52 protein-coding genes and 4 pseudogenes are annotated in these 55617 nt (G+C 61.8%); 13 read left to right on the top strand and 43 right to left on the bottom strand.

Annotated features, from left to right (window positions below):
- Window positions 1–144 precede the first annotated feature (144 nt).
- Genes cybH through NKJ73_RS30025 form a run of 5 tightly spaced genes read right to left on the bottom strand, consistent with a single transcriptional unit; the run spans window position 145 to window position 4325 of the window.
- Window positions 145–855, bottom strand: coding sequence for a Ni/Fe-hydrogenase, b-type cytochrome subunit (cybH, locus tag NKJ73_RS30005; protein ID WP_023679113.1), 711 nt, complete (start codon window positions 853–855; stop codon window positions 145–147).
- 9 nt (window positions 856–864) lie between these two features.
- Window positions 865–1218 (bottom strand): HupE/UreJ family protein, encoded by a 354-nt coding sequence (locus tag NKJ73_RS30010; protein ID WP_352572100.1) that lies wholly within the window; start codon window positions 1216–1218, stop codon window positions 865–867.
- Window positions 1215–1439 carry a HupE/UreJ family protein gene (locus tag NKJ73_RS30015; RefSeq protein ID WP_051406206.1) on the bottom strand — a complete coding sequence of 75 codons (225 nt, stop codon included), beginning with the start codon at window positions 1437–1439 and terminating at the stop codon, window positions 1215–1217. Before NKJ73_RS30015 ends, NKJ73_RS30010 begins: the two co-directional genes overlap by 4 nt.
- A gap of 13 nt (window positions 1440–1452) precedes the next feature.
- Window positions 1453–3249 carry a nickel-dependent hydrogenase large subunit gene (locus NKJ73_RS30020; RefSeq protein ID WP_023679114.1) on the bottom strand — a complete coding sequence of 599 codons (1797 nt, stop codon included), beginning with the start codon at window positions 3247–3249 and terminating at the stop codon, window positions 1453–1455.
- A complete protein-coding gene (locus tag NKJ73_RS30025) occupies window positions 3249–4325 on the bottom strand; it encodes a hydrogenase small subunit (RefSeq protein WP_023679115.1) in 1077 nt (358 codons plus the stop codon). The genes NKJ73_RS30020 and NKJ73_RS30025 overlap by 1 nt, the downstream gene beginning before the upstream one ends.
- 1006 nt (window positions 4326–5331) lie before the next feature.
- On the opposite strand from NKJ73_RS30025, the gene NKJ73_RS30030 reads away from it, so the two are divergent.
- Both NKJ73_RS30030 and NKJ73_RS30035 read left to right on the top strand, forming a co-directional pair.
- Window positions 5332–5616 (top strand): type II toxin-antitoxin system TacA family antitoxin, encoded by a 285-nt coding sequence (locus NKJ73_RS30030; RefSeq protein ID WP_023679116.1) that lies wholly within the window; start codon window positions 5332–5334, stop codon window positions 5614–5616.
- Window positions 5617–6126, top strand: a complete 510-nt coding sequence (locus NKJ73_RS30035; RefSeq protein WP_352572064.1) for a GNAT family N-acetyltransferase — start codon at window positions 5617–5619, stop codon at window positions 6124–6126. It begins immediately after the preceding gene.
- Between the two features lie 983 nt (window positions 6127–7109).
- Here NKJ73_RS30035 and NKJ73_RS30040 read toward each other — a convergent pair.
- Complete coding sequence (locus NKJ73_RS30040; protein WP_352572065.1) at window positions 7110–7748, bottom strand: FMN-binding negative transcriptional regulator; 639 nt, start codon at window positions 7746–7748, stop codon at window positions 7110–7112.
- Window positions 7749–7779: 31 nt separating this feature from the next.
- Window positions 7780–8442, bottom strand: coding sequence for a helix-turn-helix domain-containing protein (locus NKJ73_RS30045; RefSeq protein ID WP_352572066.1), 663 nt, complete (start codon window positions 8440–8442; stop codon window positions 7780–7782).
- 92 nt (window positions 8443–8534) lie between these two features.
- Here NKJ73_RS30045 and NKJ73_RS30050 point away from each other — a divergent pair, with 92 nt between their 5' ends.
- Together NKJ73_RS30050 and NKJ73_RS30055 are read left to right on the top strand one after the other, a co-directional pair.
- Complete coding sequence (locus NKJ73_RS30050) at window positions 8535–8825, top strand: PLP-dependent transferase (protein ID WP_352572067.1); 291 nt, start codon at window positions 8535–8537, stop codon at window positions 8823–8825.
- Window position 8826: 1 nt separating this feature from the next.
- Window positions 8827–9681 (top strand): trans-sulfuration enzyme family protein, encoded by an 855-nt coding sequence (locus NKJ73_RS30055; protein WP_352572068.1) that lies wholly within the window; start codon window positions 8827–8829, stop codon window positions 9679–9681.
- Between the two features lie 189 nt (window positions 9682–9870).
- Here the strand turns inward: NKJ73_RS30055 and NKJ73_RS30060 are convergent.
- Window positions 9871–10895: pseudogene (locus tag NKJ73_RS30060) on the bottom strand (class I tRNA ligase family protein); the annotation flags it as partial.
- A 484-nt stretch (window positions 10896–11379) separates the two neighbouring features.
- Here NKJ73_RS30060 and NKJ73_RS30065 point away from each other — a divergent pair.
- Entirely contained in the window at window positions 11380–13026 is a 1647-nt protein-coding gene (locus tag NKJ73_RS30065; RefSeq protein ID WP_352572069.1) for an MFS transporter, read from the top strand.
- Between the two features lie 700 nt (window positions 13027–13726).
- A pseudogene (locus NKJ73_RS30070) lies at window positions 13727–14228 on the top strand (IS5 family transposase); the annotation flags it as partial.
- Here NKJ73_RS30070 and NKJ73_RS30075 read toward each other — a convergent pair.
- The 10 genes and pseudogenes from NKJ73_RS30075 to NKJ73_RS30125 all read right to left on the bottom strand — a co-directional run bounded on the left by NKJ73_RS30075 (window position 14216) and on the right by NKJ73_RS30125 (window position 23986).
- Entirely contained in the window at window positions 14216–15145 is a 930-nt protein-coding gene (locus NKJ73_RS30075; protein WP_352572101.1) for an NAD(P)H-dependent flavin oxidoreductase, read from the bottom strand. The pseudogene NKJ73_RS30070 and the gene NKJ73_RS30075 sit on opposite strands and share 13 nt — an antisense overlap.
- A 372-nt stretch (window positions 15146–15517) precedes the next feature.
- Window positions 15518–16644: pseudogene (locus NKJ73_RS30080) on the bottom strand (IS701 family transposase).
- Between the two features lie 454 nt (window positions 16645–17098).
- On the bottom strand, window positions 17099–19069 hold the full coding sequence (gene rlxS, locus NKJ73_RS30090; protein ID WP_352572071.1) for a relaxase/mobilization nuclease RlxS: 1971 nt from the start codon (window positions 19067–19069) through the stop codon (window positions 17099–17101).
- A 189-nt stretch (window positions 19070–19258) separates the two neighbouring features.
- Complete coding sequence (locus tag NKJ73_RS30095; RefSeq protein ID WP_352572072.1) at window positions 19259–19945, bottom strand: lytic transglycosylase domain-containing protein; 687 nt, start codon at window positions 19943–19945, stop codon at window positions 19259–19261.
- Window positions 19933–20481, bottom strand: coding sequence for a signal peptidase I (gene lepB, locus NKJ73_RS30100; RefSeq protein WP_352572073.1), 549 nt, complete (start codon window positions 20479–20481; stop codon window positions 19933–19935). The genes NKJ73_RS30095 and lepB overlap by 13 nt, the downstream gene beginning before the upstream one ends.
- Window positions 20478–20747 carry a helix-turn-helix transcriptional regulator gene (locus tag NKJ73_RS30105; protein ID WP_352453595.1) on the bottom strand — a complete coding sequence of 90 codons (270 nt, stop codon included), beginning with the start codon at window positions 20745–20747 and terminating at the stop codon, window positions 20478–20480. Before NKJ73_RS30105 ends, lepB begins: the two co-directional genes overlap by 4 nt.
- A gap of 151 nt (window positions 20748–20898) precedes the next feature.
- Entirely contained in the window at window positions 20899–21222 is a 324-nt protein-coding gene (locus NKJ73_RS30110) for a DUF736 domain-containing protein (protein WP_023672372.1), read from the bottom strand.
- A gap of 544 nt (window positions 21223–21766) precedes the next feature.
- On the bottom strand, window positions 21767–22891 hold the full coding sequence (locus NKJ73_RS30115) for a hypothetical protein (protein WP_352572074.1): 1125 nt from the start codon (window positions 22889–22891) through the stop codon (window positions 21767–21769).
- A complete protein-coding gene (locus tag NKJ73_RS30120) occupies window positions 22822–23487 on the bottom strand; it encodes a ParB/RepB/Spo0J family partition protein (RefSeq protein ID WP_352572075.1) in 666 nt (221 codons plus the stop codon). Before NKJ73_RS30120 ends, NKJ73_RS30115 begins: the two co-directional genes overlap by 70 nt.
- 79 nt (window positions 23488–23566) lie before the next feature.
- A complete protein-coding gene (locus NKJ73_RS30125) occupies window positions 23567–23986 on the bottom strand; it encodes a DUF2958 domain-containing protein (RefSeq protein WP_352572076.1) in 420 nt (139 codons plus the stop codon).
- On the opposite strand from NKJ73_RS30125, the gene NKJ73_RS30130 reads away from it, so the two are divergent.
- Window positions 23915–24184 (top strand): hypothetical protein, encoded by a 270-nt coding sequence (locus NKJ73_RS30130; RefSeq protein WP_352572104.1) that lies wholly within the window; start codon window positions 23915–23917, stop codon window positions 24182–24184. The genes NKJ73_RS30125 and NKJ73_RS30130 overlap by 72 nt on opposite strands.
- 13 nt (window positions 24185–24197) lie before the next feature.
- On the opposite strand, the gene NKJ73_RS30135 is transcribed toward NKJ73_RS30130, so the two are convergent.
- From NKJ73_RS30135 to NKJ73_RS30150, 4 genes are all read right to left on the bottom strand, one after another.
- Complete coding sequence (locus tag NKJ73_RS30135; RefSeq protein WP_352572077.1) at window positions 24198–25160, bottom strand: ArdC family protein; 963 nt, start codon at window positions 25158–25160, stop codon at window positions 24198–24200.
- A gap of 486 nt (window positions 25161–25646) precedes the next feature.
- Complete coding sequence (locus NKJ73_RS30140) at window positions 25647–25967, bottom strand: sunset domain-containing protein (protein WP_352529543.1); 321 nt, start codon at window positions 25965–25967, stop codon at window positions 25647–25649.
- 58 nt (window positions 25968–26025) lie between these two features.
- Complete coding sequence (locus tag NKJ73_RS30145) at window positions 26026–26253, bottom strand: hypothetical protein (protein WP_352572078.1); 228 nt, start codon at window positions 26251–26253, stop codon at window positions 26026–26028.
- 153 nt (window positions 26254–26406) lie between these two features.
- The gene (locus NKJ73_RS30150; protein ID WP_023679646.1) at window positions 26407–26640 is read right to left on the bottom strand and encodes a helix-turn-helix domain-containing protein; all 234 of its coding nucleotides are present in this window, start codon (window positions 26638–26640) and stop codon (window positions 26407–26409) included.
- Between the two features lie 117 nt (window positions 26641–26757).
- Here NKJ73_RS30150 and NKJ73_RS30155 point away from each other — a divergent pair, with 117 nt between their 5' ends.
- A complete protein-coding gene (locus NKJ73_RS30155) occupies window positions 26758–27027 on the top strand; it encodes a DNA -binding domain-containing protein (RefSeq protein WP_023722036.1) in 270 nt (89 codons plus the stop codon).
- A 95-nt stretch (window positions 27028–27122) separates the two neighbouring features.
- On the opposite strand, the gene NKJ73_RS30160 is transcribed toward NKJ73_RS30155, so the two are convergent.
- The 11 genes from NKJ73_RS30160 to NKJ73_RS30210 form a co-directional block, all read right to left on the bottom strand.
- Window positions 27123–29030, bottom strand: coding sequence for a putative bifunctional diguanylate cyclase/phosphodiesterase (locus tag NKJ73_RS30160; protein ID WP_352572079.1), 1908 nt, complete (start codon window positions 29028–29030; stop codon window positions 27123–27125).
- 261 nt (window positions 29031–29291) lie between these two features.
- The gene (gene ubiM / locus NKJ73_RS30165; protein ID WP_352474133.1) at window positions 29292–30473 is read right to left on the bottom strand and encodes a 5-demethoxyubiquinol-8 5-hydroxylase UbiM; all 1182 of its coding nucleotides are present in this window, start codon (window positions 30471–30473) and stop codon (window positions 29292–29294) included.
- A 423-nt stretch (window positions 30474–30896) separates the two neighbouring features.
- Window positions 30897–31049, bottom strand: coding sequence for a cbb3-type cytochrome oxidase assembly protein CcoS (gene ccoS / locus NKJ73_RS30170; RefSeq protein ID WP_023679633.1), 153 nt, complete (start codon window positions 31047–31049; stop codon window positions 30897–30899).
- On the bottom strand, window positions 31046–33334 hold the full coding sequence (locus NKJ73_RS30175; RefSeq protein WP_352474119.1) for a cation-translocating P-type ATPase: 2289 nt from the start codon (window positions 33332–33334) through the stop codon (window positions 31046–31048). Before NKJ73_RS30175 ends, ccoS begins: the two co-directional genes overlap by 4 nt.
- A complete protein-coding gene (locus NKJ73_RS30180) occupies window positions 33331–33828 on the bottom strand; it encodes a FixH family protein (protein ID WP_352572080.1) in 498 nt (165 codons plus the stop codon). The genes NKJ73_RS30175 and NKJ73_RS30180 overlap by 4 nt, the downstream gene beginning before the upstream one ends.
- Entirely contained in the window at window positions 33825–35384 is a 1560-nt protein-coding gene (gene ccoG / locus NKJ73_RS30185; protein WP_352572081.1) for a cytochrome c oxidase accessory protein CcoG, read from the bottom strand. The genes NKJ73_RS30180 and ccoG overlap by 4 nt, the downstream gene beginning before the upstream one ends.
- A gap of 132 nt (window positions 35385–35516) precedes the next feature.
- Window positions 35517–36380, bottom strand: coding sequence for a cytochrome-c oxidase, cbb3-type subunit III (gene ccoP, locus NKJ73_RS30190; protein ID WP_352572082.1), 864 nt, complete (start codon window positions 36378–36380; stop codon window positions 35517–35519).
- A 2-nt stretch (window positions 36381–36382) separates the two neighbouring features.
- Window positions 36383–36532 carry a cbb3-type cytochrome c oxidase subunit 3 gene (locus tag NKJ73_RS30195; RefSeq protein WP_352457387.1) on the bottom strand — a complete coding sequence of 50 codons (150 nt, stop codon included), beginning with the start codon at window positions 36530–36532 and terminating at the stop codon, window positions 36383–36385.
- Window positions 36533–36543: 11 nt separating this feature from the next.
- Entirely contained in the window at window positions 36544–37275 is a 732-nt protein-coding gene (ccoO, locus tag NKJ73_RS30200; protein ID WP_352474114.1) for a cytochrome-c oxidase, cbb3-type subunit II, read from the bottom strand.
- Entirely contained in the window at window positions 37266–38897 is a 1632-nt protein-coding gene (gene ccoN / locus NKJ73_RS30205; protein WP_352517895.1) for a cytochrome-c oxidase, cbb3-type subunit I, read from the bottom strand. The genes ccoO and ccoN overlap by 10 nt, the downstream gene beginning before the upstream one ends.
- Before the next feature lie 604 nt (window positions 38898–39501).
- Window positions 39502–40248 (bottom strand): Crp/Fnr family transcriptional regulator, encoded by a 747-nt coding sequence (locus NKJ73_RS30210; RefSeq protein ID WP_352493084.1) that lies wholly within the window; start codon window positions 40246–40248, stop codon window positions 39502–39504.
- 154 nt (window positions 40249–40402) lie between these two features.
- Here NKJ73_RS30210 and hemN point away from each other — a divergent pair, with 154 nt between their 5' ends.
- Window positions 40403–41752, top strand: a complete 1350-nt coding sequence (gene hemN / locus NKJ73_RS30215; protein WP_352572083.1) for an oxygen-independent coproporphyrinogen III oxidase — start codon at window positions 40403–40405, stop codon at window positions 41750–41752.
- A gap of 559 nt (window positions 41753–42311) precedes the next feature.
- Here hemN and queE read toward each other — a convergent pair.
- The 3 genes from queE to queC are packed head-to-tail and all read right to left on the bottom strand — an operon-like array spanning window position 42312 to window position 44097.
- A complete protein-coding gene (gene queE, locus NKJ73_RS30220) occupies window positions 42312–43046 on the bottom strand; it encodes a 7-carboxy-7-deazaguanine synthase QueE (RefSeq protein WP_352468486.1) in 735 nt (244 codons plus the stop codon).
- On the bottom strand, window positions 43043–43399 hold the full coding sequence (gene queD / locus NKJ73_RS30225) for a 6-carboxytetrahydropterin synthase QueD (protein ID WP_023679623.1): 357 nt from the start codon (window positions 43397–43399) through the stop codon (window positions 43043–43045). The genes queE and queD overlap by 4 nt, the downstream gene beginning before the upstream one ends.
- Entirely contained in the window at window positions 43399–44097 is a 699-nt protein-coding gene (gene queC, locus NKJ73_RS30230) for a 7-cyano-7-deazaguanine synthase QueC (RefSeq protein WP_023679622.1), read from the bottom strand. Before queC ends, queD begins: the two co-directional genes overlap by 1 nt.
- 612 nt (window positions 44098–44709) lie before the next feature.
- On the opposite strand from queC, the gene NKJ73_RS30235 reads away from it, so the two are divergent.
- The gene (locus NKJ73_RS30235; protein WP_023679620.1) at window positions 44710–45099 is read left to right on the top strand and encodes a hypothetical protein; all 390 of its coding nucleotides are present in this window, start codon (window positions 44710–44712) and stop codon (window positions 45097–45099) included.
- Between the two features lie 1138 nt (window positions 45100–46237).
- Here NKJ73_RS30235 and NKJ73_RS30240 read toward each other — a convergent pair.
- The gene (locus NKJ73_RS30240) at window positions 46238–46492 is read right to left on the bottom strand and encodes a helix-turn-helix domain-containing protein (protein WP_031212627.1); all 255 of its coding nucleotides are present in this window, start codon (window positions 46490–46492) and stop codon (window positions 46238–46240) included.
- A 721-nt stretch (window positions 46493–47213) separates the two neighbouring features.
- Complete coding sequence (gene glmS / locus NKJ73_RS30245; RefSeq protein ID WP_352572084.1) at window positions 47214–49037, bottom strand: glutamine--fructose-6-phosphate transaminase (isomerizing); 1824 nt, start codon at window positions 49035–49037, stop codon at window positions 47214–47216.
- A 336-nt stretch (window positions 49038–49373) separates the two neighbouring features.
- Between glmS and NKJ73_RS30250 the strand changes: the two genes are divergently transcribed.
- Window positions 49374–49664, top strand: coding sequence for a hypothetical protein (locus tag NKJ73_RS30250; protein ID WP_352572085.1), 291 nt, complete (start codon window positions 49374–49376; stop codon window positions 49662–49664).
- 250 nt (window positions 49665–49914) lie between these two features.
- Here NKJ73_RS30250 and NKJ73_RS30255 read toward each other — a convergent pair whose 3' ends face one another.
- Window positions 49915–51252 carry an IS1380 family transposase gene (locus NKJ73_RS30255; RefSeq protein WP_352572086.1) on the bottom strand — a complete coding sequence of 446 codons (1338 nt, stop codon included), beginning with the start codon at window positions 51250–51252 and terminating at the stop codon, window positions 49915–49917.
- Between the two features lie 770 nt (window positions 51253–52022).
- On the opposite strand from NKJ73_RS30255, the gene NKJ73_RS30260 reads away from it, so the two are divergent.
- Window positions 52023–52298: an acyl carrier protein gene (locus tag NKJ73_RS30260; RefSeq protein ID WP_023679611.1), complete on the top strand. Its 276-nt coding sequence runs from the start codon at window positions 52023–52025 to the stop codon at window positions 52296–52298.
- Window positions 52299–53504, top strand: a complete 1206-nt coding sequence (locus tag NKJ73_RS30265) for a beta-ketoacyl-[acyl-carrier-protein] synthase family protein (RefSeq protein WP_352572087.1) — start codon at window positions 52299–52301, stop codon at window positions 53502–53504.
- Here NKJ73_RS30265 and NKJ73_RS30270 read toward each other — a convergent pair.
- The 4 genes and pseudogenes from NKJ73_RS30270 to NKJ73_RS30285 all read right to left on the bottom strand — a co-directional run.
- A pseudogene (locus NKJ73_RS30270) lies at window positions 53491–53656 on the bottom strand (LysR family transcriptional regulator); the annotation flags it as partial. The gene NKJ73_RS30265 and the pseudogene NKJ73_RS30270 overlap by 14 nt on opposite strands.
- A 467-nt stretch (window positions 53657–54123) precedes the next feature.
- The gene (locus tag NKJ73_RS30275) at window positions 54124–54534 is read right to left on the bottom strand and encodes a DUF2285 domain-containing protein (protein WP_352572088.1); all 411 of its coding nucleotides are present in this window, start codon (window positions 54532–54534) and stop codon (window positions 54124–54126) included.
- Window positions 54535–54592: 58 nt separating this feature from the next.
- On the bottom strand, window positions 54593–54967 hold the full coding sequence (locus NKJ73_RS30280) for a transcriptional regulator domain-containing protein (protein WP_352572089.1): 375 nt from the start codon (window positions 54965–54967) through the stop codon (window positions 54593–54595).
- Window positions 54964–55614, bottom strand: coding sequence for an acyl-homoserine-lactone synthase (locus NKJ73_RS30285; protein WP_352480278.1), 651 nt, complete (start codon window positions 55612–55614; stop codon window positions 54964–54966). The genes NKJ73_RS30280 and NKJ73_RS30285 overlap by 4 nt, the downstream gene beginning before the upstream one ends.
- Window positions 55615–55617 lie beyond the last annotated feature (3 nt).

Here is a 55617-nt window from a genome sequence, read left to right on the forward strand (position 1 = left end):
GACAATCTTGCTGTGGACGCTGGGTCGCGGCGCGCGCCCCCCCCCCCTCTCGTGTGGGGCGCGACCCCCCACCCCCCCCCCCCCCCCCCCCCCCCCCCCCCCCCCCCCCCCCCCCCCCCCCCGGCAGGTGAGGTCGCGAAAGTCCTAGTGGGAATCACGAGGCGCGCCGTTGCCGCGAAAGGTCCGCCAGCCGGAGAACATCGAGGAGATGATCGACTGCTTCGACATGATGTCCTCGCGCACCGCGGCATAGATATGGATGATCACGAAGCAGATGATCACCCACATGCCGAGATGGTGCCAGGTATGCACGTCCTGACTCTGACCGAGAAGTGGGATGACCCAGCTCGAGAACAGGTCGTACTGCCAGGACCCCATGCCGGCCCCCTCGCCGTAGAGCGCCAGTCCGGTCACGATCATGAAGATGGTGAACCAGACGAACAGGAAGTGCATGGCGAGCGTCGCGAGCGGGTTGTGCCCGGAACACTTCATCGGCTCGCTCACCAGCATGGCGTACCAGAGCACCTCGTGCCAGAGCTCCTTCCAGAACCGTCCGTTCCAGACAGGCGGGAGGAATATCTGCCGGGAATGCTCGTTGCCGGCGAAGACCCAGTAGATGCGGAATGCGAAGCCGACGATCAGGACATAGCCCGCAACGAAATGCAGGTAGCGTATCCAGCCGAAGAGGAAACTGGAACTCGCCTCGCCGCCAACCGCCGGCGGCGGCGAGCCGATCAGGTAGCCGGTGCCGGCAAGCATGAGGATGGCGAAGGCATTGACCCAGTGCCAGAGGCGCAGCGGCGCCTCGTAGACATAGACCCCTTCTTCGCCATGCGGAGTTTGGCTCGCGCTCATGGCCGCCCCCTAGCCGCCGAACACGAACGTAGCGCCCGAGCCGGCAATGACCATGCCGAGCCCGGCGCGCGCCCAAGGCGACGACGCGAGCCTGAGGCCGATGCCGGTGCCGGCCAGATGCAGCGCCGCGGTCGAGAGCGTGAAGCCGGCAATATAGGCAAGTGCCGCGCCGGTCGTCTCGCTCGCATGGGCATGGCCATGGAAGAGGGCGAAGAACCCGGCAAGGCCGATGCCGAGCATGCCGGGAAGGCCGGCACCGGCGACGATCATGATGCCGAGAGCAAGCACGGATAGCGCGATCATGCCTTCGACCGCTGGCAGGCGGATGCCGGCAAAGGCCAACGCCGCACCCGTCATCATCATCGCCACGAAGGTTGCTGGGCCACCAGGACCCGCGACGGCATGGCCACCGCCGACCAGACCCCGACCGCCGCCATGGCGAGAAGGTGGTCGAGTCCCATCAGCGGATGGGCGATGCCGGCGGCGAACCCGTCGGCATGCCCTGCGCCGACATGGGCGAGCGCCGGGCTGGCAAGGACCGCGAGCGAAGCTGCGGCGCCAAGTTTCAGGATAGCGTGTCTCATTTCGATTCCTCCCCTAGCGCACTTTGACATTGGCAAGTTCCTGTCCGTCCGGACCCATGACATGGGTCGAACAGGCAAGGCACGGATCGAAGCTGTGGATCGTCCGCAGGATCTCGACCGGCTCCTCCGGCCGCTCCACCTTGGTCTCCATCAGCGACGCTTCGAAGGCGCCGATATTGCCGGCATGGTCGCGTGGCGAGCCGTTCCAGGTGGTCGGCACGACGCATTGGTAGTTTTCGATCCGGCCGTTCTTGATGCGTATCCAGTGGCCCAACGCCCCGCGCGGCGCTTCGGTGAAGCCGACCCCCTTGACTTCGGCGGGCCAGGACTTCGGATCCCATTTCTGGGTATTGGCCGTCGAGCTGTCTCCAGCCTTGATGGTGGCGATCAGCTTGTCCATGAAGTAGACCTGCTTGCGGGCCGCCCACTGTGCTTCCAGCGCGCGCGCAGCGGTGCGGCCGAGCGTCGAGAACAGCCCCGTCAGCGGTACGCCGAGTGCCCGCAGCGTCGAGTCGACCTGCTCCTTGATCTCCTCGTGGCCCTGGACGTAGCCGACGACATAGCGGGCGAGCGGCCCTACCTCCATCGCATGGCCGCGCCAGCGCGGCGCCTTGATCCAGGAATATTTCGCGCTCTCGTCGATTTCGCGGATGTCGGTGCGCGTGCCCTTGGCATTCGGCCCGAGCTGATAGTTCGGCTCCGTGATACCATCCCATGGATGCAGGCCCTTCGCCTCGTCCGGGTATTTGTACCAAGAGTGGGGCACAAACTCCTGGATCTGCTCGGGATCGCGCACGTCAACGGGCAGCACCTCTTTGAGGTTGCCATCGATGATCGCGCCCTGGGGCATCATCAGGTTGGCTGCCGAATAGTCGTTGGCTTTGTCGGGGATGTCGCCATAGGCAAGAACGCTCTTGCCCGACAGCCCGCCGCCATAGAGCCAGCCCTTGTAGAGACTGCCGATCGCGATGATGTCGGGGATGTAGACGTTGTCGACGAAGGCGATGGCGCGCTCGATGACGCTGCGGACGTAGTTCAGCCGCTCCATGTTGATCGGCGCGCCGGCCGCCATCTCACCGTCGATGTTGATCGCACAAGGCACGCCCCCCACCAGCCAGTTGGGATGGATGTCCTTGCCGCCGAAGATCGTGCGCGTCGTCATGATCTCCTTCTGGAAGTCAAGCGCTTCCAGATAGTGCGTCACCGCCATCAGATTGGCCTCCGGCGGCAGCAGATAGGCCGGGTTGGTCCAGTAGCCGTTCTTGAACGGCCCGAGCTGGCCGCTCTCGACGAACTTCTTCAGCCGGTTCTGGATGTCACGGAAATAGCCCGGCGAGGACATCGGGTGGCTCGGCGAAACCGCCTGCTGCAGCTCCGACGTCGCCTTCGGGTCGGCTCTCAATGCGTTAACCGGATTGACCCAGTCGAGCGCGTGCAGGTGGTAGAAGTGGACCAGATGATCGTGCACCTGCAACGAGAGCTGCATGATGTTGCGGATCGAATTGGCGTTCTCCGGGATTATGATGCCCAGTGCGTCCTCGACCGCACGCACCGAGGTGAGCGCGTGCGTGCCGGTGCACACGCCGCAGATGCGCTGGGTGAAGGCCCAGGCGTCGCGCGGGTCGCGGCCCTTGAGGATGACCTCGAGCCCGCGCCACATGGTGCCGGTCGAGACCGCGTTGCGGATGATGTTGTTCTCGTCGATGTTCACCTCGCAGCGCATATGGCCTTCGATCCGCGTGACCGGATCGACGACCACGCGCTGGCCGGAGGTGTCGAGATTGAAGCCGTTCGGCGTCTGGATGACCATCACTTGTTCCCTCCCTTTTCGCGCATCCGCTTGACCACGCTCGCCGCCGCATGCGCGGCCGCGGCGGCGCCGATGAGGGTCGCGGCCGTCGTGCCGATCCTGTCGGCATCGGCCTCGATGCCGAAGCCGTGGACGCGGGTCAGGCGGCTGTAGAAATCGCCCTTGTCCCAGAAGCCGTCCTCGGAGCAGCCGATGCAGGGATGGCCGGCCTGGATCGGGAAGGAGAGGCCGCCGTTCCAGCCCACCGTCGAGCAGGCGTTGTAAGTGGTCGGTCCCTTGCAGCCGACCTTGTAGAGGCAATAGCCCTTGCGCGCGCCCTCGTCATCGAAGGACTCGACGAACTGGCCGGCGTCGAAATGCGGGCGCCGATAGCATTTGTCGTGGATGCGCTGGCTGTAGAACATCTTCGGCCGGCCCTGCCGGTCGAGCTCTGGGAATTTTTCAAAGGTCAGGATGTAGGTGATGACGGCCGTCATCACTTCTGGGATCGGCGGGCAGCCGGGAACCTTGATGATCGGCTTGTCCGGCAGGCCCGGAACCTTATGGACGGGCGTGGCCCGCGTCGGGTTCGGCCGCGCGGCCTGCACGCAGCCCCAGGAGGCGCAGGAGCCCCAGGAGATGATCGCCTTGGCGTTGGAGGCGGCATGGTTGAGCTGGTCGACGAAGGGCTTGCCGCCGATGATGCAGAACATGCCGTCCTCGTTGAGCGGCGCATTGCCTTCGACCGCGAGGATGTAGTTGCCCTTGTACTGTTCGACGACCTCGTCGACGATCGCCTCGGCCTGATGGCCGGCGGCCGCCATGAGCGTGTCGTCATAATCGAGTGAAAGCATCGACAGCACGACGTCCTTGGCGAGCGGGTGCGCCGAGCGGATGAAGCTTTCGGAGCAGCAAGTGCATTCAAGCCCGTGCAGCCACAGCACCGGAATGCGCGGCTTGGACTCCATCGCGTAAGCTATTTTCGGCGCAAAGGCCGGTCCAAGGCCGAGGGAAGCCGCCGTCAGGCTGCAGAATTTCAGGAAACTTCGGCGGGTGATCCCCTGTCGGCGCATGACCTCGTAGAATGTTTGTTGCATCAGGCCTTCCTCCACAGGCGGCGGCGTCTCCTGGTGCCGCGGACATGCGAAGGCGGAGCAAGTCCGATGCCAGAGTTAAAAAGCCGAATAAATTCAAAACTCAGATGCTCTTCGAGGCGTTGACTTGTTCCGGTCGCCGGCAAAGGAGTGGAAACCGGGCTGGCAGATTTCGAACAAAGTTTCCGCGATGCGGCGAGACGAGCGAAGAGGCCTGGCGGCGGGTGCCGACGGGATTTCGGCGGGCCTCGACCGACCTCGCCCAGAGCCACGCGCGGCTTGTCAGGACGGCCGAGCAGATCGCGCTTGGCCTGCGCGGCTACAGCAGACTGGGAATCGCGGGATTTGCACCATCTACTCGTCGCCGCTTGCGTTGAAACCGCTGTTGTCGGGTTTGTCGCATCCGCGACACGGTGATGTTCGGCCGCGCGCCGCCGCACTCGCAGCTAAGCCGTTGAATAAAATGCAGACTGGTTTGTCTGAGGCTGCACGTGCCGCGGTCGTGACCGGTCTTTCATTGCGTGAGGCCGAACGTGCGATTGCAGCTCCTGCCGCCGCGCAAAGAGAGGTTCAAGATTTGTGCCAACTGCGCTTGGCCGGCAGGTGGCATAGAGCGGCGCCTGAGAATGAAAGTGCCGGCCGCCCAGCCTTCATAGCCGTTCCTCCTTTGTGGCGTGACGGCCCGAAAGTCGCCATCGCGTCAGATGTTCATCAGGGTTCGGCATAGCCGGGGCTCGTCCGGCGACAGTCATGGCAGCGACTTCGCTTCTGGAGCCGCTCATCCGGCCGATAAGAACACATGCGCGTCCTAAGCCGTAATTGATCCGCCGGAGCTGACCAAAGCCACCTTGCTCTGGGTTGCGGCAATGGCGATTGCAGGCGAGAAGCCGAGAAGAACCGATGCCGCGAGGAGTCCTGAGGCCATCCGTCCACGAGACGTCACCAGGGAACGAAGTATTGCGTTCCGCGTTACACTACCGTATATACGTCCGCAGCACAGGAGCGCGCCATGGCCACCACAGCCACCAGGAAGGAAACACCCGTCTCGATGCGGTTTCGCGACGATGATCTCACCATCATCGACCGCGGCGCGGAGCTGCTCGGCCTGTCGCGCACGGAGTTCATGCGGCGCGCCGCGCTGCACGAGGCGCAGACGGCCATCCTCAACGAAACCGTCATCCGCGTGTCCCCGGAAGCTTATGACGCCTTCATGCAGGCGATCTCAGCCCCCGCCGCTGCGCCCCCGCCGAAGGCGGCCGAGCGGCTGCGTCGGTCCCCGCCCTGGGACCGCTAGGTGGCGCTTTCAGGCATCGAACTCCTCGACGACGCGCACCGCCTCGACAGCTTCGATTGCGGCAAGCCGGCGCTGAACGCTTGGCTGGCCGGCTTCGCGCGAACGAACCAGGTCCGCGGCTTTACCCGGGTCCTGGTCGTTCACGATGAGGGAATAGTCGTCGGCTATTACGGCCTCGCGCCGGGCGTGATCCAGCCAAACAGCGCACCGCGCGCCATCCGCACCGGACGCCCGCCCGATCCGATCCCCTGCCTGTTGATTGGACAACTCGCCGTCGACCATCGCTATGCCGGACAAGGCATCGGCAGCGGCCTGGTCAAGGACGCGCTGCATCGCTGCGTCGCCGGCGCCGACATCGTCGGCGGCCGCGCAGTGGTGGTGCGGGCGATCGACGCCGAGGCCGAGCGCTACTGGCAGAGCTGGGGCTTCATTCCCGCGCGGGACAATCCGTCGGTGCTCATGCGCTCGATCCAGGACGTGGGCCTCTGGCTGGCCGACAAAGGCCACTAGCTCCACGCGCGTAGCGCCTCCCGTAGCGGCAGCGTCCGGGCGCGCCGGCCTGCAGCCGGATGACGATCCCTCACGCAGGGCCAGAGGGAGACGGCGGTCAGAGCGAGGAAGCTAGCAATAATCTGGGCGACTGGGCTGCCTACCAGGTCCCGTCTCGTGAAGGCGCTAGAGGATACTGGATCCAGCCGCCAAAGGCCGGGAGATGGCGCGACGCGCGGACTTTGGGATGATAGTCTGGGACGGCGCATCGCCCGGCACGGCCGTCAACGTGCTTCAGCTCGCCATCGCGAACAAGCCGTGCGTCATTTGCGATCTGGCCAGGGGCAGCATGGCGACTACGTACAATGTGGGAGACTGGTGCGCCATGCTCCGCGATGCCGGTCCAGACATTCGGCGCGCCAAGCCGAAGCCCGCATGGCCCCGGACGAGCGCCTGGCGTTGCCGGGATGATGTACGCGCGGTCCCGGCGGGTTCGACCCGATAGGCTTGATCCGGCCCCGCCCCCAACTCCACTTGTATGAACGGCCGGGGCCGGCCCTTTTCGAAACCGGCCCACCGCCGCGTGACGTTTGCAGGATGATCGTCTTGACCCGTCTCGCATCTGAAGCGGGTGCAAGCCTGCCGAACATTCCGGCTGCTTGGTCATCCAACCTGGCTGCGAGGCATCGCCACCGTGGGGGTGGCGTTCGCTGCCAGTCGGCTCCGATCTCGAAACCGCTGCGCCGCCATACCGAACACGCAACTCGGTTTAAGCGCCAGGCTGCTGTTCGAGGTATTGACGACCCAGGCGACATGACCGGAAAGGCTGGCGGGGTAAGCAGCTTCCATCGATCCGGCGGCATTGCGGATGTGGCTGGCGATGGCGGCCTGAGTTCTTGTCCATCTGCCGCATAGCGGGTGGTCAGGTGCTGGCCGAAGCATTTGTCTCTCAAGGTCACCCCTTGGAAATCCAGCACCAGCGGCTTGTCGGGACAAGATAGATGCTATCGGGATTTGGCCGCCGCAGCCGCGAGCATCGCTTCTCCCATCCCATTGACGCCTCGGGCATTCAGCATTTCACCAGCGTTCTGAATGTCGCGCACCTCTTTGTTCTGGCTGAGTTTTGATTTACCAACCAGGCCGGTGATCTCGATTTCCAGGGCGACGATCCCCTTAACCATCGTGTCAATGAAGTCCTTCGGCGCGTCGCCCATCTTCCACGGGGCAGGCTGCGAGGCTTCATGCATGTGAGTGAGCTTCGCCACGTTACGGCGCACATAGCGCTCATCATCCCGGACAGTGATGCGTCCGTGGGCGTGGACGACGAGATAGTTCCATGTGGGCACCTGCTTATGGAATTCATGCTTGCTTGGATACCAGTTCGGCGAGATGTAAGCGTCGGCCGCACGGAAGATAACGAGGACTTCATCGCCATTGGCAACTTCCTCCCAGACTGGATTTTTGCGTGCAACATGGCAATTGAGGACGCCTTTGTCTCCCTTCGAGCGGTCAAGCTCGAAGGGAATGTGGTTCGCGTCGAGTGTGCCTTTGCTGTGGGTGACCAGGATACCGAGCGGATGTCTCCCGATTAGGTCAAGCAGGGTGTTGTGATCGGAGACGGCAAAATGGGGCGGAACGTACAACGGTGGATCTCCTGTCGCGAATGGGCGGTCGTTAGCGAGCGGCGGTGTCTTGCGGAACGGGCCCGGGCATCTTCGTTGCCGGCGAAGAGGGCCCCGGATCTCGCTGTCCACCATGCTCAAGAACTGCCATCGAGAAGTGGGCAGGCAGATCAGATGCCGCCGCGTATGAGTGCGGTTGGTCAGTGACAAGCCGCACACTCTCGCCTTGGCTCAAAATTACTGCGTGGGTACCCACCACGACACTTAGGGACCCCTGAGTCACCGAGATCAGCTCGCGCGTATCCGGACTATGAGCATCTGCGGAAAACACGTCGCCCGGCATAATGGCCCAGCTCCACAGTTCGAACATCGTTCGTCCCGAGATCGATGAATGAAGTTGTGCAAAGCTTCCTTTAGCGCTTGTCCAAAGCGTCCTCGTCTCTGTCCGCTCAATAGGAAGGCGAACTGTGGAAGGATGGTCATTCAACAAATCGGCCACCGAAAGCGAAAACGCCGCCGCCAGTCGGCAAAGTATGCCGATGCTGGGGTTCGCCTTGCCTTGCTCCAGCGTGACGACGGTTCCCTTGGATAAGCCGCTCAGTTTTGCCAGTCGATCCAGGGTCAGGTTTTGGTCGCGCCTCAATTGTCGGATCCGAACCGCTATCGCTTGGCCAAGCACCCGCTCGGGGTCCAACGCTGTCGTAACATCGGTCATTATATTGACTTAGTGCCTCGGCTCACTTATTACGGTCAATATAATGACCGGCCTGAAATTGTGCAACTGCCCCGTTAGCGAGGAAATGACCGATGCGTTTTGAAACAAAGGCGATCCATTGCGGCCGAGCTGTCGACGCTTCCACAGGGGCGGTGTCCCTGCCGCTGCACACCAGCACGACGTTCCGACGTAGCGTCGACGGCTCGTTTCCTTCCGGATTCGAATACACGCGGGATGGAAATCCGACGCGCAACGCGTTCGAAATGGCCATGGCCGCGCTCGAGGGCGGAGAAGATGGCATTGCCTTCGCGTCGGGCATGGCTGCAATCGCTGCAGTCTTTGAGAGCCATCCGTCGACCGGGTCGGATCGTTCTGCCGGATGACATGTATTTCGGCATTCGTTCGCTGATTGACGAGACCGACATTGGATCTCGCTTCGACTTTGCGGCCGTCGACATGCGCGATCTGGATGCCGTGCGCGCCGCGGTCACGTCGAAGCGGACTGGCCTCGTCTGGGTCGAGACGCCGTCAAACCCGATGATCCGCGTTGTCGACATTTCGGCCATCTGCAAAATCGCGCACGAGGCTGGCGCCTTGGCCGTAGTGGACAACACGTGGGCAACTCCAGTGCTTCAACGGCCCCTCGAAGTTGGGGCGGACGCGGTCATGCACTCGGCGACAAAGTACATCGGCGGCCACTCGGACTTGATGGCGGGCGTCGTCATTGTCCCGCACTCGTCACCCCTCGGTCGCCCACTGCGGATGGTCCAGAGTCACAAGGGCAGCGTCGCAGCGCCATTCGACTGTTGGCTGGCATTGCGGGGCCTGCAGACATTGTCGGTACGCGTGCGCGCGCATTGCGAAGGCGCCCAGAAGGTTGCTGAGGCTTTGGCGTCTCATCCGCGTGTCGAAAAAGTACTTTTTCCTGGCCTGCAAACTGATCCGGGACACGATCTCGCTAAGCGGCAAATGAGCCATTACGGAGCGATGCTATCCTTTATCGTCAAAGGCGGAGCCGATGCTGCGATGGCTGTGGCCGGCCGCCTCGAGGTTGTTGCCCGGGCGACAAGCCTTGGCGGGACGCACTCTCTGATTGAGCATCGCGCATCCGTCGAGGGTGCCAAGTCCAAGGCGCCAGGCGGATTACTGCGAATCTCAGTGGGACTTGAGCATCCTCAGGACATTGTCGATGATCTGATGCAGGCCCTAGGCGGAACCTTCAAAGCGGCAGCCGAATGACGCGGGTGCAAGAACTCTGGCAGCGCTTTACGTGGCGGCTGGCGCAGCAATGCGGCCTGCTACGGTTGGGCGCCTAGATCAGGCAAAGCATCTTCGACGATGCTTAGATTTCGATCGAAAATCTCGGTGTCGGATGCGTTGGCGCGGAGAGACCGCACCTTGTTCAGGATCGCCGCAACCGCCGCTTCAGGCCTGGCGATGCGGCTCGACCTTTTCGAGGAAACCGCCGGTCTGCATCAGCTCGGCGATCTTCTTGTGCGCGACTAAACGGTCGAGACCGTCGAGCTCGCCCCAGACCGCCTAGCGCTCCGGCGTCACCTCCAGCCCGGCGAGAAAGTCCTCATTGTCCTTGAGGCTCACCGCCGCATTGACGGTGAGGATATTGACCGCCGGCAGCCGGTGGCGCTTGCCGGCCTCGAAATCATTGAAGTCATGCGCCGGCGTGATCTTGACCGCACCGCTGCCTTTTTCGGGATCGGAATACTCGTCCGCCACCACCGGGATCCTGCGGCCGACGATCGGCAGGATGAGGTTCTTGCCGACGAGATGCCGGAAACGCTCGTCGTCGGGGTGGACTGCGACAGCCGTATCGCCCAGCATCGTCTCCGGCCGGGTCGTCGCAACGGTGATGAAGGTCTTCGGATTTTCCGGATCGAAGGTCATGCCTTCGACCGGATAGCGGAAGTGCCAGAGGTTGCCGTTGACTTCCTGCTGCTCGACCTCGAGATCCGAGATGGCGGTCAACAGCTTCGGGTCCAAGTTCACAAGGCGCTTGTCCTTGTAGATCAGCCCTTCCTTGTAGAGCGTCACGAACACTTCGAGCACGGCCTTGGACAGGCCCTCCTCCATGGTGAAGCGCTCCCGGCTCCAGTCGGCCGAGGCCCCGAGCCGCTTCAGCTGGTTGAGGATGGCGCCGCCGGATTCTGCCTTCCATTCCCACACCTTGTCGATGAACTCATCGCGCGTCAGGTCGCGGCGGTGGATCTGATTTTGCATCAGCTGGCGCTCGACCACCATCGCGTGGCGATGCCGGCATGGTCCATGCCTGGTTGCCAAAGAACGTTCTTGCCGCGCATGCGCTCGAAGCGCACCAGAATGTCCTGCAGCGTGTTGTTGAGCGCGTGGCCCATATGCAGCGAGCCGGTGACATTCGGCGGCGGGATGACGATAGTGAAGGCTTCAGCCCCCTCCTCGGCCCCGGCACCGGCCCGAAACGTCTTTTCAAGCGTATTATGTTTTTTGTGCATAGACCAACGAGTTGAACGGCGGCCCCATAAATCGCCGATGTGATAGGTCGGGCAAAGGCGTCCACCAGCTCGTACTTGTCAGGACGATGCCACCCTTGATCTTGCACCCGCCTCCGATACCAGCGATGCGCTGCGTCATATGCTCATGCCTGTCAGGATGGGATGGGCGCTGCTAGCACCGTGGCAGTTTGACAACCCGGCCATCGGGGCGGTAGCACCGTCCAAGACCAAGAGTCGCAGGGCAGACCGCACCCCATCGGGCTGCGCGACCCAGACCAGCTGACGCCCAACTGGCACACTCATCGCGCATCAGCACCGTGGATGCGACATCTACTTTGTTTACTTTGTTGCGAGCGCGATATCGGAACTTGGTTGTGACGCAGCTGTGCGTAAGCGCACCGCTGTCAGCAAGTGAGTGAGCGAAAGAACTACGTGGTGGAGGTGAGAAGTCATGCGGCGTCAAGATTCCCCGCCCTTTGCGGCAAACACACTGATCCCTCTTCAGAATCCGGTCTTTCGTTCGATCTGGACAGCCACGCAGATATCCAGCCTTGGCTGGCTGGTGCAGAGCGTGGCTATAAGCTGGCTTATGGCAACGATTTCAGCCTCCGATCTGATGGTTGCGCTCGTGCAGGCTGCATCGACACTGCCCGCCTTCTTCTTGTCGATCCTTGCTGGAGCGATTGCAGACAGCTTCAGCCGCCGCGGCGTGATGCTTGCCGGACATTGCCTGATCGCATTGGCATCCACGGCGCTGGCTCTCTCTGTTGGACTGGGCTTTGTCAGTCCATGGCTGATCTTGGGACTGAGTTTCTTGGCGGGATGCGGCTTTGCCTTGAATGATCCAGCCTGGCACGCCTCGGTCGGCGACATCCTGGAAAAGCGCGACATACCCGCTGCAGTGACGCTGATGTCGGTGGGGTACAACGTGGTTCGGAGCATAGGACCGGCGCTGGGCGGTGTAATTTTGGCTTTGCTGGGCCCCCTTACGGCTTTCGCCTTCGCTGCGCTGACCGACCTGGTCCCATTGAGCGCTGTCCTGCGCTCCAAGTGGCAAGTTCGTTCTTCGCCTCTTCCGCGCGAGCGGATGACGACGGCCATTCATGATGGCATGCGCTTCACGGCAATCTCCTCGGAGATCAGAGTGGCGATCGTGCGTGCAACCCTGTTCGGGCTGTCAAGCATCTCGATCCTTGCTCTGCTCCCCCTCCTGGTTCGCGACCAACTGGCGGGGGGGCCAATTGTTTACGGCGTCCTGTTGGCCGGCTTCGGCACAGGCGCCTTCATCGCGGGCATTGGCAATAGCTACTTGAGACGCATCACGTCCCAAAATCGATTGATCACGCTCGCGTCCGTTGCTTGCGCAACGTGTTGCCTTTTACTGGCTCTCACATCATCGGTGGCTGTAGCAGCGATCGCGCTTGCAATCGCTGGCGCCGGCTGGGTTGTCACCTGGACCGGAACCGACGTGTGTGTGCAGTTGGCTAGCCCAAGGTGGGTCGTTGGTCGCACCCCGTCGATCTATTACGCCCTGACCTACGGCGGCATGGCAGCGGGCAGCTGGATCTGGGGTGCTGTCGCGCAGTACTATTCCCTGACGTGGGCTTTGGAAGGTGCTGCAGCGGCGCTGTTGCTGGTTGCAGCTGTGGGAAAGCTATTGCCGGTACGGCTATGGGAGGAATCGGATCAAGGGGCCTTCGACTTCAGGCCACCAGAACTGGCCCTCGATTTGAAGCCCAGGAGCGGCCCGATCGTGATCAAGGTGGAGTACTCGATCCCCGAGGAGAATATCGAGGAATTTCTGAGCTGCATGCGCGAAAGGCGGCGCGTTCAGAGCCGTGCCGGTGCGCGGGACTGGACCCTCCAGCGCGATCTTCAGAACTCGACTCTTTGGACCGAGACATTCCGCACGCCGACATGGACGGACTATCTTCGTCTAAACCATCGGCTAACGGTGACTGACAGGGAGGTAGGCGAGCGCCTTGCCGCTCTGCGGGTCGGTGATTCTCCTCCTCGTCTCTCACTTTCGATCGAGCGGTCGACAAGCCCCGCCCCCGGCAGCCAAGTCCAGCCTGTGCCCTTTGTATCGCGCCCGTAAGGAAACCAGTAACTTTTCTGGGCTCGGACACGGGAATGGCCGAGACCTACTCCTTCTCTCGTCGGGTCAGCCCGGATTGCCATACCTTGCGGCCGGTTAGGCGAGCATGAGGATTTGTGTGGCACGTATGTCCACCACGGGCCCATGTCCAGCCCCACCGCCTCTGCCATCAGATCGGCTTGGGGACGGGTTCAGGTCGCCTGTCCCCGTGCATCGCGGCGAGCAGCGGGGAGCAAGGGGGGCGGAGGGGTCTCGCCGGGCACGGAGTGAAGCGGGCAGACGGAGGAATCCGCCACCTGCGGCGCGACAATGAAGCTGCGAGCGTTGCCTCAATCAAGATGAGAATGCTGGCGGGTTGGAACGCAGGGAGGGCGTAGCCCGACTGGAGTTTCAACCCGCCAGCGCCGCCGCCTTTTCGGGCTTCAGCGCGCGCGTGGATTTTCTGCATTTAGCTGCAGCGAAGGTCCCGGTGGTGCGGTGGAAGCGCACCCGGGGCATCTTGGACTTATTATCCAGGACTGCTGCATTGCCACAGCAATGGTCACAACCTGCTAGGGTCCGGACCCATAAAGGGTTCCACTGACGGTGGTTTTATGATTCACGGTCTCCAAAGGGAGGCCACCGATGAATCGCGATTATTTCTGGCTGACCGAGGAGCAGTTTTCGCGGCTGCAGGCGCTGCTGCCAACCGACACGCGCGGCAAGCGCTGGCGGTCCTCCGGCTGAGGTCCTGATCGACTCTTCGGCCGTGAAGGCGCATCGCTGCGCTTCTGCCGGCAAAGGGGGGAGCAAAATCAGGCGATTGGCCGGTCGCGCGGTGGGCGAACCACGAAGATCCACGCCCTGACCGATGGCCTGTGCCGCCCGATCGCTTTCCTCTTGACCGGTGGCCAGGTCGCCGATTGCAGCGCCGGAGATTTGCTTCTGGAGCAGATGCCCGAGAGCCCGATCCTGCACGCCGACAAGGGCTATGACACCAATGCCATTCGCCACAAGGTCGAGGCTAAAGGGGCGATGCCGAACATTCCGTCGAAAGCCAACCGGCGCTGGAAGAACTGCTTCTCCCCTTCCTCTACCGTGATCGCAACGCCACGTTTGGACGGCTCAAGGATTTCCGCCGCATTGCCACCAGCTACGATCGATCGGCCACTAACTTCCTCGCTGCCGTCTGCCTCGCCGCTACGGTCGGTTACTGGCTGTGACAGTTGTCCTCGACAAACAGAAGCGAACTTGCGCCCTGAAGCAGGGTGATCGCTTCAGAAACGGTGCGAAGGAGTATGTCACTCGCCGGCTCGATGTCGTGGATGAGGCCGGCGGCCTCACCAATCATGATCGCGGCTATCGTGGGATCGCCGCTTGCCCACGCTTCGCGGTAGGCAGCGGACTGCGCGTCAATGTCGGCGAGGAGATGGGCCTCATTGCCGTGCCAGGCTTCCGTAAAAGCATTCTTCCGAACGCGCAGTGAAAACCGCGATGGCCAATCCAGGCGGCGCGCTAGGTCCATCACCGAGGTTCGAACCGTGTCGTCTCCGGTCGCGGCAAGGGCAGCCTGGTGCAGATTTGGATGAACGAGAGCCTCCAACGAGGCCCAGAAACGTGATCCCATCACGACGCCATCAGCGCCAAGCATCAGCGCCGCTGCGAGCCCACGACCATCGGCGATGCCACCGGCCGCGCAGATGAGCGTGTCCGGCGCCCGTCGCAGTACCAAGTTCGCGACCTCCGGAACAAATGTGAATGTCGCTCGCTTCTCACCGTGACCGCCGGCTTCCGCGCCTTGGGCGACGACGATGTCGGCTCCGGCATCAAGAGCGCGGCGCGCGTCGTCGAGGCTCTGGACCTGGCAGATCAAGGGGACCCCGGCGGCCCGTATCGCCGGCGAAAAAGGCGCCGGGTCGCCAAAGGATAGGAAAATCGCACTTGGTCGCCGCTCCAGGGCCTTATCCAGTAGGCGCGGGTTCCTGGCGAGTGACCAAGTTACGAAGCCGCAGCCGACAGGTCGGTTGCCAGATCGCTCGAACTCTCGCGTCAGCCAATCAGCGTCGCCATAGCCGCCGCCGATAAGCCCAAGCCCTCCGGCTGTATGACCGCACCTGCGGGTTCCCCGCCCGATGCGAATGCCAACGGCGCGCTGATGATCGGATGCTGCAGTTTAAGCCGATCAGTGAGACGGGTTACGATGCGCATCATGAGTCCAACAGATTGCCTTGAGTATCGCAGGTTCGGTTGATCCTATCGAGCCCCGCTCAGCGCCCCGCGATTAACGGCAACCAGAGCCGCCAGTCGACCAACGGTTATGAGTCCGGACCTTAGTACTACAGTTGCGGATGCCGATGCCGTTTGTAGTGACAGATGGTGGCCGCAGCCTGATGTCGTCGTCGCCATAGCGACCAGGCGATGATGAAGGGCTTTTGTGTCGGTGGGAAGATGAGGATCCGGGCGAGGAGATAGCGGATCTCGGGGACGCTCGGGACGAGCGCAGCCATCCGGATCAGGCGGCGATTGGCTCCTTTGGACTCGTTTCGTTCGGTTTGCTCCATGCGCTGCGGCGAAGATCAGCCGATAGCTTCGAGAGGAATGCCAGGGCGGCCATGCACAGGCTCATGTGGCGATGCCATCCGTGCCAGGACCGAGCCTCGCAATGATCAAGTCCGAGATCATCCTTGGCGCGCTCAAAGCACTCCTCGATCGCCCAGCGCAGGCCGGCCACTGCCGCCAATTCGGCCAAGGAGGAACCGGGCGGGGCGAAGACCAGGTAGTAGGCTTTTTCTCCGGATGTCGATCGCTTGCGGCGGACGAGAAGCCAATGCTCGAAGCCGCCTTTTGACGTCCAAGGGCGGCGGATGCGTGCCCAGTCGTAGAGCCGAGGGCCTTTGGCGCCTTCACCTGCCGCATGACAGGCCCAGTCGTCGGGCTCGAACTCGCTGGCCAGTTCCTCGGGCGAGGTTTCCTCAAACAGACGATCCCCTCCCCGGCGCATGAAGTGAGCGCCTCGAACCGCCAAGACATAGGGCTGCTCGCGAGCTTCCAGCATCCGGCGAAGGCTGCTGTCCGCCCCGTAGACAGCGTCGCCCAGAACGTAAGCGCACGGGACGCCGGCATCGAGCGCCGCCTCGACCATGGCGCGCGCCATCTTTGGCTTGGTCGCAAACTCGACCATCTCCGGGATCGACGCTCTGGCACATCGCGCCCGATCCCTTGTCCAGCTCTCCGGCAGATAAAGGCGACGATCGACCAGCGCTTGGCCGTAGCGGCTCGCGTAAGCCAAGAACACGCCGACCGGGCTGTTCTCGATCCGCCCCGCCGTTCCCGAGTACTGACGCGCGACACCGGCGGAACGATCGCCCTTCTTCACAAATCCCGTCTCGTCGACGATCAGGACGCCATCCTCAGCGACTGCATCCGATAGGGCCGCTCCGCTCCGGATTGCTCAGCCATCAGCCAGCCTGTCTTGCGCTCAATGCCGGAAAGAAGGCCGTCAAGGAAATCTGCGCCCGTTTCCCGCAACTCACGACGAGGAAGCACCCGCCCAACCCGCGCCTTCAGCGCTGTGAGCGGCCAACAAGCATCCGGCCCGTGGGGCCGACTCGTCTCCCGGTCGTGTGAGCAGAAGAACATCGCGAAGTGCGGCTTCATCCTCGACGCCGCGAGCCTGCTCGCCGTACCGCGGCCGCCGAAAGCCCTAGGCGCTGTCACCAGGCGCCAGCCCACCTCTCTAGCTGGCGGACCATCGCATCGAGCGCGCCGATGGCCGCACCTGCAGTGATTGCAATGTCCTCAATGCGCCGCAACTGTTTGGGTCGGCGGCAGCCCTGCGCAACCAGGCCGGCACCGCCGTCGTCGGCGCGGCTTCCGTGGCACCGGGAAGAGTGCCGTGGTGGCGCAGGAGGGTTTTGGCTCAGAATCATGGAACACGATGAATCATCGCGGCGCTTTTTGTAGAGCGAACGATAAGTCTTGCACGACCAGCCATTTATCCCTCGCGAGATCAATGCCGCGGGCAATTAGCAGGCGAACTCCGTCCGGACTGAGTACCTGTTTCAAGGCGGGCAAAAGAAGTTGTGTAGTCATGTCACGAAATGCTTGGTCCGCTTCTCTGCCGGCCGATGGTCCATGAAATCCCCTCCCCACCCATGACACCAGACACCTCCTTGCCAATAGACCGATCAAGCACTGGCCTCCATGGTACCAGCGTGAACTCGCGCGCCTTCTCGACTATGACGTACTTGCCGCTGGCAAGGTCGATCGAGCGGCGCAATCGACCCTCTATTCGATCACCAGGCTGCGCTTCGGAATACGAGAGTCCGAGTTCGTCAGACAGTTGACCGGCAACACGGTTCAGCTCACGTTGACGCAGCATCGAAAGCATGTTGGCGCGATAGACGATCCGGTCCTGCTCTTCCCGAGCAAGACCTTGCGCAATCAGCCACTGCCGTCGGCGGCCTTGCGCCTCTCGGACATCGCGGCCGAAACCAGAGCTGTGCAAGGCCTCCGGTGTGTCGGAAACCAGCTCTCGATCGAGCCAGGTGGCGCCGTCGAACCTGACTTGTCTCTCCAGCGGCATCGATGAGAGCTTGTGAACCGTGACAGGCTCGGCCCTCGCTCGCTTACGCTCGTAGTCAGACACACGGTCGAGATGATCCGGTGCGACGATCCAGGTGCCGTCCGGCTCGCGCTCGACACGACCGGTCGCCCGGCGGATCGCCTCCAGTCGCCGCACGTGCGTTTCGGCAAAGCGTTCGGTGGCCGACGGGTCATGCTTGAGATGGATATCGATGCTGTAGCGCGCGTCATTGGCCGTGGCGATCTCGGCAATTGTGCGGTCGACTTGCCTTGGCCCGGTGTCCCTCGGCGTGACCCGCACTATGCAGCCCTCTGGCGTCGGTTGGGTGGCCTCGCCTTTGCCGATATCAACATAGTGGCTTTTGCCGTCCACGCCGTCGACGACGAGGTAATGGCGGTCAGTGATTTCGTCGGCCAGGCCGCGCGCAACGATGCGGCCAACGACAGGCTGCATCTGCTCTGCAGATCGATCATGGACAACATAGTCGGCGGCACTGCGGGCGAGCCCCTTGCCGGTCAGTTCGCGGTGCATGGTCTTGATGATGTCGCCCCGCTCGCCGATGCGGCGCAGCGTCGCTTCAAGCTCGCCATCAAGGCGCCAGCGGCCCGAGCCGACTTCCTCAGCCAGACCCATCCGCTCGAGCTTGCGCAGGCGGCCCTGGTGCAGCGTCTGGCGAAACGTGTCTCGGCTGGCCGGTGAGACATGCCCCTCATGGTCGCGCATGCGGAGCAGCTGCCGATCGATGCTGGTGAAGCGTTCCCGCTCCATTTCCTGGCGCAGGCGTTGCTCGATCTCGCGGTCCGTTCTCGGGCCAAGGTCGAGGCTGACCAGCTCGGCCGCCTGTTCACGGATTCCAGACGAGATGTAGTCTCGCGCGATGACAAGATTTTCGCCGCGGTCGTCCTTGCCGCGGACGATAATATGGGTATGCGGATGACCAGTGTTGAAATGATCGACAGCGACCCAGTCGAGCTTGGTGCCGAGGTCTCCTTCCATCTGCGCCATGAGGCGCCGCGTGAGCGGCTTGAGGTCGGCATACTCGATGCCGTCTTCAGGTGCGACGATGAAGCGGAACTGATGCCGGTCGCCATCGGCACGATCGATGAACGCCTTGCCATCGACGCGGTCGCTGTCGGCGCTATAGAGCTCGCCAGGCTCGCCTTCCCGGGTGACGCCGTCGCGCTGGAGGTAGCGAAGGTGTGCACGTGCCCCGTCAACACCCTTGCCGGCCAGCTTGACGATACGCGCCTTGACGACGGCGCGCCGCTGCCGAAACGCCGCGTGGCGATCGCGCGCTCTGAGAACGGCGGCAGCAGCCCCGCCGCGCCCCGCCCGGCTTCCGATGAAGCGGCCACGGCGACCGCTGCCGCCGCCGGCTCGGTTGATCGCGGCGCGAATCTGGCCGGCGAAACGCTTGCCTGCCTTCGAGCCGCGCGATCCGATTTTGCCCAGGCTCGGCTTGAACTCTTCATCCTGCATTGAGCCTCCTAGTAATCTTTAACAAAATCACATGTTTGTCGGCAGCAGCTCTCCTGACGCTGAAGGCAGCCTCCGTGAAAAACGATGTGCAGACAAAGACTTCGCCGGCTCCAGGAGGCGATGCCTTTATCTTGCCTTCAGCGGACCTGCCTCCCTGCCTTCCTGCCCCGACCCACGGTACCCCTGCCCTCACCAGCGATCCGGCCGGCCTGACCTTGCTCGCTCCGATCCGAGCGGCACCACAATTTGGCCATTCGGATCGGTCGCGGAAACACCGTTTCGCAGGAAAAACAGCGACTGCCCGGACGGGATTTCCGGCGCTTTTCCGGAACGGGATTTGCCGGTGAACGCGTCCATGTCGGCGGCCGCGATCCCCGCCGCCTTGAGCTCTTCCAGATACGAAACCGTCTCGCTGGGCAGCGGTCGCCCACGCTGCAAATGCTGTTCGTAGCGGTCCGGCCCAGCGTTATAGGCGGCAAACAGGCCGGGAAAGCCGAAGCGGTCATACATGGCGCGCAGATAGGCAGTGCCTGCCAGAATGTTATCGCGAGGGTCGTGCGGATCGGCTCCCAAGCCAAGCTCTGCGCGCATCTCCTCGTAGGTGCCGGGCATCACCTGCATGAGGCCAATAGCGCCGGCGTGTGAGGCGATCGGCCGTCCGTCCAGCATTGTCTGCCCCCGGCTTTCGACATCCATGACGGCATAAATCCAGGGCTGTGGAATGCTGAAACGCCGGCTTGCTTCGGCTATCAAGTGCTGCCATCGTTGGAGCTGCGGACCACGGGAGATGGCGGCCGGCTGAGCGTCGGTCGCGGCGGAACAGGCGCATGGCGCTATCGCGACCATGCCGAGCATCAGGAGGGTTACTCGGTCCATAGCGGCACGAGCCTCCCGGCAATATTTTCGGCCGGCACCGGCCCGAAATAGCGGCTGTCGAAGGAGCGGTTTCTATCGTTGCCGAGCAGGAAAAACTCGTCGGCGGCGAGCTTGCGGCAGGCATTCCACCAAGGCAGCGCACGGTGCTGCGTGTCGGTTGCCAGCCGGCGCGCGACAATCTCGCCGCCGATGATGATGGCGTCGCCGAAGGCGCAGACATGCTCGCCAGGCAGCGCGGCAAGGCGCTTGACCAGCGGCACATTGCTGGGCAGATAGAAGCGTTCGGCGGCGAGATCGGCGACCGGTTTTGGCGGGCGGACGAGCACCAGATCGCCACGAGCCGGTGATCCGGACGCGACGCGATAGAGGCCGACCGGCGCACTGGCCGAGGCGTTCCACACCAGCCAGGGCGATGGGTTGTCGAAAGCGGCGAAGCCGATCAGGCCGAGGCCTATTGTGGCCACGGCGATCGTCTTGCGCGCCCCAATGCGCCGCAGATGGCTGCCGATCAGACGGATAGTGGGACGCCGGCTCATGAGCGGCCTCCCTCACCGGCCGAGCCGGAATTGTGCCCGCCATCCTCGGGCCTGGTCTCCTGCGCGCGTCCCTTCGACCAGTCGTCGAGCTCGTCGATGTGATAGCGGACATACCGGCCGTGCTTGCGAAATTGCGGGCCGCCGCCTTTGAGCCGCATCTTCTCCAGCGTGCGCTGGGACAGCCCGATATAGAAGGCGGCCTGCGCGGTGTTGAGAAACGGACTGCCCTTCTTCGCGCGGGCCGCGCGTTCGTTTTCGTCGTCCATGATGATCCTCGTTTCGCTACGGACAAGCGAAGGCGAGGATCGGCGAGCGAGATCGTTTCGGGGACGGGCGAAGAGTGGGGGGCGAGTTTTCGCCGCCCCTTCTTGAGAAGAGCCCCGCGCCGGTTGCGGCGCGAGGCTCGAGGCAGGCGATTCAGTCGACCGGGTTCCAGATGATGGCGTATGTGTCGTCATCATCCTGGCCGGCGGCGCGGCCGAGATTGGCGTAGAGCTTGCGCGGGCCGAACTCCGGGGCGGCAATCGACAGGCTCACATAGTCCTTGCCGGAGGTCTCGCCGGTGCGGATCCAGCCGGCCCCTACTTCGACCCCTTGCGTCAGCACCCGAAAGTCGGGATGGGTGTCGGCGCTCTTTGCCTGATTGGGCACGATGTCGATGTCGGCGCGGACACTGAGCGTCTTGAGCTGGCCCTTGTAGCCGCCGTTTTCCTGTTTGGTGACGTATCCGATCGCGGTCATTTTCAGTCTCCTTTGGTGCTCGTAGGGGACCATTCCCCTGCGATGGCGGACCGTGATGGGCGCGTCCGGACCGCCGGAACCGGGACGGCCGCAGCGATAGCGGAGGACCCGAGCGGGCAGCTTTTTTGAAGCGAAGCGGCGCGAGGAAGCCGCCGCAGGCGGCGGGGAAAAAAGCTGCTGGCGAGGGTTTCGGGCGGGCCGGATCCGCCCATAGGTCGTCAAGCCAGCCGCAGGGGAATGGTCCCTGAGACACATGGAGACAGGTGGCGCGATCGGCGGCACAACGAGCAGGCGGCATTACAGGGCGCCGGCTGCGCGGGCTCTGTCGGCAACCCGATCGGACAATTGGACCCATGCGCCTGGCGCCTCGGCAAGCAACCCGGCGTGGTGCAGGGCTGCCGAAACGGGGGCGAATTGGCGTCGGGATTTCTCGCGCGCGGCACTGACTCGACAAGACGAGCAATCGGCAGCCGGCGCGGCCCGGAGCGGCGCGCGCGACCTGAGCTGCGGCACTCGAGAGAACCGCCGCTCGGGCCCTGATCGACTATTGGCGCGCGAACAGCGGCTGCACTTGTGCCCACTGATCGGCGGTGCGGAAACCGCCGCGACTGGTGTAGCTTTCGGCGGGGAATTTCATCCAGCGCGGCAGCCAGGTCTCGACCCTGAGGCGGCCATTCTCGCCCGCCAGGAAGTCGCGGATGATCTTCTTTTGCGTCTTGACCTTCTCGGCGACATTGCCGTCCGCGACCAGCTTGCCGCCGACCTCGGCCAGCATCGAATTGGCGATTTCCTTGTCGCGCAAGAGGTCGAAGAAGGCATCGTCCGGTTGCCACCATGTGCCCATATCGACGTTCAGATGGTTGCCGAGCGCCTCGATGACGGTGCTGCCGGCTGCAGACGTCTCGGCCATGACAAGGGTGAGAACGCGCATGACATCGTCGTCGCACAGCGCCAAGAGGCGCGCGAACACGCCGGCGATAGCAAAGGCGTCGCCATTGCCGCCGGCGACCACGCCATCCTCATCCGGTGATCCGAGCAGGGCCAACACTTCGCGCCGCTTTTTGCCGAATGCAGCTTCAGCCTTGCAGCCGGCAAGGCTGGCAGTCACCGTCTCGTTGGCTGCGCGCTGTGGCTCACGGCGCACCTGCCACAAGCCGGAACCGGTGATGGCGTGCGCCACCACGAGGCGCAGCGCCACGGCGGGATGGTCGAGCATGGCCGCACGCACGGCAGCATGGCGATGCAGATCGACATAGTTCTGCATCGGGCCGGTGAGTTCGGGGCGCGGCGGCTTGGCGGCTGTTTCGTCTTGCTCACCGCCCTCGCGGGCGCGGCGGGCTTGCTTGTGTGACAGCCAGCCCTCGTGACACTCGACCTCGCCGCGATACGTGACCGCGATGAAGACCTTGCCGCCCTTCTTCTTCGGGGTCTTCTCGTGGTCCCATGGGTGGAAATACTGGCCCGGCTCCAGCAGCACCACCTCGCTCCAGCCGTCGTTGAGATAGGTGTCGCGTCTGGCGGCAATCGCTTCGTTCTGCTTTTGCCAGAACAGGTCGGCATCGGCGAAATAGCTGTCCTCGCCGAACAGGTCCGAGGTGATCAGGCCGGGTATTCGTCGATGGCAAACAGCGCCACCTTGGTGGAAATCGACTGGCCGCCGAACAGCCATTGCTTCAATTGAAAGCCACGCGGCGCGTATTGATCGGGATCGGCACAGAGTGCCAGCCAGTCCTTCTGCTGCGCCTTGGACGCCATGGTGAGATGGCGCGCCGTCTCGGCGTCGATCTCCTCGCGCCGATAGGCTTCGCGGATTTTGGGCAAGAGGTAGCCAAGCGCCAGAATGCGTTTGACCTTCAGGTCAGTGATGCCGAAGGTCGCAGCGATGTCCGGAACGGTGCGGCCTTGCCTGACGAGCCGCGAAAACGTCTCCCATTGCGATACTTCGTCAGGATCGAGGCGGGCGAGGTTTTCGATCAGCGAGGCTTCCAGCGCATCGGCGTCGTCACCGTCCTCCATGATGGCGCAGGGCAAGGGATCGCCTTCGCCGCGCTCGTCGGCAAGCGATTTCGCGGCGAAATAGCGCCGCCTGCCGGCGACGATCTCGAAGGTTTCCGGCTGGCCGTTCGGCCGCACAAGGAGAGGCACCAGCACGCCGCGCGCACGCACGGAGGGCAGGATGTCGGATATGTCGGGCGCGCGTTTTCCATGGCGCATGTTGAGCGCGCAAATGTTGAGCTGATCCAAGGGAATGTGGGCAAGCTGCATGGTTACTCTCCTTTCGCTTTGGTTGAGGTTGTCCCCGCCGCAGAGGCCGAAGGCCGGCGCGGCGGGACGGTTTTTGCGCCTATCGGCGCTGCTGTTCCGCCGTGTCGGGCGGAAGCTCGGAATGGGGCTTTGAAAGGGCCTCTGCTGCCTGCCGCAGAAGTCGCTCGGCCTCGGTGATGTGGCCGCAAATGCGGGCGGCTTCGGCATAGACGGAGAGCGGAAAGCGCGCCTGGAAATGCAGGTCACGCTCGATGCCGAGGCCAAGCGGACCTTTTACGGATGCAAGCTCGGCCAGACTGACGCTGCCGAGTTCGGGGAAGCCGAAGCCGAGATCGCAAAGGCCGAACAGCGTGTCGCCATCGGCGTCGAGTTCGGTCAAAAGCCACGTCGCGGCACCTGTCGGATTAAACAGTTTCACAACGGGAAAATGGTCGACGTCGGCGTCGGCGGCGCCATTGGCGAGCAGTCGTGCGCGCAGTGGATCGGTGATCAGGATCATGGAAAGACTGTGTCAGAACAGGTCGAGTTGATTTCTGCTGGCTTCATCGAAGAGGCCGATATCGAGCGGCTTTTGCGCCGCGCGCGGACGCATCGGCGCGTCCATCAGGAGGCTGAGCCGATCGCGCGTGGTGATCGGCCGGACACGGGAATGAGCATCTGCTCGCCTGGCGGCGTCGGCTCGGTCGCGGTCAGTTGAGGATCGCGCATCGTCATGCCGCAATCCCTTCCTGCGCCTCGCCTTCGGCATCGGCCTGAAGGCCAAGCAGGAAATCGGCGGCCTTGGAGGCAAGACTGGCGGCACGGAAGATCGCGCGGTTGTCCTCGCGCAGCACCTTTAGCCATGAGCCGATGTAATCGGCATGACGCACGGTCGGCTCGATACCGAGGTTGCTGCAGACGAAGGCGGCAGTGATTTCGGCGACCAATTCTTCACGCGCGTAAGCCTTGGAGCCGAACGAGCCGGAGAGGTCGCGAGCAACCCGCGTTGGGTGGCCGGTCCAGTGGCCAAGCTCGTGAAAGCAGGTCCGGTAATAGTCGATCTGGTGATGGAACGCCGGCTGCGGCGGCACCTGAATGTGGTCGCTGCCCGGCATGTAGAAAGCGCGATCGCCGCGGACCCTGAAATCCGCACCGCTGGCGCGAATGAGCGTCTCGGCCCGCGGCACGATCTCGCACTGAGGCAGCGGCTCGGCGGCGGCATAGAGGTGTTCCGGAAGATTATCGCACTGCGCGACATTGAAGACGGTGAAGCGCTTCAAAAAAGGCACGGCCTGTGGTTCATCGCCCTCGTGGCGTGCGCGCTCCTTCTCGTCCTTGGGGACAAAGCGGTCGGCATGCACGATGGTCGTGCCGCGCTCGCCCTTCCTGACATTGCCGCCAAGCACGAGCGCCTGCCGGAAGGTGAGCCAGTTCTGGCTGGGATAGCTGCGCTCGATGACCGCGCCCCACAGGATGAGGATATTGATGCCGGAATAGGTGCGCCCAGAGGATGCATTCCTCGGCAGGCCAAGGCCTGCCTTTGCGCTGCCCCATGGCTTGACCCATGGCACGGTGCCGCGCTCCAGCTCGGCAATGATCCGGTCGGTGATCTCCTGATAAAGGCTGGCGCCGGGGCGCCCGCCCTTGCCTGCGCCAGCCTCTGTGCTGGCACAACGCTTGCTGTTTGCATGCATCGTCTCATCCTCCGCTCGCCAATCGCCGCGCCTTTCCCCGGAAGCGGGGTGGGCGGCGAGTCGCGACCGGAAAGGCCCGCCGTGGTAGGCGGACCGCATCCGAAGGACCGGAACGAAGAGCAGGACCCTGAGCGGCAGCGAAGGGTTGCGGGCTGCCGCGGCGGGCCTAGAAGGGAGTGCCGCCGACCCCGCGCCACCGGGAAAGGCCAACAGACAAACCGCGCCGCCCGCAAGGGCGGCGGCCGTCACAGCCCGAAGGGCTGCCCACGCCAAGGGGCGAAGCCGAATGGCCGAGACCGCCTGAGCTTGCCGAAGAAAAGCGGGCTCGGTTCACGAGCACCTGGTGCGCGTCGTCAGGCGCGCGGGCGCCCGCCAGGACGGCAGGCTGGACAGATTTTTCGAACGGATCGCGATAAATACTTCAAATGAATGCTGCACCGAAAACATGTGCGATGCAGCATTTTCGCAAGCATTTACCACGGACGCTCAGACCCGAGACTTCCGCCACCCAGCCTTGCGCGCGGCTTCCTCCGAACAAAACCAGCGCTCGCCTTTCAACAGGTTGATGCGCGTCTCCCAGTAATATTCCTGTCCGGGAACATGATAGATTCGCTCGCCCGTGTTGTAGCTGATATTGGCTTTGATGTTGCAGCCGACAGCGGCAGGGCCGATTTCGAAGGCAAGAAAGCCAGCCAGGATTGTTCCACCAGCAACGATCTTTGCCCACAACGGAACGTCCTTCGAACGATGGCGCTCGCCATACCTGCGACGGTTGTACCGATTGTCTTGATAGCGATGGTTGCCCACGCCCCTTCTCCCCGAAGAGAGAATGCGACGTTTGCAGCCTGGAGTCTATAAGTCTGGTCTAATTCACCGGCCCTGTTCCGAACCATTGAATGAACGGCGCATCCTTACCCGTGATATCCTTCACCGTCTTTAACAGCGCGTCATGGGTGCGTTGGAGAGCCAGGTAATGGTTGCTGCTGGGTGATAGAAGCGGCTGGACGATGCTCTTGTGCAGCCGTTCCGCCTCCGCCAGAAAGCGGTCGATTTCAGCCTGTGAAAGCTGCTTGGAAAGTTTGGTCCTAGCCATTGCGATCTCCGTTGAGGAATCGCCCCACCTAGGATTATCATCCTACATCGGCATGGCCTGGTAAAGACCACCCGCAGCGGAATGGCAGCTTGCCGAAGAAAAGCGCGCTCGGTTCACAGCACCGGCGCGAGCCGTTAGGCGCGCGGGCGCCCGTTAGGACCGCAGGCTGGACAGAATCTCGCACGGATCAGCGTCAAGCGCCGCAGTTAAGTCGAGAAACTCGATGACGTCGAGACGACGCTCTCCACCCTCGTACTTGGCCACGAAGGATTGGGGACGATCAAGCTTCTCGGCCACCTGCGCCTGAGTCAGGCCTTTGGCCTTGCGCAGGGAAACCAGCTGGGCCAGAAACCGCTGGTGGCGGGGCGATCGAAGAGACTTGGGCATGTAGGCGAACCGGTCGGGTAAAGACCGGATCAGCGACTAATCCCGGTTTCGGATTATCCCATTTTGGGATATGCTGCGGGCGCTCAACAGGCGAGGTTCGCAGGCATGAATCGATCAATGGGAACAGATGAGACTCGAAACTCAACTCTGTGCGACGAAGTCCCCTGGTCGGAGAACCTCACGAGCTACGACAGGGAGCATTTCACGATCTACCTGAGGATCCTGGATGCCTGCGCCGACAATGCCAGCGAAGAGGAGATGGCTGATCTCATTCTCGGCATCGACCCGGCCCTTGAACCGGTCCGCGCCCGCAAGGCTCTTCGCAGCCATATCGACCGGGCGAACTGGATGGTGACGACTGGCTACAAGGAACTGTTCGCCGGCTGACGCACAGCACGGATTGTCATGCTCTTCAAACAAGGAAGTTCAGATACTCGCCATTCATGAGCGCACGGCCGCGAGAGACAGCGCGGCTGGAGCGGTCACAACTGGTTCGCGTGCTGTTTGACTGCCATTTCTAGTGCTTGGCTCAGAGGCACCGCCTTCGAGAACAGGAAGCCCTGAGCGGTCCTGCAGCCAAGCTTGTGCAGGGTTTGCCGATCCGCCTCTGTTTCGACGCCCTCGGCCATGACCTCGATCCCGAGCATGTTACCGAGATCGATGACCGATTTGACAAGCAGTCGGTCCTCTCGGGATTTGGCCAAGCCGCGAATGAAGCCCTGGTCTATTTTCACCTTGCGTATCCGACTGTCCTTGAGCGATGCCAACGTGGAAAAGCCGGTGCCGAAGTCATCGAGCGCGATGGAAATGCCGGCATGTGAAAGCCGTCCGAGCTTTTCATCCACTCTGTCCGGGTCCACCGGGGATTCTTCGGTAATCTCGATCTCGAACATTGTTGCAGGCAGAGCTCTTGCCGCCAGACCATCCAGAACCATGTCATCGATATCGCCGGCTTCCAGTTCGCGCGGTGAAACATTCATCGCCACACGGAGATCACGACAGTCAGCTTTCACCAAGCCGTCGATAAAAGCACAACAGTCGGCGAATACGGTTTGCGTCAGCAGCTGAAGCATACCGGTTTCGCGTGCAGCTGTGATGATTTCGGGTGGAGAGATGGCACCATGAGTCGGATGGGACCACCTCAGCAAGGCTTCAAAACCGACCACGGCCTCGGTGTCGAGTTTCACGATCGGCTGGAACCAAGGTTGCAAGCTTCTCGTCTTTATCGCCGAATGAAGGTCCCGTTCGACGGACTGGCGGCGTTGCAGTTCCCTGTCGAGTTCGGCATCGAACAGGCAAAATTCGTTCCTGCCACGACGCTTGGCCGTATAAAGGGCGATATCCGCCCGCAACAACATTTCGGTCAGGCCCGGCGTCTGCGCCAAGTATATTCCTATCGATGCCCCGACACGGACGGACGCGACCTCGATATAGGGGCGGGCAATTTTGGCTATGATATTGGAGGCGAGATCACTGGCAGAAAGCGAAACCCTCGTTGAAGGAAAAAACAGCACGAATTCATCGCCGCCGATACGAGCGAGCGTTGAGCCTTCCGGTGCTTCCTCCTCTATGCGGCGCGCGATCCTGACAAGCAGTTCATCACCGGTCCTGTGACCGTAGGTATCGTTGACGGATTTGAACCCGTCCAGATCAATCAGCATTGCCACGAAGGGACTATCCGCGGTCTCGAACCGTCCGATAGCGTGTTCGAGGCCACGCCTGTTGAGAAGGGCCGTCAGGTGGTCCTGCCTGGAACTGGCCTTCATCTCCGCCGCAAGCCGCTCGGCCTCATGCCTCAGGCGGCTCGCTTCGCGGAACCGTGCTTGCCCAACAAACGAAGCTCGAACCAGGCCGCCCATGAAGAGCAGAACGGTAAAAGCCAGAATGTAGTCTTCAAAATTGCCTTTCGCCAAAAGGCAACCCACCGTGATGAGGAGCGGAGGTGTGATGAAGTTGGTCGCCGCCGCGGCATACGAACTGCCGTATGTAACCGCACCAGCGGAAATGCCCGCCAGAATGACCAGATGCAGCGGTGCTTGAGGTGTCGTGTATCCAACAGTCAGGACGGCCAGGAAGGACCAGGCAAACCCTGCCAGAAGAGCAAGGATGCCAAACCAGCGAAGCCGCGGCAAAACCCCCACTAAACCGTCATGGCGCCCCGTTTCCTTTAGCTGATAACGCGCGAGTGCAAGGCGGGCGGCATTTATCGCATTGACGACCAGGAACCAGATTGCAGCGGCAAAGCCGCTGCCAGAAAGGGCGTGCACCGCCCAAATCAGGCCTGACAGGATACCGCTTATCGGCATCGACACGAAGAGGCCGGTCCTCAGGTCAGCAAGCTGATCCTGACGGATTTTGGCCTCCAGCGTATCTACTTTCTTCGGGGCCATGGACGGACCAGCTTGCTCCCATCGTTGTTCGCGAGGACAAGCTTACGCAGGCCCACTGAAGGACGGGTTAACTATCCAGCGGGGGTAACCAGTGCGCTCACCATGGCTTCGGGTCGCAGGTCTGCTCTGAGGATTGCCGGCTGATCATCAAGGTCTCGTCCGCGCGCGTTCTTGATCCGAATCATGCCAGGATCGGCAACGTCAGAGACAAAAGGAAGCCGGGCCGAGATAGCGTTCCAGAGCGGCAGCGCTGCCTGCGATTCACCGCCTGAGCATGGCCGAAATGCCATGGCGGATAAAGGGAAGATATTGGGCAAAGCGAAGCCCCGCATGTCTTGCAAGCCGTGCCGTCGGGTGCTCGCCTGAGTAGAGAGCGACAAGTACATTCGTAGCATGATAGAGCGGTGCCGCCGACAGACGCAGCCGGCTTTCGTATCTGCCGAGCATGTCAGGATCAGCAATGTCGCGGCGCTCACGACATGCCGCCAGGATTCCATCGGCGAGTTGCTTCTGGCCGCTGAGGCCGATGTTGAAGCCATGCGCGGTCACCGGGTGCATGCCGAGGGCAGCATCGCCGATCAGTGCCGCACTCGGAGCCCAGAACTTGTGCGCCCAGGTCGTGACCAGCGGATAGGCATGGCGGGTGCTTGCCAAGGTCATCTCTCCGAGGCGTCCTCGACAACGGTTCGTCAATTCCATCAGGAACAAATCGTCGTCGAGAGCAAGCAGTCTGTCGGCCTCGTTTGAGCGCAACGTGAGAAGCAGCGACGACACGCCTTCCATGAGCGGCAACATCGCTATCGTCTGATAGTGATCGAACCATTCGACCGCGATCTGGTGATGGGCGCGCTCGTGCCTCACCCGGCAAATCAGCATGGAGTTGCCAAGCCGATTGATGTCGGCCCCAATGCCGAGCAGGTCGCGCGTCGCGGACAGACGCGAATCCGCTGCAACGAGCAGCCGAGCGGCCAATTGCCTGCCATCACAGAGCCTTATGACTGCTTCTTTGTGGCTGGTTGTTGCATTGACGACCGAGCGGCCGCACAGCAGCTGGGCATGATCCTGGAAGTGGACAAGCTTGAACAGGGCGTCGCGGATCCGAAAATTTGGGACCAGAATTCCGAGTGGTTCCCCAGATCCGCTGGGAGAGTCGAAGCTCAGGGCGAAAGGGCTCGATCCGTTGAGCACGCGCGCGCCTTGTAGCGGTGATTTGTCCGAAGCGGGGATGGCATCCCAGGCGCCGAGCTCGCGAAGGATTCCAACCGATGCGTGGGTCAGCGCGATCTCGCGACAGTCGAAAGCCGGATTCGCCAGGCTTTCGAGCGACTGCCGTTCAACCACTGCCACCTTGAGTCGGCTCTGGGCAAGCGACGCGGCGAAGGAAAGTCCGACCGGCCCGGCTCCGACCACAATAACGTCGAATCTATCGACAGAGCCGGCCATCAGCGTGCCGCCATTGCGTCGGCTATCTGCGACGAAGGGCACTGGAACGCATCGCAATCGATCCACGGTTTGCGGCTCATCTCCCCAAGCGTCTCCACGCGACCTAACCGTCCGTTAGACATCCGTTCTCCGTTCAAAAATGCTCAATGAAACCATGCCGATGAAGAGATAACCCTGATGTGGATCAACCAGGCTCGATAAACGCGGCAACGGCGGGTTCACGGTCGACTGGTCGATCGCCACGCCATGGTCTGGTCAGGTCATCATGAAATGGCCGGCTTCCCGTTCGGTGCGGCCCTTTCCTGGCCGAAAGTTCGGCAACGTATTCTGGCTGATCCGTTCGCACCCGTCGCGCGCCGAAATCGGCATGACGCGAAGCAACCGCGGAAAATATTCGAGCGAGTCCTCGCAGGGCAGGCTGGGTCAACTGCGTGGCTCGTCGCGGTCGATCAGGATCCGCTCGGCGGCGCCATCGAGATCTTCATATTGGCCGCTCCTCAAGGCCCACAGGAACCCCGCCAGCCCAAGCGCTCCGAGGAACAGGGCCACAGGTATGAGGTAGGCGAGCGTCGTCATGAGGATTGTGCCAGTGCGCCAATGTCGGAGCGCCTGTCATGTCGGGCATCTTGCACCGATGCATTTGACACGAAACCTTGCAGGCGTAGCGCATTGCCGATGACCAGGAGGGACGAGGCGGACATCGCGACCGCCGCGATCAGTGGCGTAACGTGCCCCAGAATGGCGACCGGCACGGCGATGCCATTGTAAACGATCGCGATGGCGATGTTCTGCCGGATCAGCCGTCCGGCCTTCCGCGAAATGTCTAAAGCAAGTGGGACCGCCAGAAGACTTTTACGCAGGAACACGAAATCCGCGGCGTTGCGACCGATATCCGCCGCCGTGGCGGGAGCTATCGAAACGTGTGCGGCGCCCAATGCAGGCGTGTCGTTGAGCCCATCGCCGACCATCAGCACCTTGTGGCCAGTTCGCGTCAATGCTTCGACGTGTTCGACCTTCCCGGAGGGAAGCAACGCGGGAACGAAGCGCTCGACGCCCAGTGCTTCCGCGACTTCGCCGCAGGCAGCTTCTGTGTCGCCCGACAGCATCTCCACCGACACGCCGGCGCCGTTCAGTTGCTCGATGGCCGCCTTGGCATCGGCACGCAGCTCATCCTCGAAATCGAAAGTCGCGACAATGACCCCGTCCTTCGTCAGAACGGTTCCGCCATAGCCTTGTTTGCCTTCGCCGCCGGTCCGGGCTTTCCACTCACCCCATCCGCGGCGACCCAGCCGCCAGGTACTGCCCTCGGCGATGGCTTCGATGCCGAAGCCCGGATGCTCGCTGACGGACGCGAGTTTCGGCTGGCCGGCAAAGGCTGCATTGCCAGCGATTGCCTTCGAAAAGGGATGGCGGGAATGCGCTGCCATCTCGGCCGCCATGGCGAGCATCGTCGGATCGATGGACGGCGCATTGATCAGCCTGGGCAGTCCGAGCGTAAGCGTGCCGGTTTTGTCGAACAATGCCGTGTCGATCCCCGCCAGGCGCTCCATGGCGGAGCCGTCCCTGACCATGACGCCGCTTTCAAACAGCCGCCGCGCAGCGACCACCTGCACGATCGGCACGGCGAGACCGAGCGCACACGGGCATGTAATGATCAAAACGGCGATCGCGATTGTTATTGCCCGGTGCCAGTCGCCGGTCGCCGCCATCCAGCCGAGGAACGTCACAAAGGCGGTGAGGTGGACCACGGGGGCATAGAGCGCGGAGACGCGATCGGCGATCCTGCGATGGCGGGCGCGGCCGCCCTCTGCCGCTTCCATCAGCCGAACCATTTCGGCCAGGAATGAATCCTTCGCGGCGTCCGTCGCCTCGATGGTCAGCGGACCGGTGAGATTGAGTGTACCGGCCTGGACCTGCGCCCCCGGGCCCACCGTTCTGGGCGTGCTTTCCCCGGAAACCAGGGAACAGTCGAGATCCGACGCCCCGCCAATGATCCTGCCGTCGATGGGCATCCTCTCGCCGGCCGCGATCAAGAGCTCCATTCCTGGTTCGATCTCGCCAACCGGCAAGTAGTCGCGCGAACCATCCTCGCGCAGCACCATGGCGCCGCGCGCCGCCAGCCGAGCCAGTCCGTTTACGGCCGTCCGTGCTCGTTCCCGCATCACGTGATCCAGCGTGCGGCCGATCAGCAGAAAGAACAGCAGCGACACCGACGCGTCGAAATAAGCATGGTCGCCATGGTTGATCGTCTCGTAGAGGCTCATGGCGTAAGCGAGCGATACCCCGACCGCGATCGGCACGTCCATGTTCATGCGGCTGTGGCGTAGCGCATTCCAGGCCGAGCGAAAATAGATGCCGCCGGCGAAAGCGAGCACAGGAATGGCAATCAAGGCCGAGACCCAATGGAACAGGTCGCGGGTCGCGCCTTGCGCGCCGGACCAGACGGAGACTGATAGCAGCATGATGTTGCCCGCCGCAAAGCCGGCGACCGCGACGGCGCGGATCAGTTCCGAGAGCGTCTTGTCCTTCCCGTCAGCCTCGGGATCGAACAGGTGCGCGCCATAGCCCAGCCGTCCAAGTGTGGCGACGAATGGCGGAACCTCCTCGCCGCGCCACCGGACCGAAACACGTTTCGTCGAAAGATTGACACGAGCGCCTTCGACGCGATCTAGCTTGCCGATCGCCGTCTCGATCGTCTGGATGCAGGCGGCACAATGCACAGCCGGCACCGAGAGGTCGGTCTGGCGAAGATTTTCGCCAATCGAGCGGCTCGCCAGTCTGATTTCCTGGCCAGAAGGCAGGACCAGTGTGACCTTTTCCAGGTCCAATGCCATTTGGGCGCCTGGCGCGCAGCAGCTCATTGCAGCGCCCCGTGGGAAATCATGATCCGGCGAACGTCGCGATAGGGTTCCGCAAGGCTCGCATCGGCGTCGATTTCGACGATCCAGAGGCCATCCTTGGGCGTGTGGTGCGCGGCGAATATCTGACCGGAGGCAGCCTCAAGAGTGACGGATTTGTCCTCGGCCTCGTAGGCGGGATGACGGAACAGCACCTTGACGCCATGCAAGGCAACCGGCTTGCCGACAGCATCGGTGAGGCTGTAGCGGACCTCACCGCCTGCGATGGTCAGTTTGCCAGTCCAGCCGAGGGCCGCCTGAGCGCGCCCTTGCTCGGCCTTTTTGTTGAATTGCTGGCTCGCCACATAGGTGTTTTCGACGACAAGGCGGGTCCAGCTCGTGTTGGCGAGCGTCGCCATCGTCAGATTGACCGCTATGACCACGCCGAAGAAGCCAAGGATGGTGAACAGCATATGCCTGCCGGTGAATTCGCGGGATTGTCGCGAGGTGTCGCTCATCTGGCGCTCTCCGGTGCGTTGAAAGTGGCCGTATATTCGTCCGACTCGAACGTTGCCTTGTTTTCGACCCGGAACTTGAAGCTTTGCGCTGCACCCCGAACCTGATCTGCCGGCTGACGCACGAAAACCTTGAGCATCTTCAGCCGGTCGGGTTCGACCGGGACGGCGAAGGAGCGATCCGCCGGCAGGTCGATGCCGACAACGCTCATTTCGGCTCCATGCAGGCCCTGCATCGTGACAATGATCGTTCTTGGTTCGGGGATCATGTTGAGCAGCTTGACGGTGTAGCCGTTGCGGATCGAACCGTCGGACAGCGTCACGAACTGCGGGTTGCGATCGTGCAGGACATTCAATTCGAGCCGTTCGCGGGTCAGCAGCAAATAGAGCAGCGCGAGACCGACCGCCGACCAGACGCCCATGTAGATGAAGGTGCGCGGGCGAAAGATCTTGCGAATATGGAAACGGGCCACCTTGTCGGAGAACAGGCCGTCAGCGCTCCTGACCAGTGACGGGTTGACTGAACCGGAGCCGCCCGGGGTCGCCAGCATCACATTGGCGTTGTAGTCGGCCAGCGTCGCATAGGAAATCAGTCCGCGCTCCCTGCCGAGCTTGTCCATGATACCGTCACAGGTATCGATGCAGAGCGCGCAGGTGATGCATTCAAGCTGCTGGCCATCACGAATGTCGATCCCCATCGGGCACACCGCGACACAGGCATTGCAGTCGACGCAGTCGCCGACGGGCTGCCCGGCGGCAAGGACCCTCTTGGCGTGACGCGAGCGCGGTTCGCCGCGCCAGTCATTATAGGTGACGGTGAGGGAATTCTCGTCGAGCATGGCCGCCTGGATGCGCGGCCATGGGCACATGTAGGTGCAGACCTGCTCGCGCATCAGCCCGCCGAACGTATAGGTCGTCGCCGTCAGCACGGCGACGGTGATGTAGGCGACGGGGGCGGCGGTGCCGGTGAAGAGTTCCCCAAGCAGCATCGGCGCATCGGCGAAATAGAAAATCCAGGCGCCGCCGGTCAGCACCCCTATGACCAGCCAAATGGCGTGTTTCGATGTTCGCGGCACGAGTTTGCGTGCAGTCCAGGGACCGGCATCGAGCTTGATGCGCGCGTTGCGGTCGCCCTCGATGGCTCGCTCGACGACCAGAAACAGATCGACCCACACGGTCTGCGGGCACGTATAGCCGCACCAGGCCCGGCCGACGGTGGATGTGATCAGGAAAAGGCCGACACCGGCCATGACCAGCAGGCCGGCGACGTAGTAGAATTCCTGCGGCCATATCTCGATGAAGAAGAAGTAGAAGCGGCGGTTGGCAAGATCGACCAGCACGGCCTGGTCAGGGGCAAATGGCCCGCGATCCCACCGCAGCCAGGGGGTCAGGTAGTAGATCCCCAGCGTGATTGCCATCACCGACCACTTGAAGCGGCGGAAACTGCCAGAAGCCCGGTTCGGGAAGATCTTCTTGCGTCCGGCATAGAGCGGCTGACGGGTCTTGGCGGAGTTGACCGCATCGGCTTCGAGCCGTTCTATTTGCGTGTTATCGAGCACGAGAAGCTCCAGTCACCAGCGACGATTTCGCCGGAAGCCCGACCCATCGGTTTCTGGATGATGCCGAGGCCCGGCTCGCGCCGGGCCTCGTCGCTTGGCGGTTGGGGGGAGGACGAGAATAGGCTTGCGTTCCTATTCTCCGCCGCCAAGCGAATGGACATAGACCGCGAGTTCCTTGACCTTGATCTCGCCGAGACGCCCGATCCAGGCCGGCATGACGCCATGCCTCGGGGCGCGGACCTGCGCGGCGATGGCTGTTTCGCCAGACCCGTAAAGCCAGATCGCGTCGGTCAGGTCGGGTGCGCCGAGCTCCCTGTTGCCCTTTGCATTCTCACCATGACAGGCCGCACAATTCTCGGCGAAAACATTGGCGCCGAGTTCGATCAGGCTTGTGTCCTGAACAGGATCGGAGAGGCTTGCGACATAGGCGCCGACCTGCTTGATCTGATCCGTCGTGATGATGTCGCCAAAAGCAGGCATTTCCGACAGGCGCGTATCCGGGTCTGATGCGAAGCGGATGCCGTGCGCAATCGTCTGCTGGATCTGTTCGGCGTTGCCACCCCACAGCCAATCGTCGTCGTTTAGGTTGGGAAAACCCTTGGACCCTTGAGCGCCCGAGCCATGGCACTGCACGCAATTGACCTTGAACGCGGCGCCACCTGCGGCGACCGCGAATTCGCGTAGTGTATCGTCGGCAGTAATCTCGGAGACGGTCTTCGCCTGAATGGCAGCGACATATTTGCCCTTGGCCACTTCGGCCGCCGCCAGTTCATTCTTGACGTCTTTGCGGCTCGAATACCCCAGCACACCCCTGGTCGCGGAAGTCAGCATCGGCCATGCCGGATAGACGACGGTGTAGCCGATCGCCCAGGCAATGGTGATGTAGAAGGTGATGACCCACCAGCGCGGAAGCGGGTTGTTGAGTTCCTTGATGCCGTCCCACTCATGGCCGGTCGTCGAGATGCCCGAAACCTCGTCGATATGCTCGCTGCCCATGATCAGTCGTCCTTGAGAGGAATGTGAGCGGCTCTCTCGGCTTGCCTGCGGCTGCCGGGACGAAATGCAAAGGCAACGCATCCGAGGAAGAAAAGTGCCATGGCAAGCAGGCCCCAGCTGTCGGCAAACTCCCGCATGAAATTGTAGGTCATCGCCATTCTCCTCAGCGGTAACCGGCGGCTTCGTCATAGGTCCTGAAATCGACCAGCGTGCCGAGCATCTGGAGATAGGCGACCAGCGCATCCATTTCGGTGACCTGCTGCGGATCGCCGTCGAAGTCCCCAAGCTTGGCCTTCGGATAGCGTCTCTCCAGGCCCGATGTATCGGCATTCGCATCGGCCTGCGCCATGAGATCGGCATTGGCATGAGCGATCATGTCGTCTGAATAGGGCACACCGACACGGCTGTTGGCGATCAGATGCGTCGAGAAATCCTTCACCTCGATTGGCATGTCCTTCAGGAACGCGTAGCTCGGCATGATCGATTCCGGCACCACCGAACGCGGCTCGGTGAGATGCTGGACGTGCCATCCGTTCGAGTAGCGGTCGCCGACCCGGGCGAGATCCGGCCCGGTGCGCTTCGAGCCCCACTGGAACGGGTGGTCGTACATCGACTCGGCCGCCAGGCTGTAATGCCCATAGCGCTCGACCTCGTCGCGGAACGGCCTTATCATCTGGCTGTGGCAGAGGTAACAGCCCTCACGCACATAGATGTTGCGCCCGGCGAGCTCGAGCGGCGAATAGGGCCGCATGCCTTCGACCTTCTCGATGGTGTTGTCGAGATAGAAGAGCGGCGCGATCTCGACGATACCGCCGATGGTTACGACCAGCAGGGACCCGAGGAGAAGAAGTGTGGCGTTCTTCTCGATGACCGCGTGTCTGTCCATCAGGCCCATTTTCTGGCTCCTGATCGCACAGGCTGGAGGGCGGGGATGGAGCGCGGCATCGGATCCTCCTCGCGCTGGTAGCCGAGGATGGTCATGGCGATGTTCCAGGCCATGATGAGGGCGCCCGACAGATACATCGCGCCGCCGATGGCACGCATGATGTAGTAGGGATGCATGGCGGCGACGGTTTCGGCGAAGGAGTAGACCAGGAAGCCCTGCTCGTTGTATTCGCGCCACATCAGGCCCTGCATGATGCCGGACACCCACATCACCGCCGCGTAAACGACGATCCCAAGCGTCGCCAGCCAGAAGTGCCAGTTGACGAGCCGCAGCGAATAAAGCCGGTCGCGGTTCCATAACTTCGGGACCATGAAATAGATCGCGCCGAACGAGATCATGCCAACCCATCCGAGCGCGCCCGAATGGACGTGACCGATGGTCCAGTCGGTGTAGTGCGAGAGCGAGTTGACGGCCTTGATTGACATCATCGGGCCTTCGAAGGTCGACATTCCGTAGAAGGCGATGGCCATCACCATCATACGGATGATCGGGTCGGTGCGCAGCTTGTCCCAGGCGCCCGAGAGCGTCATCAGGCCGTTTATCATGCCGCCCCACGAGGGCATCCAGAGCATGATCGAGAACACCATGCCGAGCGTCTGGGCCCAGTCCGGCAGGGCGGTGTAGTGGAGGTGGTGCGGACCGGCCCAGATGTAGAGAAAGATCAAAGCCCAGAAGTGGACGATCGACAGCCGGTATGAATAGACCGGTCGGTTGGCCTGCTTGGGCACGAAATAATACATCATGCCGAGGAAGCCAGCGGTGAGGAAGAAGCCGACGGCGTTGTGGCCGTACCACCACTGCGTCAAGGCATCCTGGACACCGGAAAACGCTGAATAGCTCTTTGAACCCACGAACGACACGGGCATCGATAGGTTATTGATCACATGCAACATCGCGATCGTCACGATGAAGGACAGATAGAACCAGTTGGCGACGTAGATGTGCGGTTCCCTGCGCTTCAGGATCGTGCCGAGGAACAGGGCGAGGTAGGCGACCCATACAATGGTCAGCCACAGGTCCACATACCATTCGGGCTCGGCGTATTCGCGGCTCTCGGTGATACCGAGCAGGTAGCCGGTTGCCGCCATGACGATGAACAGCTGATAGCCCCAGAACACGAACCAGGCGAGATCGCCGCCGAACAGACGCGCGCGGCACGTGCGCTGCACCACATAGAGAGACGTGCAAATTAGCGCGTTGCCGCCGAAAGCGAACACAACACCGGATGTGTGCAGCGGCCGCAGTCGGCCGAAATTGAACCAGGGCTGGATGTTGAGATCCGGGTAGGCGAGCTGCAGGGCGATGACCACGCCGACCAGCATGCCGACGACGCCCCAGAATACGGTGGCGATGGCACCGTAGCGGATCGGCCCATCCATGTAAGCGGCGGGGTCGATCGGAACTGCCGGCTTGAACTCCGTGTTGCGCAACAGAATCGCAGTGAAGCCAGCCACGGCGAAGAACAAAACCCACATATGCCGCCGAAAAGGTTCATCTACGCCGAAGCCGGCAGCCACCAGGGCCGCAAACGCAAACAGGCTTAGAAGGACGATCTCTGTGCCGAATTTCATCGCAAGCCCCGATTTCCGATTCCGGCGGGCGCCAAACCGCAGTGCCTTATTGCGCAGCCGTGGCCTGCTCGCCCTGATCCATGTCAGAGCCGCACGATTTTGCTTCGAGCAGCATCGAGTTCGGTGCGATCAGACTGTGGCGATCGAATGTGGAAGCGCAGCACCGGCCGCCACGCTTATGGACAGGCCCGGCGTCCCCGGTCTGGCCGGGTATGGAGGCGATCGCGGGCGTGTCGGAAGCGCGCCTTCTGTGACGCTGGAAAGTAGGCCGATGCCTTGCCGAACGTCGATCGTTTCAATGCCTTGGGACAGCCAGCGCCAGCGTTGCGCTGCCTTCGTGACATTCATGATTCGGGGGAACGGCAATTTTCCCCAGCGTATGAGGCGTATTGACTTCGGCCGAGTGCGATCCTGCCTGGAACAGCCGGTTGCACGTCGAGCACCTCGAGGATGGATGCTTCGCCGACGAGTTGGCCGAAACGCACCTGGCTCATCCGATCGGATGGAGAGCGGGCTATCGCTATGCGACTTCTTCTAAGCCCAACGCGAGCATGCCCTGCCCCGAACGAAGTAAGTGACGTAGGCCATGCAGCTTCGGTGTCATTCAAAGGGCGGTTGCGCCTCGGCCGCCGCAGCGCCGTTCCAGCCGGCTCATGCTGTCCACGGTGACACGGCGGTTGTTCTCGATCCGAATCACGCCGTCCATTCTCAGGCTGGTCAGCTGACGGCTCACGGTCTCGTTTGTAATTCCAAGGAAATCAGAGATGTCGGCACGCGTCATCGGCAGCTCGAAGCACGCCGACCTAGCCGCCGGGTCAACACTGGAACCGATGTTCCGGGCGATCATGAGGAGAAAGCTCGCCACCTTCTCCGGTGCGGTCTTGCGCCCCAGAGTCACCATCCATTCGCGTGCCTCGTCGAGTTCGTTCAGCGCCTGCTTGAGCAGGCGATGCACAAATTCCGGTGATTCCTTCATCATCCGTTCGATGGCCGCTCTCGGAAACGAGCATAGCGAGACAGCTGTTGCCGCTTCCGCATTGATCGCGCTTTTCATCTTGAAGGGCCGTCCCAGAAAATCCGGCGCGAACTGGAGACCGACGATCTGCTGGCGGCCGTCCGAAAGGCTCTTCGTGAGCTTCACCACGCCTGAAAGCACGTTTGAATAACAGTCGACCGCCTCGGCGTCGCCGATCAGTTCGACCCCCGGCTCGATATTGTGCCGCGACGACGTCTTGGCGAGCTGAGCCAAATGGTCTGGTTCGAGCGCACCACAGACACCGCGGTGCCGTGCCTCGCAAGACAGGCAAAGAACGGGAATGCCGGAACTGTGAATGTCCTGCCGTAATGTCATTCGATCGCTCTACCGGTCCAGTGCGGGCAGGATAGCAATCGACGGTAGAAAAATCCTTGCGGCAGTTTGTCCGTGCTGAACGTTGATCGAAATCAGGGCTTAGGCTCATCCAAGCATCGACAGTTCCGGCGACGCAAACACGGTGGACCACGACATGCGACTGGAGCTAGCTGCCAGACTTGGCGAGAACGTCCCGCGCTATACCAGTTATCCGACAGCGCCGCATTTTCATACAGGCATTGATGCTGCAATTTGTCGTGGCTGGCTGCAGGCGCTCAACGATGGCGATGAGATCTCGCTCTATCTGCACATCCCGTATTGCGACAAGCTTTGTTGGTTCTGTGCCTGCCATACCAAGCAGACACGCCATTACGAACCGGTGACGACGTATCTGCGCTCACTGCACGCTGAAATTGCTACCGTCGCCAGTCTTGTCGCAGGCAAGGGCCTCGTGCGTGCCGTCCATTTCGGCGGCGGTTCGCCGACGATGCTCAAACCGGAGGACATGGTGGCGCTGGGAACCGTCCTGCGCAACAGCTTCGCCTTTCTTCCCGGCGCCAAGATCAGCGTTGAAATCGAACCCAATGATATGGACAATGCCCGTCTCGATGCGCTTGCCGAAATCGGCATGACCCGCGCGAGCCTCGGCGTCCAGGATTTCGATCCGAAGGTGCAAAAGGCCATCAACCGTGAGCAGAGCTTCTTGCAGACCAAAGCGGTAGTCGACGGCGTTCGTTGGCGCGGCGTCGAATCGGTCAATCTCGACCTGCTCTACGGCCTGCCGCACCAGACCAGGGAAAGCGTGTCCTCTACGGTTGCGCAGGCGTTGACCCTAGAACCGGACAGGATAGCACTTTTTGGCTACGCCCATGTGCCGTGGTTCAAGAAACATCAGACGATGATCGACGAGGCATGGCTACCTGGTCCCGCGGAGCGGTTTGCTCAATCGCAACTGGCGGCGCGGGCGATCGTGGACCAGGGATACGAAGCAATCGGCCTCGACCATTTCGCCAAGCCGGGCGATGCGCTGGCGCTTGCGGCACGCGCCGGGACTTTGCACCGGAACTTCCAAGGCTACACCGAGGACTGCTACGAGACATTGATCGGCCTCGGCCCATCGTCCATCAGCCAGTTTCGCCAGGGCTATGCACAGAATATGCCTTCGACCGCCGAGTATGGACGCATGGTTGCTGATGGCGGGCTGGCCGCTGTTCGGGGTATCGCGCTTTCCGACGACGACCGTGTTCGCGGCTGGATCATCGAGCGATTGATGTGTGACTTCGCCTTCTCGGCGATTGAGCTGGTGGAGCGCTTTGGCGAAGCCGGCCAAAGACTTCTCCTCAAGGCGAGTTCCACGGCCCTCCAAGATCCTGCGCGGTTGCTTGAACTTGATGGTGACCGCTTCGTCGTGCCTGCGGAAAGCCGGCCCTTTGTCAGGAGCATCGCGGCAAAGTTCGACAAATATTTCGAAAGTGGAACGGCCAGGCACTCAGCGGCAGTCTGAGCACCGCAGAGGAACGGTCATGGTTCTCAGTCGATCGTGAACCGATTGCGCTACATTTTTCACTGTTGATCGGCGACCGTCGTGTCGAGACAGGATTCGGAGCGGACCAGACGCGTCTTGGTATAGCGACGATATCGTCCGGTCGTGCCTTCCGGCGCCGTATTCCATTTCGCAGTCCCTGAAGCGCCACGTCGAGTCCGGCCTCTTTTCTGTATCGGAAGCAGTCGACAATCGTCCTGGCCAGATCATGGTTGTCGGCCGACAGCTCCCTTCGGCCTTGCAACAAGAATCCGCAAGGACCGTGCCAGCTGCAGCAGGCGCCGCCGCATCGCACCACCACACTATCCACCCGTGGCTCGCGCTAACCTTTGATTGGTTCGCGCCAGGCCGACGCCCGTCGAAACCGAGCCTCGGCAACATTCCGAGTCGTAAGCGGCTGGCCACGCTCTTGGTGCCGGTGGCAGAAAGTCCGCAAGCACCCCGGCAGCGCCGTCAAGCGTGGGACAACCCGTCCACCCGAATATCCGCCGGCGCAGTTTCAGTGAAAAGCGGGCCTAGGCTAGACGGCTCTCTTGTTACCCCAGAGCATAACGTGCAGCTGCGGCAGCACACGGGCTTCGAACCACCTGTCGCGGGTCACGGCATCAACCAGCCACTCCATGCGCTTCAATATTCCGTCAAGGTCGACAGGAGCGTCTTCATTTGCGGGGCGTGGCGGCGTGTGATTGCCGGGTTGCAGATAGATCGGAAGTCGCGGAAATCTCGCAGCGGCGTCTTTCGCGTAGGCGTAGTCCCTTTCGTCGAAAACAATGAGCTTGAGCACGACTTGCGGCCTGCCTTGTGCCGCCTGGAGGCACGCCTCGAAAGCGGCCCAATCGGTCGTCATTTGGCTTGACGGCGGCTTTGGGCTGAGGACTAGCACGTCAAGGTCGGCAAACCAGTCCCTGGCCACCGAACCTTGGGTTTCCAGCGCAAAACGGTAACCTTCACCATGGCCTCGCTCGATGAGCGCGCCGAGCGGCTGGATGGCCGGATTGCCGCCTGACAGCGATACCATCAGCGGGCGGCCACCGGAAAGCGCAAGCACGTTTTGCCACACCGCGGCAATGGACATCATCTCCCATTCATGGCGGAATTGATTGTCCACCGCATGCAGGCTGTCGCACCAGGAACAGCGATAGTCACACCCGCCGGTTCTGACGAAGACCGTCGGCAAACCGATGAGCACGCCCTCGCCCTGGATCGTCGGCCCGAAAATCTCACTCACGCGGATTGCGGGATGCGTATCGGTCATGGCCGGTATTCCGCCCAGGTTTTCGGCGTTTCGCTCACCCGCACGGCCGAGGTTTCGGGCAGGCGTGCCTTGCACCATTCATAAAAATGTCTGGCCAGATATTCCGCCGTGACTTGCTCATGTCCCAGCACGTCGTTGAGATGTCGGTGGTCGAAGCTCTCGTCGATGTAGCGTTTGAATGGCGCCAAATCGTGATAGTCGCGCACGAAGCCGTTCTCGTTCAGTCCATTCGCTGAAAGCTCCACTTCAACGATGTAGTTATGCCCGTGCAGGCGCGCGCATTGGTGATCGGGTGGCAACGAGGTGAGCTGATGCGAGGCTGAGAAGTGGAATTCCTTGGTGATGCGGAACATTACGCGGTCCTCCTTCGCAGCGCATCGAGCCAGAAGTCGGAGTCCTCGTAGTCGGTGGGGTCCGGCTGCCCAGAGAGATGAAACGCCTCGCGCCGCTCGACACAGGTCCCGCACCTCCCGCAGTGACGCTCGGCGCCCTTGTAGCAGGACCAGGTCTGCGCAAATGGCGTGCCGTATGCTGCTCCATTCCTAACAATGTCCGCCTTCGTGAGATTCACATAGGGTGCATAAATGCGAATCTTCGCGTAGCCGTCGAGCGCGTGGTCCTGCATCATCTGGAAAGCGTCGATGAAGGCCGGACGGCAGTCGGGATAAATGAAATGATCCCCACCATGCACGGCCGTCGCCACTGCGTCAGCGTCGTGCGCTGCGGCGAAGCCGAAGGCAATGGCCAACATGATGGCGTTCCGGTTCGGCACCACCGTGACCTTCATCGTGTCTTCGGCGTAGTGCCCGTCGGGCACGTCCACATTATCGGTCAGCGCGGAGCCGGAAAGGCCGCCGCCGATCTCGTGGATGTCGATGATCCGGTGCGGGACGCTCAGTCGCTCCGCACAAAGGGCGGCGAAGCCCAATTCCTTCCTATGCCGTTGGCCGTAATCGAAAGATAAGAGGCCGGCGAGTTCGTGCTCCGCTGCCACCTTGTGAGCAAGGGTGACGGAGTCCAATCCGCCGGAGCAGACGACGAGAGTCTTCATTGTTGGGTCCTTGTTTTAACCGGGTAGGCTGCGACCGGAGATTTCTCTGCGCTCCCAGTACTTCAGGAAATCCATTTTGTGAAGTGAACGGGGGACGAGTTTCATGCGCTGACGTGCCGCTGTGTGCAAGGCGCCCTCGCGGTGAGCCTGCAAGGAACACGGACTAGCGAAACGTCACGCTTCAGCGGAATGCTCAAAGGCGAGCGCACCGGAATATGCTCTGCAGGAGGTCCGGACCTTCGTAAACAAAGTTCTCGACGATCAAGCGCCCGGCGGTCCCGAGCTTCGAGGGACGCCACCGCGAGGGTTTCAGGTACAAGACGGCCCGAGGATGGGCTTGCCGCAAGAGAACGGACTTACCAGTGGGATGTTCAGCGACGCCGATGCAGATGTCTGGAATGATCACGACATCAATTGTCGCGGCAACTTTGGCTGGCCTGCTCCTCGGGTTCCGTAGATCCAGCGCATTCCGCTTCAGGATCGGTTCGAACCGGAGCACGCCCTCGGTCAATGGACTGACCGGCAAACCCTGAATGATCGGTCGTGAGCCGACATCTGTGAACAAGCGGTGTGGTCGATTGCTATCACCCATGTGTTGCGCGCAGGTACCTTATGGCAGTGGATGAACTGGATTTGATGGTTTTACGGCTGGCGGTCGAAAGCGTCCGCTCGCTCTCCTTAAGCTTCGCTGAAAAGGCCGCCGAGGTAGCCACCAGGAGCCGCGGCATCCTGCTTTTCGACGTGCGGGTCGACGGTGACGCGGAGGTCCAGCGGGTCGCAGCCATCCGATATCAGGGCGACCAGATCGGCGTGCTGGCGTTGGACAGACAGGGTCTTGTTACCCACCAGTGCATCGTCAACGGTACGTTCTCACATTTCACTACGCCCTTGGAGAACTGGCACAGCATGCCCCTGTCGATGCAGGCCAAGATCGATGCCAACGGCCATGCCAGTCTCTTCCTAGGGGCCTTGCGAAATGCCGGACATTTGCTGGGCAGCTAGCATTTGGCTAGAATGCATCTGTGAATTTTTGCATGCGCATCGCTGCCGCGGCGGTCGCGGCAAAGCGATCGCCGCGATGATGGCGATCAACGCGCGGGCGTTGCATCGATGCGCGATCGTTTAGACAGAGGTCTCCGCCTGGCATCGAGCAACATGCACGGAGGACGCAAAGCGCAAATGCATCAAGTATTTGAAGGGACGAGCCCCTCACGCAAATGGAGCTTGCGCTGCCGTTGTCATTCCATCGTGCCGCCGAACTCGGGGGCGTGACGATCGACCACGACGGCCTATTTTTTTGCAAAGCCGAATGTCCCGATTCCGAAGCCACGAAAAAACTCCGATCACAGCGAAGAATAGTAACAACACGGGCGACGCAAGCCGCCTTGCCGTAGCAGGGGAGGTGCTTGCGGTGCTCTCACCGACACGAGATCGCAAATGGCACATGGGTGAGCACCAGAACTGGCGACACCCATGGTGATCGGCTTGACTCGCTGGAGGAAGCACAAGGCTCAGCGGGCAGAGGCGCAAGCGACGGTCGGACACTGGCTGGCTGCTCGGGATCTGATCGAGGCGTAGTCGGACAAGGAAGCGTAGTGCCCTACCTCGATGTTCCTAGAAGCGCGCCGGCAGCCTGGCGGGGGGCTTGGGGTTAGACTGCCGGCGCACGCCACTCATGAAGAGCGGCCCCTTTTTGCTGTTCCGACACCCATAGTCAACCCGGCAGCGTCTGGATGCCCGCTGTGCTCTTTTCAGAGCGGCGCGCGATGCCGGCCATGTCTGGCCGATCCTGCCTAGTCTAGGATGGGGGGCCACTCTCGTCGGCCGAGTTGATGCTCCAGCCAGTATCGCCTTGCCGACCAGCATGAGTTCGCTGTTAGCAATCCATCGTCGCGAGCCGATGCTATCGTGCACGTGTCGCAGCACTCCGGGCGGCTATATCGCCTAAGACAGCATGACGAAGCGTTCCAACTTCCTGTTCGGCGAGCCCGTGTGCAGTTCCATCGGACAGTGGACGAGAATTCTCTTGGCGGTACTGCGCCAGAAGGCATTCGCGTCCAACGGAATCAAGCGACGACTATCAGCCGCAAACTTCACATCACAAGAGCGGTCTTCCACCCATTGCAGGTTATCCGACTGATCAGGCGGCGTCCGATATGTCCGCCTCTGCCTCAAGAATTCCCACAGGTATGGACAGCGATCTTGCTATCCGATCCCGATAGCCCTTGTTGTACCTCACACCCCGCTCGATGTTTTGGATTTCCTCAGCGGCAAGCCCGCACGCCACCGCGAGGTCCTCGATTGAATACCCAAGGTGCTCACGATAAGCGCGGATGATGTGGGTCCCCTGCGACATAGCCGTCAAGACTGGCTCGGGAATGCGCGAATCCTTCATAAACATCTCCAAGAAGATGGGAGCGCCCGACAAATCGGGAGATTTCCTCCCCGACCCTGGCGCACACCCAGCAAATCAAAAAAATGGACGTCCATTCGGCCGGACCGGCCTCATCCACGGAATGGGCCACTTGAAATTGGCAGCCGGGTCGGAATATGGCGGCTCACCTGCTTCTGATCAAGTTCTAAGAACCTGCCCACCCTGAGATGGCCTGATCGGCTGTAGCGCATTCGACCTGCGATCCTACACGACTCACTCTCGCCGATGGCTTTCTTGAACAGCAACTCGAACTCCCCCTGACGCCTCCAGTGGCTATTCGCGGCACCGTCCACCCAGCCTCGCGGACGCTGATACCTTCGACCAATTTCCACCGCCGATGCAGCGAAAGACGCGCTTGTGCTTGAATCACACATCGATCACCGCTGTTAACGAAATTTTTTAAGCCGCCGATGCTTGTTCGGAGACCGAAAGGATGGGGCGCCCGAGGAAACAGCCGAAAGGGCCGCGCGCTTTTGTGCTGACGTCGGCTTGAGCAAGCTCGATCCGGCTGCCCTGTGCAATCGCCCGACCGGCCGAAAAAAGGATGGCGATTGTCATGATGCGGCGACGGCGAGTTTCCCGAAATTGCAGCAAACAATGGTCATCTGGTTCATCCGGGCTTCGGATCCAGACAGGGGGTAGCGCTTTCGATGGACGAGCATCGCCACCTATAAAGGTTCGATCATTCGACCGTGACCGATTTTGCGAGATTGCGCGGCTGGTCTACATCTGTGCCCATGAAGAGCGCCGTGTGGTAGGCAAGAAGCTGTATCGGCAGCGAGAAGATCATCGGCGCGATAATCTCGTCGACAGCCGGCAGCACGAGCGTGTGCATAGTGTCGAGTTTCGATGCGGCTGCCCCTTTTTCATCGGTGATGAGGATAATCCGCCCTCCACGGGCAGCCACTTCCTGCATGTTGGAGACGGTCTTGTCGAAAAAGCGATCATGGGGCGCGATGACGATCACTGGCATGTTGTCGTCTATCAATGCGATCGGACCGTGCTTCAATTCACCCGCCGCATAGCCCTCGGCATGGATGTAGGAAATCTCCTTGAGCTTCAGCGCACCTTCCATCGCTAGCGGGAAACTGGTGCCACGGCCGAGATACAGGACGTCACGACACTTTGACAGTTCGCGCGACAGGAACTCGATCTCCGGCTGGATGCTGTTGAGTACCTGGCCCATGACGCGCGGCACTTCGGCGAGGCTCCTGACGAGCGCCTGCAGCTCGTCTTCGGTTACGGTCCCGCGGGCTCTGGCGGCGCCGATGGCGAGTGCGGCTAGAACGGCAAGCTGGCAGGTAAACGCCTTGGTGGAGGCGACGCCGATCTCCGGTCCGGCAAGGATCGGGAAGACCGCATCGGCCTCCCGAGCGATGGTCGATTCGCAGGCATTGACGATAGCGCCAATTTTCAGCCCACGCTCCTTGCAGTACCTCAACGATGCGAGCGTATCGGCGGTTTCGCCGGACTGCGAAATGAAAAGAGCCGCCGACTGCGGCGACAACGGGATCTCGCGGTAACGGAATTCGGACGCAACGTCGATTTCAACCGTCAGGCGCGCGTAGCGCTCGAACCAGTATTTTCCGATCAGTCCGGCGAGATAGGCGGTCCCGCAGGCCGAGATCGCCAAGCTCGGGATCCTGGCGAAATCGATGCCAGAAACCATGTCGGCGCGATTCTCTATGATGTTGCTATAGTGACGGAGAGCATGGGCGATGACTTCGGGCTGCTCGCAGATTTCCTTCTCCATGAAGTGGCGATGATTGCCCTTGCTGGCCAGATCGGCCGCGGCCGTGGAGGTATGGCGCGGACGCTCGACGGGGTGGCCGTCGAAATCGAAGATATGGGCGCCCGAATTGCCGACAACGGCCCAGTCGCCCTCGATGAGATAGGTAATTTCATTGGTGAAGGGAGCGAGCGCGATCGCGTCGGAGCCCAGGAACATCTCGCCGTCGCCGTGACCGATCGCCAGCGGTGGTCCGTTGCGCGCCGCCATGATGGTCGACGGATCATCTTCGAAGAGGACGGCAAGCGCATAGGCGCCCCTGACGCGTTTCAGCATGGCACGCATCGCCTCTTGCCGCCTCATGCCCTCCCGGCGGTGTCTTGCCAAGAGATGCGCGACGACCTCGGTGTCGGTGTCGGTCTGGAACTCGGCGCCAGCCGCCGCCAATTCCTCCTTCAGCTCGGTGAAATTCTCGATGATCCCGTTATGGACGACGGCGACACCGTCGGTAAAGTGCGGGTGCGCATTGCGTTCCGTCGAGGCCCCATGGGTTGCCCAACGCGTATGGCCGATGCCGATGTTGCCGCTCAGCGGCTCTTCCTTCAGTCTCCTCTCGAGATTGACGAGCTTGCCCTCGGCGCGCCGGCGGTGCAAGGCACCTTCGGTGATCGTCGCAACGCCGGCGGAATCATAGCCGCGATATTCCAAATGCTTCAATGCGTCGACCAACCGATCCGACACCGGCTGTTGCCCAACGATGCCAACAATCCCGCACATGTTCGTCTTCCCATTGTTGCCGGCAGCTTCAGCCCACGCGAGACGGATACCCATCCGGCCGCTTTCATTGGGGATCTTGTAGTAGTATTCGGTAATATTGGTACAATTGATTGTAGGGATAACTATCATCCAGCCCATGGATGAGCCCCTGATCTAAACTTCTCGTTGCGCCTGACGCCCTCATGATCGAACGCAAGCCCACACCCCGCGGCACGAAGGAACAATCGGCCATGCGCGACCATCCCGGCTACGCACCTGACACGAAGCGCCGCCGCTCGTGATCACGCGGTGATCGGCATGATCACAAGCACTGTAGTTAGGCAGCATCAGCGACGCATGATCGGCATCATCATCATCGGCAGCGTCGGCGCCGTCGGCATGATTCACGTGTTCGTCACGTTGATCATAATCATCGTCGCCGCCGATCCAGTTTCTGATTGCCTGCCGCTGTTGACGCGGCTTTCGCCGGTAGAGCTTAGCCCGCGATGGCCTATCAATACGCTGTTAGTCGGCATGGCCGAAACCGAGAGTCAGGCGGCGCACGCCACAGAGCACGTTCAGCGACCGTTTCACTCAGCGCCGGCTTTCTTGGGGTTCGTAACGGTCAACAGGATTCTCGGGGCATGAATGCACTATCACGAAAGCGTTGGTTCTCAGTGCTTCGTCCGTCTTACTCAAACCCGATTCCCGCAGCGGAAGAACTAGCCGCCTTGATGCACGGCGATAAGCTTTTGACGGCCTGAAGCGACGTTGTGGTCGTCGTTGCGGTGCTTTTCCACGCGCCTCGTCAGGCGCCGGGATTGCTCCGTTGTGATGGCAGGCGGGGGTTTGCAGGTTGCGGTCGACGGGTTCGTTTCGGGGCGTCAGCGCCCCATCGTTATGTCGCGAGTTGGGGGATGCGATCGAGGACGATGCGCAGGATGCGCTGGTCGGGGCAGAATGTCGGCAGGTGCAGGCGGATTTGCGTCTTCATCTCGACCACCCGCGCGGCGATCTTGATGAGGCGCAAACGCAGCGTGTCGAATTGGGCGACGGCAAAGCTGGAACGCTTCGGCATCGCGGCGCGCAGGCTCCACATCATCCAGTAGGCGCCGGCATGCAGAAGCCGGAACTGGTTGGCTGTGGCTCTGGTGCAGGATGTGCGGTCGGCGGCGAGATGCGTCTTCCACGATTTGATGTGGTTCTCGGCCGCTCCGCGCCGGCAGTAAAGGTCCGCGTAGAGCGCCTTGGCCTTGCCACCGGCCAGATTGGTGACGATGAAGCGGGTGTCAGTACCTTGGGCACTGACCTCGACGCGGGCGATGATGCGCTCGACGCGGCTCCAGCTGGCGGCGCCGTCAAAGAACTCCTTGAACCTGCGGACCTTGCCTGTCTTGGCCGACGCTTCGAAGCGCGCCGTCGTGCTGGCCTCCAGATCCGCGACATGCTTGCGCAGGGTCGTGGTGGGCGCGAGGCCAAAGATGAAGTCGACGTCGTTGGCGCGGCACCAGTCGATGACCTGCGGGTTGCAATAATGGCTATCGCCGCGGAGCAGGATTCGAATGTTCGGCCAGTTGATCCGGATCGCCCGCACCAGACGGCGCAGGTGGGGGCGGATCTCAGCCCCACTCGGCCGCTTGGCCGGTCGCAGGATCGCGCTGACGAACCGTCCCGCACCATCGAACACGACGATCGGCTGGAAGCCGTACTCGTCATGGTGGGCATTGAACAGGCGAAGCTGTTGGCCTCCGTGCACAGCGTCGAAGGTATCGTCGATGTCGAGTACGATCCGCTTCGGCACCTGCCGGAACGAGGCGCAATAGAGATCGACCATCGCCCGTCCCATCGCGACCAGCTCCCGCACGCCGGGTAGGTTCTCCAGCCGGCACAGCGTCGATTGCGACGCCAGATCCCGACCCGACGGCAGCGCATCCTGGGCCATCTTGAAGACCGGATCGCGGCGCAGCCGGTTGGCGTCGTTGCCGTCCTCGTAGCCGGCGGCGATCATCTTCATGCGAAAGCCGATCATGTCCGCCAGGCTGTAGACGACCTGGTCCGGGCAGCGCGGATCGTCGATGCAACGCGCCAGACGCTCGGCCACCCGCAACCGCTTTTCCACCTCGGCCAAGGCCAGAACGCCGCTGTTGGACGACAGCATGCCGCCGTCGAAACGGGCGACGACGGACTTGCCGCCGACTGATGACAAACCGCTCAGCGGCAGCGCAAGATCGTTCATGGTAGGTGTGGTCTCCGGGAAATGGTTCGGATCGGCTTAAGCAACCAAATCCTACGTCATTTCAACCGCTTGCGCCACATCCACCAACCCCCATGAATTTGGTTAGGTTGATGCGGCGTGCCGCCGCCGTGAGGCCGCGCTCGCTCAGCAGCGCGTCGAGAACGACGAGAAGATTCAGATCGAGCCCTTGAAACGCATGTCTTAGCTATCCATAGCGTGGATGCATTTGATTGGAACAAACGATTTTACCAATTTTCCGGAATGTCGCATGGACTTGGCAGGACCTAACGTGCGCCGATCACTGCCTCTATCGCGTGGCGAGTCCCTTGAGAAGAGCCCGAAAGAGGAAATCTGTCGTGCGGTGGAGATTGTACTGGGAATGAGAGGCAGCGCTCCGATCATGTCGAACTCTCCGACGAATGGTGGACCGGTACAATAGTTGATCGCAATGGTCCGGAGCTATGAAACATCTCGATTACATATGAGGTGCCGAGTGAATACGCTGACAGCACCCACCGTCGCAGCGTTTAGCTGACGTTTGACGACGGTTCCTATCCATTTACACGCAGATTCTTGATGTGCTGGCGCAAAAGCGGGAGGCCGGCGACTTTTCTTCCTCATCGGGCTGACGCCGCAGAAGCCGGAACTCGTCCGGTTCCTATGGGCATTGGGCTTGGTCGGTCGCACAGGCTCTATGAGGGGCAATTTTGGCAACGCGACGCGACTCGGGTTTTGAACGACGCCGAAAACGCAAGCTGGAAAGGAACAAGATGGCAGATCAACTCGCCAACGAAATAATCGCCATGATCAAGAAGCGCGCCGCGTCGGAGGGCGGCATAGCGCCTGCCACGGGCGGCGAGATAACGGCTGCCACGGGACTGACTTCGCTCGGTATCGATTCACTGGGATTGGCGGACGTTCTCTGGGACCTGGAGCAGGCCTACGGCATCGAGATCGAGATGAATACGGCCGAGGCATGGTCGGATCTCCAGAATGTTGGGGACATGGTGGAAGCCGTGCGCAGCTTGCTCGCTAAGGGGGTGTGAATGGACAGGCGCGTCGTGATTACTGGGATTGGCGGGATTTGCGGGCTTGGGACCAACGCCGCCGCCATTTGGAGAGAGATGCGAGAAGGCTGCTCCGCCATCGGCCCAATCGTCAACTCCGAGCTCCATGAATTGAGGGTCAGGATCGGTGCCGAGATCAAGGCGCTGCCGGAGCATGACATCGACGGCAAGCAACTCATCTCCATGGACCGCTTCAGCCTGCTCGCTGTGCTTGCGGCGCGCGAAGCCATGCGTCAGGCCGGACTTTCCTCCAAAGAGGGAAATAGCTATCGCTTCGGTGCGACGGTGGGCGTTGGCGGCTGCGGGTGGGATGCGATCGAGCAAACCTACCGCGCCATCCTTCTGGGCGGTAAGCGTGCCGCTCTCTTGACTGTACCCAAGGCGATGCCGGGTGCCGCTGCCGGCCAGGTCAGCATGAGTCTCGGCCTGCGCGGGCCGGTCTTCGGCGTCACGTCCGCCTGTTCCTCGGCAAACCATGCGATTGCCTGCGCGGTGGACCAGATCAGGCTCGGCCGGGCCGACGTGATGCTTGCCGGCGGCAGCGAAGCGCCGCTCATATGGGGTGTGCTGAAGGCATGGGAAGCGATCCGCGTGCTTTCGCCCGATACTTGCCGGCCATTCTCGGCCGATCGCCAGGGCCTGTCGCTTGGTGAAGGCGCCGGCATGGCGGTGCTGGAAAGCTACGAGCATGCCCTGGCTCGGGGCGCCACCATCCTTGCCGAAATTGCCGGTGCCGGCCTTTCCGCCGATGCGTCCGACATCGTCGCGCCGACTGTCGAGGGGCCGGAGGCAGCAATGCGGGCCTGCCTTGCCGATGCCACGCTGGACGCCGAGGATGTCGACTATCTCAACGCGCACGGCACCGGCACCAAGGCCAACGACCAGATCGAGACGGCGGCGATCAAGCGCGTCTTCGGTCAGCACGCCTTCTCAATGTCCATTTCTTCTACCAAGTCCATGCACGCGCATTGCCTCGGCGCGTCCGGCGCGCTCGAGTTGATCGCCTGCGTGATGGCTATCCGCGAGAGCGTCGTGCCGCCGACTGCCAATTATCGTGAGCTGGACCCCGATTGCGATCTCGACGTCACGCCCAATGTGGCACGCGAGCGCAAGGTGCGCGTGGCACTGAGCAACTCCTTCGCCTTTGGCGGCACGAACGCGGTTCTGGCGTTCAGGCAGGTGTAGAAGCCATGAGAGATGCCTCCGGCAACATTATCTCTCGCATCCAGATGCTTGCCGGATAACTATTGTGAAGGGCGGGTCATTGACCGCCTCGGCGAATGCGGGAGGTGGCAGCGGAAGCTCGACGATCCGGGGGGTATCGTCTTTGCGAAATTCTTAACTGTTGAAGCGGCTTGGACGTACCGCCGCCCCGTAAAAGGTAAGCGAGGCCCTGCGGGCTCGGCTTGAGGGTCTGAAGCTGTACACGAATGTCTGGAAGCCGCAGGGTCGGCTCTGCGCCCGTTATAGTCGCCTGAGTGCTGCCGGCAAGAAGCCACCGGTGGTCATGGCCGAGATCGTGCATGAGATGGCCCCTTCTTGTGGACCATCGGGCGAGAGGTTTCACCATCATAGCGGTCTCGAACCAACGTGCGGCACAGCGCCGGGGGCGGAGCCACGGTGGGGAACTCCCGTCGGTGGTTATGTGGCCGAGCCAGTCCGCGCGGCGCCCTCTCCGATAGGGTTAGAAGGGTTCAGCTAGCTAGGCGCGTGTCACGTTTTGTATAAGGCACAATAGCAGTGAGAAATGGAGATTGATGCCTGCGCGTTTTCGAATAAGACAATCACTAAGCTGTCACCGGAATTACATCAGGAATTGTCTATAGCCGCCGCCCATCAGGTAGCGGCCACGTTGGATGGCGCGACGCACCTGATCGCGAAGATGGCTACCTGGATGAGACCAATCTTCTTCGACACGGCGTCTCCCGAACAGGGCAATGGCGATCTCCTGATGAGATGCTCCCGCAAGCGAGCCATCCAAAGCCTGGAGCACGAGACGCAGACGCGCTCCGCGGGGCTCCGGCGGAAAGCAAGCAGCTGCCAGGCGGCCGCAACCATTGATGTCGTTCAGGAACTGAAGGGCAGCGACATGGAACTTCAGGTGCTGCGGCTGCACGATCGCGTCGACATATAGCCGCAACGGGCGGAGAACGGATGCACCGGAAACGGCGATCTGCAGACTCCGGCAGTCCTCCCTCAGCAGCACGTGCTGCACGCCGGCAGGTGTCAGCAGGATGTCCTTGCAGCATGAGAGCGAAGAAAGATCAAGCGGTTCAAAATCGCGGTCGAGCCCAACCGGCTCCGCGGCCGCTCGTAGGATACGGGCGCAGTCGCGCGGATCCCAAAAGACCCTTGCCGACGTAGCGTCCGACTGTGGCGCGTCCGCGAAAAAGGAGGCTCCATTGTCTTAGGAAAGATGATCCTGTCGTCAACTCGATTATCTTCATGTCGGCCTGGGCTCCGACAATGCAGGCGGACGGTGCCATTTTGGCGTGGTCGCGCTGGAATTGTGGATTGCGCCGAAGAAACTCCCAGGCCCAGGCAGTGCGCGGCAATCGTCTGGCGTAGTGGTAAGCTTCGTGACGACGCCAGTCCGGCCAGCATTCAAGACCGACCGTCGCTTCCTTGGGCAGACCAGCATCCTTCACGGCTCAGGTGTCCACAATGCCGACGGGCCTAGAACCGGTTGCCACAGTACCGGTCCGCTCAGACGTCCCCTGCTGCGGATGCGCAAAAGGCTCGCGCGGGAAATCTCGAGAAACCCGGCCACCGCCTCCGTTTTGCCGACGGACTTGGGTTGTCCGATGCGCGACAATGGCCACGTCGCGAGGCGAAGGATCCGTTCCATGCGCGTATCCGTCACCGTTACTATCCGGGTCAGATCCTTGGCCAAGCCGAACTCGATCATGCCCGCGAAGAGCTCGTAGGTTGCCTGGGCCAGCCCGCCCGCTGCCTTGGGCGCCGACGGAGGGAGATCGAGCGCGAAACGACTGCTCTCCCATATGTCGGCAGTCGAGGGCATGACGTCAGCACCCAGCAGCACCGGGAACGTGTCGCGCAACATTGTGGGTCCGGTGCTGGGCAAAAGACGCACGCAACCGCGAATTCGCCAGTCGGATCCCCTGAGGAGCAGATAGACAGGCTTCAGACCATCAAACGGGTCTGTTTCCATCTGGTCTTCGGTATCAACTTCCCAATCGAGCCTTTCCTTGAACACCCGAAACCTGAGCCCGTGCATCTCTTTGAGCTCGCTTGCGAACTCGTTGTAAAGGTCTGGTGTTATCAGCTGCATCATGGT

Source organism: Mesorhizobium sp. M0074, assembly GCF_040322975.1.
GTDB lineage: Bacteria > Pseudomonadota > Alphaproteobacteria > Rhizobiales > Rhizobiaceae > Mesorhizobium.

What these genes read in the sequence shown, in the direction of transcription:
- cybH (WP_023679113.1), bottom strand. Translation starts at nt 855, where the DNA reads ATGAGCGCGAGCCAAACTCCGCATGGCGAAGAAGGGGTCTATGTCTAC.
- NKJ73_RS30010 (WP_352572100.1), bottom strand. Translation starts at nt 1,218, where the DNA reads ATGATGATGACGGGTGCGGCGTTGGCCTTTGCCGGCATCCGCCTGCCA.
- NKJ73_RS30015 (WP_051406206.1), bottom strand. Translation starts at nt 1,439, where the DNA reads ATGAGACACGCTATCCTGAAACTTGGCGCCGCAGCTTCGCTCGCGGTC.
- NKJ73_RS30020 (WP_023679114.1), bottom strand. Translation starts at nt 3,249, where the DNA reads ATGGTCATCCAGACGCCGAACGGCTTCAATCTCGACACCTCCGGCCAG.
- NKJ73_RS30025 (WP_023679115.1), bottom strand. Translation starts at nt 4,325, where the DNA reads ATGCAACAAACATTCTACGAGGTCATGCGCCGACAGGGGATCACCCGC.
- NKJ73_RS30030 (WP_023679116.1), top strand. Translation starts at nt 5,332, where the DNA reads ATGGCCACCACAGCCACCAGGAAGGAAACACCCGTCTCGATGCGGTTT.
- NKJ73_RS30045 (WP_352572066.1), bottom strand. Translation starts at nt 8,442, where the DNA reads ATGACCGATGTTACGACAGCGTTGGACCCCGAGCGGGTGCTTGGCCAA.
- NKJ73_RS30050 (WP_352572067.1), top strand. Translation starts at nt 8,535, where the DNA reads ATGCGTTTTGAAACAAAGGCGATCCATTGCGGCCGAGCTGTCGACGCT.
- NKJ73_RS30055 (WP_352572068.1), top strand. Translation starts at nt 8,827, where the DNA reads ATGTATTTCGGCATTCGTTCGCTGATTGACGAGACCGACATTGGATCT.
- NKJ73_RS30065 (WP_352572069.1), top strand. Translation starts at nt 11,380, where the DNA reads ATGCGGCGTCAAGATTCCCCGCCCTTTGCGGCAAACACACTGATCCCT.
- rlxS (WP_352572071.1), bottom strand. Translation starts at nt 19,069, where the DNA reads ATGCAGGATGAAGAGTTCAAGCCGAGCCTGGGCAAAATCGGATCGCGC.
- NKJ73_RS30095 (WP_352572072.1), bottom strand. Translation starts at nt 19,945, where the DNA reads ATGGACCGAGTAACCCTCCTGATGCTCGGCATGGTCGCGATAGCGCCA.
- lepB (WP_352572073.1), bottom strand. Translation starts at nt 20,481, where the DNA reads ATGAGCCGGCGTCCCACTATCCGTCTGATCGGCAGCCATCTGCGGCGC.
- NKJ73_RS30105 (WP_352453595.1), bottom strand. Translation starts at nt 20,747, where the DNA reads ATGGACGACGAAAACGAACGCGCGGCCCGCGCGAAGAAGGGCAGTCCG.
- NKJ73_RS30110 (WP_023672372.1), bottom strand. Translation starts at nt 21,222, where the DNA reads ATGACCGCGATCGGATACGTCACCAAACAGGAAAACGGCGGCTACAAG.
- NKJ73_RS30115 (WP_352572074.1), bottom strand. Translation starts at nt 22,891, where the DNA reads ATGGCTGTTCGGCGGCCAGTCGATTTCCACCAAGGTGGCGCTGTTTGC.
- NKJ73_RS30120 (WP_352572075.1), bottom strand. Translation starts at nt 23,487, where the DNA reads ATGCAGCTTGCCCACATTCCCTTGGATCAGCTCAACATTTGCGCGCTC.
- NKJ73_RS30130 (WP_352572104.1), top strand. Translation starts at nt 23,915, where the DNA reads ATGGTCGACGTCGGCGTCGGCGGCGCCATTGGCGAGCAGTCGTGCGCG.
- NKJ73_RS30125 (WP_352572076.1), bottom strand. Translation starts at nt 23,986, where the DNA reads ATGATCCTGATCACCGATCCACTGCGCGCACGACTGCTCGCCAATGGC.
- NKJ73_RS30135 (WP_352572077.1), bottom strand. Translation starts at nt 25,160, where the DNA reads ATGCATGCAAACAGCAAGCGTTGTGCCAGCACAGAGGCTGGCGCAGGC.
- NKJ73_RS30145 (WP_352572078.1), bottom strand. Translation starts at nt 26,253, where the DNA reads ATGGCTAGGACCAAACTTTCCAAGCAGCTTTCACAGGCTGAAATCGAC.
- NKJ73_RS30150 (WP_023679646.1), bottom strand. Translation starts at nt 26,640, where the DNA reads ATGCCCAAGTCTCTTCGATCGCCCCGCCACCAGCGGTTTCTGGCCCAG.
- NKJ73_RS30155 (WP_023722036.1), top strand. Translation starts at nt 26,758, where the DNA reads ATGGGAACAGATGAGACTCGAAACTCAACTCTGTGCGACGAAGTCCCC.
- NKJ73_RS30160 (WP_352572079.1), bottom strand. Translation starts at nt 29,030, where the DNA reads ATGGCCCCGAAGAAAGTAGATACGCTGGAGGCCAAAATCCGTCAGGAT.
- ubiM (WP_352474133.1), bottom strand. Translation starts at nt 30,473, where the DNA reads ATGGCCGGCTCTGTCGATAGATTCGACGTTATTGTGGTCGGAGCCGGG.
- ccoS (WP_023679633.1), bottom strand. Translation starts at nt 31,049, where the DNA reads ATGACGACGCTCGCCTACCTCATACCTGTGGCCCTGTTCCTCGGAGCG.
- NKJ73_RS30175 (WP_352474119.1), bottom strand. Translation starts at nt 33,334, where the DNA reads ATGAGCTGCTGCGCGCCAGGCGCCCAAATGGCATTGGACCTGGAAAAG.
- NKJ73_RS30180 (WP_352572080.1), bottom strand. Translation starts at nt 33,828, where the DNA reads ATGAGCGACACCTCGCGACAATCCCGCGAATTCACCGGCAGGCATATG.
- ccoP (WP_352572082.1), bottom strand. Translation starts at nt 36,380, where the DNA reads ATGGGCAGCGAGCATATCGACGAGGTTTCGGGCATCTCGACGACCGGC.
- NKJ73_RS30195 (WP_352457387.1), bottom strand. Translation starts at nt 36,532, where the DNA reads ATGACCTACAATTTCATGCGGGAGTTTGCCGACAGCTGGGGCCTGCTT.
- ccoO (WP_352474114.1), bottom strand. Translation starts at nt 37,275, where the DNA reads ATGGGCCTGATGGACAGACACGCGGTCATCGAGAAGAACGCCACACTT.
- ccoN (WP_352517895.1), bottom strand. Translation starts at nt 38,897, where the DNA reads ATGAAATTCGGCACAGAGATCGTCCTTCTAAGCCTGTTTGCGTTTGCG.
- NKJ73_RS30210 (WP_352493084.1), bottom strand. Translation starts at nt 40,248, where the DNA reads ATGACATTACGGCAGGACATTCACAGTTCCGGCATTCCCGTTCTTTGC.
- hemN (WP_352572083.1), top strand. Translation starts at nt 40,403, where the DNA reads ATGCGACTGGAGCTAGCTGCCAGACTTGGCGAGAACGTCCCGCGCTAT.
- queE (WP_352468486.1), bottom strand. Translation starts at nt 43,046, where the DNA reads ATGACCGATACGCATCCCGCAATCCGCGTGAGTGAGATTTTCGGGCCG.
- queD (WP_023679623.1), bottom strand. Translation starts at nt 43,399, where the DNA reads ATGTTCCGCATCACCAAGGAATTCCACTTCTCAGCCTCGCATCAGCTC.
- queC (WP_023679622.1), bottom strand. Translation starts at nt 44,097, where the DNA reads ATGAAGACTCTCGTCGTCTGCTCCGGCGGATTGGACTCCGTCACCCTT.
- NKJ73_RS30235 (WP_023679620.1), top strand. Translation starts at nt 44,710, where the DNA reads ATGGCAGTGGATGAACTGGATTTGATGGTTTTACGGCTGGCGGTCGAA.
- NKJ73_RS30240 (WP_031212627.1), bottom strand. Translation starts at nt 46,492, where the DNA reads ATGAAGGATTCGCGCATTCCCGAGCCAGTCTTGACGGCTATGTCGCAG.
- glmS (WP_352572084.1), bottom strand. Translation starts at nt 49,037, where the DNA reads ATGTGCGGGATTGTTGGCATCGTTGGGCAACAGCCGGTGTCGGATCGG.
- NKJ73_RS30250 (WP_352572085.1), top strand. Translation starts at nt 49,374, where the DNA reads ATGATCGGCATCATCATCATCGGCAGCGTCGGCGCCGTCGGCATGATT.
- NKJ73_RS30255 (WP_352572086.1), bottom strand. Translation starts at nt 51,252, where the DNA reads ATGAACGATCTTGCGCTGCCGCTGAGCGGTTTGTCATCAGTCGGCGGC.
- NKJ73_RS30260 (WP_023679611.1), top strand. Translation starts at nt 52,023, where the DNA reads ATGGCAGATCAACTCGCCAACGAAATAATCGCCATGATCAAGAAGCGC.
- NKJ73_RS30265 (WP_352572087.1), top strand. Translation starts at nt 52,299, where the DNA reads ATGGACAGGCGCGTCGTGATTACTGGGATTGGCGGGATTTGCGGGCTT.
- NKJ73_RS30285 (WP_352480278.1), bottom strand. Translation starts at nt 55,614, where the DNA reads ATGATGCAGCTGATAACACCAGACCTTTACAACGAGTTCGCAAGCGAG.